Source organism: Roseobacter sp. (assembly GCF_024639605.1).
Lineage (GTDB): Bacteria > Pseudomonadota > Alphaproteobacteria > Rhodobacterales > Rhodobacteraceae > Roseobacter.
The window spans coordinates 1-41,517 of sequence record NZ_JAHEHZ010000014.1 but is presented as its reverse complement, the minus strand read 5'-3'; the positions used below and the strand labels follow the sequence as shown (position 1 = coordinate 41,517).

General features: G+C 60.0%; 37 protein-coding genes and 1 pseudogene. 15 read left to right on the top strand and 23 right to left on the bottom strand.

The window, feature by feature from the left end; all coding sequences use genetic code 11:
- Positions 1-214: pseudogene (locus Q0M35_RS03475) on the bottom strand (hypothetical protein); the annotation flags it as partial.
- A 245-nt stretch (positions 215-459) separates the two neighbouring features.
- On the opposite strand from Q0M35_RS03475, the gene Q0M35_RS03470 reads away from it, so the two are divergent.
- Entirely contained in the window at positions 460-1,038 is a 579-nt protein-coding gene (locus Q0M35_RS03470) for a L,D-transpeptidase (protein WP_295312222.1), read from the top strand.
- 16 nt (positions 1,039-1,054) lie between these two features.
- Here Q0M35_RS03470 and Q0M35_RS03465 read toward each other — a convergent pair whose 3' ends face one another.
- On the bottom strand, positions 1,055-2,542 hold the full coding sequence (locus Q0M35_RS03465) for an AMP-binding protein (protein ID WP_295312220.1): 1,488 nt from the start codon (positions 2,540-2,542) through the stop codon (positions 1,055-1,057).
- Positions 2,539-3,942 (bottom strand): aldehyde dehydrogenase family protein, encoded by a 1,404-nt coding sequence (locus Q0M35_RS03460; RefSeq protein ID WP_295312218.1) that lies wholly within the window; start codon positions 3,940-3,942, stop codon positions 2,539-2,541. The genes Q0M35_RS03465 and Q0M35_RS03460 overlap by 4 nt, the downstream gene beginning before the upstream one ends.
- 383 nt (positions 3,943-4,325) lie before the next feature.
- On the opposite strand from Q0M35_RS03460, the gene Q0M35_RS03455 reads away from it, so the two are divergent.
- Complete coding sequence (locus tag Q0M35_RS03455; protein ID WP_295312216.1) at positions 4,326-4,850, top strand: FecR domain-containing protein; 525 nt, start codon at positions 4,326-4,328, stop codon at positions 4,848-4,850.
- A gap of 7 nt (positions 4,851-4,857) precedes the next feature.
- The gene (locus Q0M35_RS03450) at positions 4,858-6,666 is read left to right on the top strand and encodes an adenylate/guanylate cyclase domain-containing protein (protein ID WP_295312214.1); all 1,809 of its coding nucleotides are present in this window, start codon (positions 4,858-4,860) and stop codon (positions 6,664-6,666) included.
- Positions 6,667-6,760: 94 nt separating this feature from the next.
- Here the strand turns inward: Q0M35_RS03450 and Q0M35_RS03445 are convergent, their stop codons facing one another.
- Positions 6,761-7,531, bottom strand: coding sequence for an MOSC domain-containing protein (locus Q0M35_RS03445; RefSeq protein WP_295312212.1), 771 nt, complete (start codon positions 7,529-7,531; stop codon positions 6,761-6,763).
- 419 nt (positions 7,532-7,950) lie between these two features.
- Positions 7,951-10,365, bottom strand: coding sequence for a DNA topoisomerase (ATP-hydrolyzing) subunit B (gene gyrB, locus Q0M35_RS03440; RefSeq protein WP_295312211.1), 2,415 nt, complete (start codon positions 10,363-10,365; stop codon positions 7,951-7,953).
- 153 nt (positions 10,366-10,518) lie between these two features.
- Here gyrB and Q0M35_RS03435 point away from each other — a divergent pair, with 153 nt between their 5' ends.
- On the top strand, positions 10,519-10,974 hold the full coding sequence (locus Q0M35_RS03435; RefSeq protein ID WP_295312210.1) for a pyridoxamine 5'-phosphate oxidase family protein: 456 nt from the start codon (positions 10,519-10,521) through the stop codon (positions 10,972-10,974).
- Here the strand turns inward: Q0M35_RS03435 and recF are convergent.
- The 9 genes from recF to Q0M35_RS03390 all read right to left on the bottom strand — a co-directional run bounded on the left by recF (position 10,958) and on the right by Q0M35_RS03390 (position 18,827).
- Positions 10,958-12,064, bottom strand: coding sequence for a DNA replication/repair protein RecF (recF, locus tag Q0M35_RS03430; protein ID WP_295312208.1), 1,107 nt, complete (start codon positions 12,062-12,064; stop codon positions 10,958-10,960). The two genes, Q0M35_RS03435 and recF, sit on opposite strands and share 17 nt — an antisense overlap.
- 47 nt (positions 12,065-12,111) lie before the next feature.
- The gene (gene dnaN, locus Q0M35_RS03425; RefSeq protein ID WP_295312206.1) at positions 12,112-13,230 is read right to left on the bottom strand and encodes a DNA polymerase III subunit beta; all 1,119 of its coding nucleotides are present in this window, start codon (positions 13,228-13,230) and stop codon (positions 12,112-12,114) included.
- 141 nt (positions 13,231-13,371) lie between these two features.
- A complete protein-coding gene (gene dnaA, locus Q0M35_RS03420) occupies positions 13,372-14,730 on the bottom strand; it encodes a chromosomal replication initiator protein DnaA (protein ID WP_295312204.1) in 1,359 nt (452 codons plus the stop codon).
- A 520-nt stretch (positions 14,731-15,250) separates the two neighbouring features.
- Positions 15,251-15,514 carry a 30S ribosomal protein S20 gene (rpsT, locus tag Q0M35_RS03415; protein WP_169642259.1) on the bottom strand — a complete coding sequence of 88 codons (264 nt, stop codon included), beginning with the start codon at positions 15,512-15,514 and terminating at the stop codon, positions 15,251-15,253.
- 202 nt (positions 15,515-15,716) lie between these two features.
- Positions 15,717-16,184, bottom strand: a complete 468-nt coding sequence (locus Q0M35_RS03410) for a GNAT family N-acetyltransferase (RefSeq protein ID WP_295312201.1) — start codon at positions 16,182-16,184, stop codon at positions 15,717-15,719.
- 12 nt (positions 16,185-16,196) lie between these two features.
- Positions 16,197-16,454, bottom strand: a complete 258-nt coding sequence (locus tag Q0M35_RS03405) for a YjhX family toxin (RefSeq protein WP_295312225.1) — start codon at positions 16,452-16,454, stop codon at positions 16,197-16,199.
- Positions 16,455-16,688: 234 nt separating this feature from the next.
- The gene (locus Q0M35_RS03400; protein WP_295312199.1) at positions 16,689-17,465 is read right to left on the bottom strand and encodes an enoyl-CoA hydratase; all 777 of its coding nucleotides are present in this window, start codon (positions 17,463-17,465) and stop codon (positions 16,689-16,691) included.
- A gap of 62 nt (positions 17,466-17,527) precedes the next feature.
- Positions 17,528-18,406 carry a bifunctional DNA-formamidopyrimidine glycosylase/DNA-(apurinic or apyrimidinic site) lyase gene (mutM, locus tag Q0M35_RS03395; RefSeq protein ID WP_295312197.1) on the bottom strand — a complete coding sequence of 293 codons (879 nt, stop codon included), beginning with the start codon at positions 18,404-18,406 and terminating at the stop codon, positions 17,528-17,530.
- Positions 18,399-18,827 carry a hypothetical protein gene (locus Q0M35_RS03390; RefSeq protein WP_295312195.1) on the bottom strand — a complete coding sequence of 143 codons (429 nt, stop codon included), beginning with the start codon at positions 18,825-18,827 and terminating at the stop codon, positions 18,399-18,401. Before Q0M35_RS03390 ends, mutM begins: the two co-directional genes overlap by 8 nt.
- Positions 18,828-18,917: 90 nt before the next feature.
- Here Q0M35_RS03390 and ubiE point away from each other — a divergent pair, with 90 nt between their 5' ends.
- Both ubiE and ubiB read left to right on the top strand, forming a co-directional pair.
- Entirely contained in the window at positions 18,918-19,670 is a 753-nt protein-coding gene (gene ubiE, locus Q0M35_RS03385) for a bifunctional demethylmenaquinone methyltransferase/2-methoxy-6-polyprenyl-1,4-benzoquinol methylase UbiE (protein WP_295312192.1), read from the top strand.
- Between the two features lie 3 nt (positions 19,671-19,673).
- A complete protein-coding gene (gene ubiB, locus Q0M35_RS03380) occupies positions 19,674-21,221 on the top strand; it encodes a 2-polyprenylphenol 6-hydroxylase (RefSeq protein ID WP_295312190.1) in 1,548 nt (515 codons plus the stop codon).
- Between the two features lie 82 nt (positions 21,222-21,303).
- Here ubiB and Q0M35_RS03375 read toward each other — a convergent pair whose 3' ends face one another.
- Positions 21,304-22,482, bottom strand: a complete 1,179-nt coding sequence (locus Q0M35_RS03375; protein ID WP_295312189.1) for an acetyl-CoA C-acyltransferase family protein — start codon at positions 22,480-22,482, stop codon at positions 21,304-21,306.
- 126 nt (positions 22,483-22,608) lie between these two features.
- On the opposite strand from Q0M35_RS03375, the gene Q0M35_RS03370 reads away from it, so the two are divergent.
- From Q0M35_RS03370 to tdh, 3 genes are all read left to right on the top strand, one after another.
- Entirely contained in the window at positions 22,609-23,175 is a 567-nt protein-coding gene (locus Q0M35_RS03370; RefSeq protein WP_295312187.1) for an XRE family transcriptional regulator, read from the top strand.
- Between the two features lie 93 nt (positions 23,176-23,268).
- Positions 23,269-24,456 (top strand): glycine C-acetyltransferase, encoded by a 1,188-nt coding sequence (locus tag Q0M35_RS03365; protein ID WP_295312185.1) that lies wholly within the window; start codon positions 23,269-23,271, stop codon positions 24,454-24,456.
- An 8-nt stretch (positions 24,457-24,464) separates the two neighbouring features.
- On the top strand, positions 24,465-25,490 hold the full coding sequence (gene tdh / locus Q0M35_RS03360) for an L-threonine 3-dehydrogenase (protein ID WP_295312224.1): 1,026 nt from the start codon (positions 24,465-24,467) through the stop codon (positions 25,488-25,490).
- Positions 25,491-25,694: 204 nt separating this feature from the next.
- Here tdh and Q0M35_RS03355 read toward each other — a convergent pair whose 3' ends face one another.
- The 6 genes from Q0M35_RS03355 to Q0M35_RS03330 form a co-directional block, all read right to left on the bottom strand.
- A complete protein-coding gene (locus tag Q0M35_RS03355) occupies positions 25,695-26,423 on the bottom strand; it encodes a metallophosphoesterase family protein (RefSeq protein WP_295312183.1) in 729 nt (242 codons plus the stop codon).
- Between the two features lie 321 nt (positions 26,424-26,744).
- Complete coding sequence (locus Q0M35_RS03350; protein ID WP_295312181.1) at positions 26,745-29,927, bottom strand: efflux RND transporter permease subunit; 3,183 nt, start codon at positions 29,925-29,927, stop codon at positions 26,745-26,747.
- Between the two features lie 4 nt (positions 29,928-29,931).
- Complete coding sequence (locus Q0M35_RS03345; RefSeq protein WP_295312179.1) at positions 29,932-31,065, bottom strand: efflux RND transporter periplasmic adaptor subunit; 1,134 nt, start codon at positions 31,063-31,065, stop codon at positions 29,932-29,934.
- Between the two features lie 75 nt (positions 31,066-31,140).
- Positions 31,141-31,548, bottom strand: a complete 408-nt coding sequence (locus Q0M35_RS03340) for a hypothetical protein (RefSeq protein WP_295312177.1) — start codon at positions 31,546-31,548, stop codon at positions 31,141-31,143.
- 355 nt (positions 31,549-31,903) lie between these two features.
- Positions 31,904-33,499, bottom strand: coding sequence for a phosphoglycerate dehydrogenase (gene serA / locus Q0M35_RS03335; RefSeq protein ID WP_295312175.1), 1,596 nt, complete (start codon positions 33,497-33,499; stop codon positions 31,904-31,906).
- 50 nt (positions 33,500-33,549) lie between these two features.
- Complete coding sequence (locus Q0M35_RS03330) at positions 33,550-34,731, bottom strand: phosphoserine transaminase (RefSeq protein ID WP_295312174.1); 1,182 nt, start codon at positions 34,729-34,731, stop codon at positions 33,550-33,552.
- Between the two features lie 157 nt (positions 34,732-34,888).
- On the opposite strand from Q0M35_RS03330, the gene serB reads away from it, so the two are divergent.
- Both serB and Q0M35_RS03320 read left to right on the top strand, forming a co-directional pair.
- A complete protein-coding gene (serB, locus tag Q0M35_RS03325) occupies positions 34,889-35,767 on the top strand; it encodes a phosphoserine phosphatase SerB (RefSeq protein ID WP_295312172.1) in 879 nt (292 codons plus the stop codon).
- Between the two features lie 58 nt (positions 35,768-35,825).
- A complete protein-coding gene (locus tag Q0M35_RS03320; protein WP_295312171.1) occupies positions 35,826-36,140 on the top strand; it encodes a hypothetical protein in 315 nt (104 codons plus the stop codon).
- Here the strand turns inward: Q0M35_RS03320 and Q0M35_RS03315 are convergent, their stop codons facing one another.
- The gene (locus Q0M35_RS03315; protein WP_295312170.1) at positions 36,141-37,121 is read right to left on the bottom strand and encodes an asparaginase; all 981 of its coding nucleotides are present in this window, start codon (positions 37,119-37,121) and stop codon (positions 36,141-36,143) included.
- Positions 37,122-37,298: 177 nt separating this feature from the next.
- Between Q0M35_RS03315 and Q0M35_RS03310 the strand changes: the two genes are divergently transcribed.
- The 3 genes from Q0M35_RS03310 to Q0M35_RS03300 all read left to right on the top strand — a co-directional run bounded on the left by Q0M35_RS03310 (position 37,299) and on the right by Q0M35_RS03300 (position 39,875).
- A complete protein-coding gene (locus Q0M35_RS03310) occupies positions 37,299-37,829 on the top strand; it encodes an invasion associated locus B family protein (protein ID WP_295312169.1) in 531 nt (176 codons plus the stop codon).
- A 124-nt stretch (positions 37,830-37,953) separates the two neighbouring features.
- Positions 37,954-39,138 carry a 23S rRNA (adenine(2503)-C(2))-methyltransferase RlmN gene (rlmN, locus tag Q0M35_RS03305; RefSeq protein ID WP_295312167.1) on the top strand — a complete coding sequence of 395 codons (1,185 nt, stop codon included), beginning with the start codon at positions 37,954-37,956 and terminating at the stop codon, positions 39,136-39,138.
- Positions 39,138-39,875, top strand: a complete 738-nt coding sequence (locus Q0M35_RS03300) for a DsbA family protein (protein WP_295312165.1) — start codon at positions 39,138-39,140, stop codon at positions 39,873-39,875. Before rlmN ends, Q0M35_RS03300 begins: the two co-directional genes overlap by 1 nt.
- 12 nt (positions 39,876-39,887) lie before the next feature.
- On the opposite strand, the gene Q0M35_RS03295 is transcribed toward Q0M35_RS03300, so the two are convergent.
- Positions 39,888-40,736, bottom strand: coding sequence for a TIGR00730 family Rossman fold protein (locus tag Q0M35_RS03295; RefSeq protein WP_295312163.1), 849 nt, complete (start codon positions 40,734-40,736; stop codon positions 39,888-39,890).
- A 168-nt stretch (positions 40,737-40,904) separates the two neighbouring features.
- On the opposite strand from Q0M35_RS03295, the gene Q0M35_RS03290 reads away from it, so the two are divergent.
- Positions 40,905-41,517: 2,3,4,5-tetrahydropyridine-2,6-dicarboxylate N-succinyltransferase (locus Q0M35_RS03290; protein ID WP_295312161.1), on the top strand; the 613-nt coding region annotated here is incomplete at its 3' end.

Sequence of the window (41,517 nt, the reverse complement as noted above, 5' to 3'; positions counted from 1 at the left end):
CGGCAATCGAATAACTGATGGCGGCAAAAAAACTCAGTGCACCGTTGTCATCCAGCAGCGAGGAAACGCCGAGATAGGTATAGATGCCGGAGGCGACGGCCAGCACGCCGAGAGCTGCGGCGGTAAAGCTGTCGAGCCAGGAAATATGACCTTCAAGTTCGCGGGCATATCGCAGTCCCTGTGCATCCTGTTCGCTCAGCCGTTCATCGGTCATAACATCCCGCCCCTTATTAACATTGCATTAATATGGGCAGTGACCGGCAGTTATCCAGTCATGACGTGCCGTTCTGTCATCGGGCGGCTGTTCGGGAACCGGAAACCATATGCCGTAGTTCTCCTTAAAATGAACACGTTTTTGCGGTATGGTATTATTCTTCGGTGTGGATTCTGCTTTCCCGCCGCGCGTTACCTGCCACGAATACCGATGCAAAGACGTGAGTAATGAGAGGAACTGACCTGATGAAACGACGCGATTTTCTCGCCGGAACAGCCTGTGGTGTTGTTCTGGCCGGATCTGCGGGTGCCGCTATTCCGCTGGCCCTGCCGGATTATAACATGCCCGAGGATATGCTGCCGCGCGAAGTGCGCATCAAGAACAACTTCGGCCCGTTTGAGATTCACGTCGACCCCGGTCAGTACGCTCTCTACTGGACCCTGCCCAAGAGAAAAGCGATTCGCTATCCGGTCGGGATTGGCCGCACAAATCTTTACGAGGCCGGTGAGTACTACGTCGGTGCGAAAAAAGAATGGCCAAGCTGGACACCCACGCCGGAAATGATCGAGCGGTCCCCGCAGCTTTACGAACAGCATGCGGACGGTATGCCGGGCGGGATCAATAACCCGCTGGGATCGCGCGGACTTTATCTTTTCCAGCCGGGCCGTGGCGATACTTTCCTGCGTATTCACGGCACCAACGAGCCGGAAACCATTGGTCGCCGTGTCTCGAATGGCTGCGCGCGTCTGATCAACGATCAGATGATCGATCTTTATAATCGCGTGCCGATGGATACCCGCGTGGTAATGTATCCGCTGGCCTGAGCCAGCGCCGCACAGGTCAGGTGATGTCGCGCAACCGCAGACGTTGTATCTTGCCGGAGGGGCCCTTGGGCAGTTCCGGCAGGAAAAAAACCCGGTCAGGGGCTTTAAACCGCCCAAGACGTTCCACGCAGATATCAATCAGCATCTGATCCGTCAGATCTGAGCTTTCGCGGACCCGCACTGCGGCTTCTACACGTTCACCGTAGACGGTGCAGGGGCGGGCAAAGGCGGCGGCCTCAATCACGTCGCTGTGGGTATAAAGCGCCTCGTCGATCTCACGTGGTGCGATATTCTCGCCCCCTTTGATGATCAGTTCCTTGATACGCCCCGTGACAAAGACATAGCCGTCCTCGTCCTGTCGGCCGAGATCGCCGCTGCGCAGCCATTCCCCTGTAAAAGCAGCGGCCGTGGCCTCAGGATCATTCAGATATCCGCGCATGACATTGGGACCTCGCACCGCGATCTCTCCCTGTGTCCCCGGCGGGCAGGGGCGCTGATCCGGCCCGAGAATAGAGACCTCGTTGCCCCAGGCGACGCCCGGTGATCCGATGCGCCTGACCCCCGGCGGCAAGGGATTGGACAGGATCTGCGCTGCCGTTTCGGTCAGCCCCATTGTCTCGATCAGTGGCAGAGAGAACCGTTTCTCAAAGGCGGCATGCACATCCGGCGCCAGCGCCGAGGAGGCCGAGCGGCCAAACCGCAACCGCGCCCGCGTATCCGCATCCGGGTCGGCCGTTCCGTGCAAAAGATGCGAGACGATCGTCGGAACAACAGAAAACCACGTGCTTTCGGTTTCGCCAATCTGCTGCCAGAACCGCGTGGCCGAAAACTTCGCGGACATGGCGATGGACCCGCCCGAGACCAGAGCCCCCATCATACTGACGCAAAGCCCGTTGATGTGACAGACCGGCAGCACACAGAACCCGCGGTCCGTGGCGGACAGCCCGTGTGCCATCTGCGTGGTCCAGCCGCCCGCCAGCAGGCTGGCATGACTGTGCACTACGCCTTTGGGGCGGCCCGTTGTTCCGGACGTGTACATCAGCAATGCGTCATCGCCCGCTGTGACCGGGTGCAGAGATGCGGTGTTGTCTGCCACTCCCGGGGTGAGGCGCTGCAAGCCGCGAGGCCGCGTCTGTTCAAAGAGGATATTTACATCATCATGCACCAGCGCCACGCGCGCGGCGCAGTGATCCAACGCATAAGCGATTGCATCAGGGCCAGCGGCCAGATTGATCATGGTCGCGCGAAACCCGCCGTAAACCGCAGCGAAAAACGCGATCACCCCCGCGCGACCGTTAGGATGCAGGATGGCGACACTCTCACCCTGTTCGACGTCTTCGGCGGTGATCCTCCGGGCAAGACACCGCGCTTCCCTGAGCAGCGCGGACCATGTCAGTGACGCACTGCCGTCGGTAAAAACATATGCGGTTGCGTCATCCTCTGCGCGCGCATCAAGCCATGTGCGTACCGTGCCCTGCGGCGGGCCGGAGGCTGTGGGCATCATTTGCCCGCAACCTCCCAGTAGCTTGCGAAAATCTCCTCCGGCGTTGGTTCGCGGGGGGCTGTTTCGCGTACAATTTTCGTGGTCTGCATGAAGTGTTTCCAGTGCAGATTGTCGTCGATCGAATTACCGCCCCAAGATCCACAGCCCATAGACAGCGAAAACGGCATTCCGTTATTGAACGCGCCGCCGGTTGCAAAGCAATGCGGCTGGTTGACGATGACCCGGCAGGTGGGAATGGTCTGCGCCAGGGTCACTGCGTGGTCGTGATCTGTGCTGTGCAACCCGACCGAATGTCCGGCCCCCTGATGGGCCAGAATACGCCCGGTGATCGCAACGGCATCAGCAAAGTCGTCAGCCCGGTAAAGCGCAGCCACCCGTGACAGTTTTTCACCCGAGAGCGGGTGCCCGGGCCCGATGCCTTGCGTCTCTACCGCAAGGAATTTCGTGTCTGCGGGCACTTCATCTGACATCCCGAGAGCGGCCAGCATCGGACCCGCATCCTGAGCGATCACAGCGCGGTTGAGATGTCCGTCCGGCCAGAGCGCCGCCACGATCCTCCGCTCGTCCGTCACCAGGGCGCCGCCTGCTTTTGCCAGCGCGTCCACAAACCGGTCATAGATCGCGTCAACCACCACAATGGCATTCTCGGAGGAGCAGGACGTGGCATTGTCAAAGGTCTTTGAAGCGGTGATCTTTTGTGCGGCGTCATCCGGATCACAGGTTTCATCGACGATCACCGGCACATTGCCCGCTCCGACCGCCAGCGCCGGCGTTCCTGACGTATAGGCGCGTCTGACGTTATTTTGTGAGCCGGTCACAACAATCAGGTCGCTGATTTCCAGCAAGCGCTGGGTTTTTTCTTTACTGCCAGGCCCCGGCACCATCTGCACCAGGTCCCGGTCCTCACCGGTCTTGTCAAACTCCGCGTGCACGAATTGCAGCAACCTTTCGCAGGCTGCGACCCCTTTGGGAGAGGGTGACAAAACGATCGCATTGCCGCACTTCAGCGCGTTGATGATATTATTCGCCGGTGTGGCCGCAGGGTTGGTCGACGGTACGACAGCGCCGATCACCCCCATGGGCCGGGCAATTTCCGTGATGCCGCTGTCCGGGTCATCACGAATGATACCAAATGTCTTCTGCCCCGCGATATCCCGCATCAGACCAAGGGTTTTACGATGATTTTTGGTGATTTTATCCGCGACGTTTCCCAGACCGGTGGTCGCAACCGAAAGCTCAGCGAGTTCGCGGTTTCGCGCAGGTTCCATTATGGCCCAGGCTGCGGCCTGCGCCGCTCTGTCGTAGCGGTCCTGAGATCCGTTTGCCTCATATTTCGCCTGCGCCGCCCTCGCGCGGGCCACTATAGTGTCCGGACTGTCGCGATCATCGTGCAGGGTCATAAAGTGGTTTCCTGATCATTTCGGGGCCTGTTTCAACCGGGGCATGCTTCGGGCACAGTTTTCACAGACACACGACCCGCTGCCCCGCAAAGACTATGCGCGGCCAGCAGTATTGCAAAGCGTTTCGGGTCTCCGGTTTATGTGAACACCAGATCCTGAAACGGTCTCGCGGCCGCTCGGTACCGGCAGGTCCTGCAGCATGGCATCAGTTTGCAGTGACGTGTGCCTTTCCCGTTAGGGGTATTCCGGCGCAGTCCGGATAAAAGCCGGTCGCCTCTCGCCGGGTCCGCGAAAACCGCTGGCTGGGGACAGGGTGTTGCAATAGACTGGCGCCAGATTTTCAGCTCACGTTGCGCGCCATACCGACCTGAAAGGCTCATGATATGCTGCTCCGACACCTCATTCCCGCGTTGCCCTGCGCGTCTCTCTGCCTCGCGCTGATCCTTGGTGCGACCGCCGCAGGAGCGCAGGAGGCCTGCAGCCGCACAGAAGGCGCCACGCCCCAAACCGATGTCATCAGCTGCAGTGGCACGCTGACCGTGGAGCGCGAGAAGCAGGCAGGTGTCAAAATCGTTTCGCGTCCCGGCAGCGCCCCGCCCCGAGCCATCGAACTGGAAGGCGGCGCCATTTTGCTTGATGTTCTGCCGGGCAGCCCGTCAATACAAATCCGCACGCCCCATGCCATCGCTGCAGTTCGGGGAACGACCTTTGTGGTTGACGCTGAACCAGAAAAAACCTCCGTCTTTGTAGTCGAAGGGGAAGTCGAAGTTCGCAAAACCGGCGATGACGGGACAATCGTGACGCTTGGACCGGGCGAGGGCGCTGATGTCAGCGCAGAAGAACCGCTGACGACGGCGCGCTGGTCTGTGGCACGGGTCGCAGCGCTCCTCGCGCGCTTTGGCCGATGATGTTGCGATGATTTCAGGCAGACTGCGCCGCTGGCTGGCACTGTGTGCGGCGCTGGCCGGTGCGGCACTCTGGTCGCTGGCGCTCGCGGTGCCGCATATGCAGGGCGATACCCGGGTCACTGAATCAGTTGATTACCGGCTGCTTGATCTGCGCCACCGGCTTGCCGGTGTGCAGGAAACTGACCCTGCTGTAGTTATCGTTGCCGTGGACGATGAAACCCTCGCAACAGACGTAACATCAGGTGATAACAGGCAAAGGCTTGCCCGGATCATACGCAACATCGCGGCCAGCGGGGCCCGGGGTCTGGCTCTCGACGTGGTTCTGGCCGACGCGGGCGACGCAGAAACAGACGCGGCCCTTTCAGAGGCGCTGGGCGCTTTGCCATCCGCAGTCGCAGCCGCTGCGCGTTTCAGCGGCGATGAAAGCGAGGTCCTGCTGCCGCAACCGGTGTTCCGCGAGGCAGCGAGGGTGGGCGTGGTCAATCTTTCAGCTGACGCCTTCGGCACGCCGCGTTTTGCACCGCTCATTCTGGTGTCCGATGGACAGATCCACGCCGCACTCGTGCTTCAGGCCGCGCAGATTTTCACCGGTGCCCGGGCCGAATTTGCCGACGGCGGGCTGCGCCTTGGCGAGCGGACCTTTCACCTCGAAGACGGGTTTTTCCTGCCGGTGCGTTTTGCAGGTCCTTCAGGGACAGTACCGGCGATCAGCGCCGGCAGACTGCTGGAAAGCCCGCAGCCCGACGCGCTTGAAGGCCGGCTGGTGGTGCTTGGCTTTACGGCATCAGCCGTCGGTGACCGGTTTCCCACGCCTTTTGACGCAGATATGCCGGGTGTGGAGGTGATCGCGACAATCATCTCGCAGCTGATCAGCGGACAGACCCTGCGTCATGATGCGCAGACCCGGACGTGGGATGCCGTCCATGCTCTGGTGCTTACCGTACTGGCAGTACTGGTTGTGCTGATGCTTCCCCTGCCGCGCGGTATTCCCGCGGCGCTCGGTCTGATCATGGTCTCACTCGCGGGGGTCACGGCGCTTTTTACGGCGGGCATCTGGATGAGCGCGGCCCTGCCGCTGGCCGCCGCATTGCCGCCCGTGCTGATTGCCGGCGCAATGCGCTACACCCGCGAACGCAGCGAAGCGGGCCGCTCTGCGCGTGCGGTGGCATCTTTAAGACGGTTTCAGTCACCCGCCCTGGCAAGCCGGATTGAGCAGGACCCGGAGTATCTGTCCGTGCCACAGGAGCACGATCTGGTCATCCTCTTTGTGGACCTGACCGGGTTTACCGGGTTGTCACAGCAGCTTGGCACCGAAGGCACCCGGTTGTTATTGCGCGACTTTCATGCATTGACCACTGCGGCTGTCGAAACCCGCGAGGGCAGTGTGCTGAACTATATGGGCGACGGCGCACTTGCGGTATTCGGGCTGACAGAAAGCCCGCCGGACCGGGCTGCGGACCATGCGCTGGAGGCATCCTTCGCCCTCGTCAAAGCGCTGTCGGATTACCATCCTGCGGGACTTCAGGATGTGACCGCCGGTTGTCGCATTGGCCTTCACGCCGGACCGGTCACCCTGTCCCGGCTGGGCGCGGACAGCCACCAGCAAATGACAGTGACAGGCGACAGCGTGAACCTCGCCAGCCGGTTGATGGAAGTCGCCAAGGCCGAGGCAGCGGTCATCGTTGTCAGCCGCGATTTTGCCGATGCCCTGTCAGACCCATCCGTGCTTAACCATGCTGTCGCACGCGACGTTTCAATACGGGGGCGTATCGGCGAAGTCAGTGTACTGGCATACACTGCAGGGGCTGTGCTGTGACGGGGAACAGCCCCGAAGCTTTGCACAACGTGGACGGCTGTGCGCGCTCCGGCTCAGATCTGCGCGGGAAGCCCCTTGCGCCGCCAATTTCACATCAGAGTTTCATTGTCACCTGATCTCCGGTGCTCAAGGTACCGCCCGATATGACTTCGGCATAAACGCCCATATCCATATGACCATAGGTGCGGCGCAGCAGGTAGGGCACCTTCAAGTCGCGCTCTGCTGTCTCCGGGTTCACCTCCGTTGCTGCGCATCTTTGTGTGCGCAGGATGGTCCGTACAACCACGGAGCCCAGTGTAATTTCCGTACCGGTATCCTGCATCTCCGCCCACGCGGGCAATCCGGAAAAGACGATATTGGCCCGGAACCGGTCAGGCGAAATATCCTCTCCCGTGGCCGCTTCAAAGGCCCTCAGCGTCTCGAGATTGAGCAGAGATACCGCATTCATCATCTGCGGTGACACAACAGATACATCGGTAAACCGATGTGGCGCGGCTGACACAAATTCCGGCGGCGCATCCTCACGGAGTTCAAGAACAGTTTGAAGATACTGCGCTGCTGTCTGCCGTCCGGCCGGGTCGTTCATGTCAAAAACGGTGGTGCCGGCGGCCCCGGCAATCTGTAAAGTACCGTCCAGAAACTCTGTTTGGAGACCGGCCAGTCCGGCTTCTTTCGCAAGAACCACAAACTTTTCCTTGGGAAGTGGTTCTGGTGCAGTGGGGTCAAACCCCGACCCGGGGCGTGCGAATCCGAACAGTCTGTCACCGGGAACACCTTCGCCCGGGCTCAGGATAACCTGATCCCGGCGTGTCGCGGACATTCCCTTGACCGGGAATACATTCAGCGTCTCTACCTTTGCCTGCATCTTCCTGCCCTCGCGGTTCTGTCGCCAGACTGACCGCCACCCGGACCGGCGTCAATGTATCTTCAGGCGGTGCACCTGTGCGCGGTTAGTTACCACCGTGCCGGGCGCATGGCTTTGCCCGCCTGACACGGTCGGATGCGCAGGCCGGTCCGGTGTTGTTCGAGATGAAGTCATCAGACCAGACGACCATTCAACATCCTTTGCCGTATGGTAAAGGTGGCAGCACAGCGGCGATGCGGCTGGCCCTTGTACCAGCCCCTCAAAGACGCCACCCGTTCAACAACACAAGTCCCGGCGGGTACATACAGACGCCACCTGGGTTGAGTTCTGCATCGGGAACAGGTCGATTCGTCAAAAGGGTTGCAAGCGGGCATGCTTTAGTCTGCACAGGCTTAGCAGTCAGGCCACCCCTGCACGGATCAGAAATCGAGGTTCTCCACGCTCAGCGCGTTCTGCTGGATGAACTCGCGACGTGGCTCCACCACATCGCCCATCAGTTTGGTGAAAAGATCATCAGCCTCGGCCATGTCATCCACTTTGACCTGCAAAAGCGTGCGTGCATCCGGGTCCAGCGTTGTCTCCCAGAGCTGATCCGGGTTCATCTCGCCCAGACCTTTATAGCGTTGCAGCGAAAGCCCCTTTTCGCCCTCCTGCAGAACCGCATCCAGCAGATCAAGCGGGCCATAGATCATCTGAGTACGGTCTTTGCGCATCAGCGTCGCTGGCAGGTTGTAAACGTCCTGCAGGCTCTGTGTGAAGCTGCCTGTTTTCTTTGCCTCGCCGCCACGCAGAATTCGGCCATCAAGAGTACGGACTTCTTCGACGCCGCGCAGGATACGCGCGAGGCGGATGCCGTGATCCTGGGTGATCCGACCCTGCCAGCCGCGTTCATATTCTGCCGCAATCAGGTTCAGACGGGCGGCCACCTTATCGGCTGTGCCCTGCAGATCACGGTCTACCACGCCCGGCGCAAAGGCGCCGGCAATCGCCGCCTGTTCGAGGATATGGCGCGGATAATGCGTCGGAAAGGCATCGAGCACCCGGCGCATCTGGCGCGCCAGTTCAACCACCCGGACCAGATCGGCCCCCATAATCTCCTCGCCGTTGCCCTGTTTCAGCACAGCGCCGTCGATACCCTGCTGAACCAGATATTCCTCCATCGCGGCTTCATCCTTGAGATAGACCTCGGATTTGCCGCGCGAGACCTTATAAAGCGGCGGCTGCGCGATATAGAGATGTCCTTTTTCAATAAGCTCCGGCATCTGCCGGTAGAAAAACGTAAGCAGCAGCGTTCTGATATGCGCGCCGTCTACATCAGCATCCGTCATGATGACGATCTTATGATAGCGCAACTTGTCGATGTTAAACTCGTCCCGACCGATACCTGTGCCAAGCGCCATCACCAGATTGCCGATCTCCTGGCTGCCGAGCATCCGGTCAAAGCGGGCGCGTTCAACGTTGAGGATCTTGCCCTTGAGCGGCAGGATCGCCTGGGTCTGCCGGTCACGGCCGGTCTGCGCGGAGCCCCCGGCGCTGTCGCCCTCCACAAGGAACACTTCGGTCTTGGAGGGGTCTTTCTCGGAGCAGTCTTTCAGCTTTCCGGCAAGGAAATTCACGTCCATCGCCGTCTTGCGCCGCGTCAGATCACGTGCCTTGCGCGCCGCCTCACGGGCATGCGCGGCCTCGATAATCTTGCCCACGACGATGCGCGCTTCATTCGGGTTTTCCTCGAACCACTCAGCCAGCTTTTCATTCACGAGGCCCTCGACCGCAGGGCGCACCTCAGAGCTGACCAGCTTGTCTTTGGTCTGCGAGCTGAATTTCGGATCAGGTACCTTGACCGACAGCACGCATGTGAGCCCCTCGCGGGCGTCGTCCCCGGTGAAGGTGACCTTTTCCTTGCGCGCAATGCCGGAGGACTGCGCATAGTTGTTGATCGTCCGCGTCAGTGCACCACGGAAACCCGCCATATGCGTGCCGCCGTCCCGCTGCGGGATGTTGTTGGTAAAGGGCAGCACGTTCTCATGATAGCTGTCATTCCACCACATCGCGACTTCAACGCCGATATCGTCCTTTTCACCGGCAATGAAAATCGGCTCCGGCATCACGGAGCTTTTGTGACGGTCGAGATATTTCACAAACTCTTTCACGCCACCTTCGTAAAAAAGCTCGGTGCTCAGCGGCTCTGCGGGGCGTTCATCGCGCAGGATGATCCGGACGCCGGAGTTCAGAAATGCCAGTTCGCGCAGGCGTTTTTCCAGGGTCTCAAAGGAATACTCCAGATTGGAGAAGGTCTCAGTAGAGGCCATAAAGCGGACTTCGGTGCCGGTTTTTTCAGTTTCCCCGACGACCTTCAGATGTTCCTTGGTAAAGCCGCCCTCAAATCGGGCCACATGCTCTTTGCCCTCGCGCCAGATGCGCAGTTCCAGCCAGTCGCTGAGCGCGTTCACCACCGAGACGCCGACCCCGTGCAGACCGCCTGAAACCTTGTAAGAATTGCTGTCAAACTTACCGCCCGCATGCAGCTGGGTCATGATCACCTCAGCCGCGGAGACGCCTTCTTCTTCGTGGATCCCGACCGGAATCCCGCGCCCGTTATCGCTCACAGAAACAGAGGAATCCTCATGAATAGTCACCGTAACAGCATCCGCATGACCCGCGAGAGCCTCGTCGATGCCGTTGTCCACGACCTCATAGACCATATGGTGCAGGCCGGAGCCGTCGTCGGTGTCTCCGATATACATCCCAGGCCGCTTGCGAACTGCTTCTAAGCCTTTGAGAACTTTAATTGAATTCGCACCGTACTCTTCGGGCGTCTGCTCGGTATCGGACATGTGGTCACGCTTTCGTATTTTTGTGATTTTATACGATTTTCCGGGGGGAATGTCACGCGAATCACCGTTCTTTCTGCGCCTGCGGGGACGGGCCGGGAACCAAAAGGCGCAGGCGCTGTTTTCTTCCGACACACATTGCAAAGGAATTGCACAATGGCCGGAAAAACACTCGCTGAAATAGCCGATACAATCCGCGATATCGATTTTTGCCAGTTCGCGACCAAAACCGATAACGGTCAGATCGCAGCCCGGCCCATGAGCAACAACACCCAGGTGGATTACAACGGAGATCACTGGTTTTTTTCAAAGGACACCTCGCGCACCTGCAGCGATATTCAGCGCGACCCGGCTGTTACTCTGACCTATCATGGCAGTGCCGGTGTGTTGGGCGTGGTGGGCAAGCCCGGGCCCATGGTTGTCATACAGGGCAGTGCGGAAGTCGTTCGCGACAAAGAGGTTTTTCGTGCGCACTGGGTGCCGGAACTGGAATTCTGGTTCGAGAATGGCATTGATGATCCGCAGATGGTGATGTTCAGGGTGAGGGCGAACCGCATCAACTTCTGGGACGGCATGGAAACGGAAGAAATCGAAGTTACTCAGCGACGCTGACGACCTGTGACACCCCGTCCGTCTCCGTAACCTCAAAATACTGCGCCCGCGCGCCCATCGCCTCGAAAAGGCTCGCTTCCGTGCCGGTCATCCAGGCCTGGGCGCCAAGTGCGACAATCTCATCATAAAGGGCAGCCCGCCTTTCAGCATCGAGATGTGCCGCGACCTCATCAAGTAACAACAGCGGCGGCGCGCCGAAATCCCGCGCGAGCGCCCGTGCGTTGGCAAGGATCAGTGAGACCAGAAGCGCCTTCTGTTCGCCGGTGGAACAATCCCGCGCAGGTACGCCCTTGGAGGCATAGGTGCCGATCAGATCCGCCCGGTGCGGCCCGATCAGCGTGCGCCCCGCGGCCATGTCACGCGCCCGGTTATCGGACAGCGCGCGGCGCATGGCCTCTTCACTGCCGGGCAGGTCTTCTTCACTGTGTACAAGCTCAAGGGTTGCTGCGGGAAAAGAAGTGCCTGCATCCGCCTGGGCAGCCTCCAGTTGCCGCAAAGCCGCGCGCCGGTTGGCGTTGATGGCCACACCTGCTGCGGCAAGCTGCGCTTCCAGTACGGCATACCATGCCGGATCGCGCACCATATCTTTGAGCAGGCGGTTACGTTCGCGCATGGCCTTTTCCCAGGCGAGCGATACCTCGGCGTGCGCGGGCTCGAAACTCAGCGTCATCCGGTCCAGAAACCGCCGCCGTCCTTCCGCGCCCTCGATCCACAGCCGGTCCATCGCGGGGATCAGCCAGAGCACCCGCGCGACACGCCCCAGCGCGGTTTGTGCGGCAGCCTTGCTGTCGATCCTGACCTGTCGGGCGGCACCTTCTTCGGACCATATTTCGATCTCATGCAGCTGATGCAATGACCGCAGCCCGCCGGTGATCTTCCATCCCAGCGCCTCGGGGCGGCGCGCCATATCCTGAGCGCTGGCCCGGCGCAGCCCTCGCCCGGGCGAAAAGAGCGACACCGCTTCGAGAATGTTGGTTTTGCCAGCCCCGTTTGGCCCGAAGAGCGCCACAGGTCGCGCATCAGGCTCCATCCGCGCGACTTTGTGCGAGCGGAAATGTGAAATCAAAAGCGAGTTCAGGCACAGCTGCATGACGGCCCGTTTCTACCGGCGTCGGACCGGTGTGCCGGCGGCAACAGTCAGACGCGCATCGGCATGACGACATAGACCGCCGACTGATCGTTGCCTTCGCGCATCAGCGTCGGATCACCTGATGAGTTAAAGAGAAAGACGGCATTTTCACGATCGACCTGGCTGGCAATCTCCAGCAGATACTTCGCGTTAAAGCCGATTTCCAGACGCTCGTCGCCGTAGGCCACGGCCAGTTCCTCTTCGGCGGCACCGGAGTCCGGCGCATTTACCGAAAGCACCAGCCGGTCTTCGTCTAGTTGCAGTTTCACCGCGCGCGACCGCTCTGAACTCACAGTGGCCACACGGTCCACCGCACGGGCAAAATCGGCGGCATCCACTTCCATCTTGCGGGTGTTGCCCTGCGGAATGACGCGCGTGTAATCGGGGAAGGTGCCGTCGATAACTTTGGAGGTCAGCGTGATGTCAGGCGTGGCAAAGCGCACTTTGGTCTCGGAGACCGACACCGCGATCTTCATCTCATCGTCGTCGAGCAGTTTGCGCAGCTCGCCAACCGTTTTCCGGGGCACGATAACGCCCGGCATATCGGCGGCACCCTCCGGCAGGTCTGCGTCAATCCGCGCCAGCCGATGCCCGTCTGTGGCCACACAGCGCAGCACCCGGCCGCCTTCGGCATCGGAAACATGCATGTACACACCGTTCAGATAATACCGGGTCTCTTCTGTTGAGATCGCAAATTTCGATTTGTCGAAAAGCCGTCGCAACACTGGCGCTGGTGCCGAAAAGTTTGAGGCATATTCGGAGGAAGCCATCACCGGAAAGTCTTCTTTTGGCAGCGTCGCCAGCGAGAAATTCGATCTTCCGGCTTCAACGGTCAGCCGCCCGGTGGCGCTGTCTGCGGTCAGTGTGACCAGCGCCCCGTCCGGCAGTTTGCGCACAATCTCATGCAATGTGGTTGCTGCTACCGTGGTTGCACCGGCACGTTCCACCTGGGCCGGTGCTTTGTCGACAACCTCGATATCAAGATCTGTTGCGCGGAAGGTCGCATCGCTGCCTTCTGCCTCGATCAGCACGTTTGCCAGGATCGGAATTGTGTTGCGCCGCTCCACAACCGACTGTGCCTGAGACACGGCTTTGAGCAGGGCTGCGCGTTCGATGCTGATCTTCATTATGCCACTTCCTATCGACGGTCGGGAAAGGCACGTTAACCAGTTCCTCCGACTTCACAAGACTTTTATGGATTAGTCGTCGGAACCGGGCAGGGCGTCAAGACCCGCAGCACCCTCAAAGCGCTGCAGGCCTTTCATAAATCACTCTTCGAGGGCGCGGCGCAACAGCTCCAGATCCTCGGCGATCTGTCCGTCCTGCACCTTGAGCTCTTCAATGCGTTTGACGCCGTGCATGACTGTGGTGTGATCACGACCGCCAAACCGGCGCCCGATCTCCGGCAGCGACCGCGATGTCATCTTTTTGCACAGATACATCGCAACCTGGCGGGGCCGGGCATACGACCGCAGCCGCTTGGGACCGATCATATCGCTCAGCCGGATGTTGTAGTGATCGCTGACCTTGCGCTGAATTTCCTCGACGGTGATCTTGCGCTCGGACGCACGCAGCACGTCGGAGAGGCAATCCTGCGTCAGTTCCATATTGATCTCGCGTCCGACCAGCGACGCAAAGGCAAAAAGCCGCGTCAGCGCGCCTTCCAGCACCCGGACATTCGTAGAGATACGGTGCGCGAGGAACTCCAAAACTCCGTTCTCAACTTCCAGATCGGGATAGTTGGCGCGCTGCTGCTCCACTTTGCTCTGCAGAATACCAAGACGCAGTTCATAATCTGTGGGATGCAGATCAACGACCAGACCACACTGAAGACGCGATTTCACGCGCTCTTCCATATCCTTGATCTCGCCGGGGGCGCGGTCACCGGAAATGATAATCTGTTTATTCTGATCCACCAGCGCGTTGAAGGTATGGAAAAATTCTTCCTGTGTGCTGCCTTTTCCGGCGATGAACTGCACGTCATCAACCATCAGAACATCAACTGAACGGAAAATCTCTTTGAAATCCATCATCTTACGGTCACGCAGGGCCTGGACAAAACGATACATGAACTGCTCGGCGGAGAGATAAAGCACATTCAGTTCCGGACGCCGCAAGCGCAGCTCATGCGCGATCGCATGCATCAGGTGCGTTTTGCCAAGGCCGACGCCGCCATAGAGAAAGAGCGGATTAAACGTGACAGGGCCACCCTCTGCCACACGCTTTGCCGCTGCATGAGCAAGCTCATTCGGCTTACCGACAACAAAGGAGTCGAAGGTGAAGCGGGTGTCCAGAGGGGCTGTGGTCAGGGCGGAGCCGTTCTGCACCTGGCGCACGGCACGGTGGATCACGGTATCGGTATTGGCGGCTTCGGAGCCGGCGACGCGGGCGGGCACCACAAACTTCAGACGGCGCACCTCGGGAGATCTGGCCCGCACTTCGTGCAGAATGATATCGGCGTAATTCTGATTAACGTAATTGCCCAGAAAATTGGTCGGCACGTGAAAGACGGCGATCCCGTCGTCAGCGGAGCGGAATTCTATCGGTTCGATCCACGCCTTAAAATTATTCTGCCCTACGGTCTTTTGCAGCCGCTGCCTCAACTGTCCCCACATTTCGTTTGTCATCTGACCTGTATTCCCTTTCGCGTTCCCATGCCGCCGGCGGTCCATTTCTGGATTCTCCCGGCCGATTTTGCGTCAGACACACCCCCGCTGTTCCCGTCCCAAAGAAACGAGCGGTGGTCCACCGGACATTTCACGGATTTGGACGCACAGACCGAACGCGCCACAGTGCGCGTCAGGGATCCGAACATCCGTCCCCAGTACTTTTGACAGGGCAAACAACTGGTAACAGCGCTTGCAGACAAGGGTATCGCGTCGCCATGATACCCAGCCCCCGGGGTTTTAAAAAAACGGTCGCAACACCGTCAGTCCCGGGGCCTGCCCCCCAATGCGAAGTGAATCGCTGTATCTTGGTACCAACTTCGTGAGCAGCACGGCAACTGATCTTCAATCTTGACTCTGAATTTTCTGAAAAGAATCTCCGGGAGTCTCAAAAACGCCTTATAAATATAAAAAAAGACGCCCCAAAACGGGCGTCTTTCGTTAATTTTTTGTTAATCTGAATTAACGCGTTGACTACTTGTCAGCCGAGCGCTTTCACGCGGGACGCAAGGCGCGAGACTTTGCGCGATGCTGTATTTTTGTGAAAGACACCTTTGGTCACGCCACGCATGAGTTCGGGCTGAGCTGCGCGCAGGGCGGCTGTTGCCGCTTCCTTGTCGCCGGAAGCGATAGCTTCTTCTACGCGGCGCAGAAATGTGCGGATGCGCGAACGACGCGCTTTGTTGACCTGAAAACGCGCTTCGTTCTGACGGGCGCGTTTCTTTGCCTGGGGCGAATTTGCCATGTGTGCTTAACCTTTTCGTCGGGTTCGTTACGTATGTTGATGCGTACAAAGCCCGACCCGGTCGCAGAGCGACCATCAGGTGATTCTAGCCAGAGCGGGCTGCACGCGCATGTATTGCGCCGGTCTATAGACACATTGCCCGGTTTTGCAAACCGCAAATCGTCATCCGGCGGGTTGACTGCCCGCCGGATGCGACCCGGCTTCAGCCCAGCAGCTTGCGGAATACGATCTTATCGTCGCCGGTGGCCCAGAAATCGCGGATGCATGCCTCGCGTTCATAGCCTGCACTGGCATAAAACGCCCGCGCTGCCGCGAAATCCTCCGTGCCGGAGGTTTCCACGATCAGCAGACGCTCACCGGTGGTGCGCAGATGCGCCTCGGCGCCCTTAACAAGGGCAAGGCCAAGGCCGTCGCGCCGGCAGGCAGGACGCACGCCAAGTGCGAGCATGTTCCACGCGCCTTCTGCGAGCTCTTCGCGCTTTGTGTAGCACAGCCCGACCGGGACACCGGCGATGCAGCCTGCGAGCCAGAACTCCCCCGTCTCTCCGGAAAGCGCCGGCGTCATCAGATCCGCCAGCATGTCCGGCGGAAAAAGCCCGGTCTCATCCAGCACCGTTTTCAGGTGAGGGATGTCATCGGCCACAACGGGCCGGATATCAAAGTCTGTCATGTCATACTGTCCTTATCTGTTGTCTGCCTGCGCCCTGACGGACGCGATGCCAGACCGCGTCGCGCGGTAAGGGGTGCCGTTCACCGACCTGATGAACCGCCGCTTTTTCAGCCGCTCGAAAACCGCCGTGGTGCAGTCTTCGAGCAGATGTCCGTCCCGGGTGACGCAGGTCACGGCCCGGATTTTACCATTTGGCGCGCGCTCGAAGTGAATAGCGCCGCCCCGTGCCAGCACATGCAGCACGCGTTGTTCATATTTTGAAATATTCAACGGATTGATCCTGAGAAATGCCATCGGAAGCAGGCTCCCGGCGTAACGCGCGGAAGGGCTTCGGATTAGACAGGTCCGATCAGACGGACCTCAGCGGCGTGCCGCATTCTCTGACATCAAATCTCCATCGTCCTGCGATCAGGTGCAGGCCGTAGACCTTACTATGCAGCAGAAACTGCCGTGGCAAGACGGGGAGAGGGCGCGGCCCGCAGAACGGGGCCGGCTGTTGCGCTTTTACCGGTCGCGGAACTGTGCTTCGCGTTTTTCCAGAAATGCCGACATTCCTTCCGACTGATCCTCGGTCGCAAAGAGGGCATGAAACATGCGTCTTTCAAAGAGCAGCCCCTCACTCAGCGGCACTTCATAGGACCGGTTTACGGCTTCTTTGATGACCATCACGGAGACGGAGGATTTCTCAGCAATCTTCTGAGCGGCGTTCTGCGCCTCTTCCATCAGCTTTTTGCCAGGCACCACGCGGGATACCAGGCCCGAGCGCTCGGCTTCCTCGGCATCCATAAAGCGGCCCGTCAGGTTCATATCCATGGCCTTGGATTTGCCCACCAGTCGCGTCAGGCGCTGGGTGCCACCGATGCCCGCAACCACACCGAGGTTGACCTCGGGCTGGCCGAACTTGGCACTTTCCGAGCAGATGATAAAATCGCACATCATCGCAAGCTCGCATCCGCCACCAAGCGCATAGCCTGAAACGGCGGCAATGATCGGCTTGCGCACGCGCATGATCTGATCGGTCTCGGGGGTGAAAAGATCACCTGAAAAGGCTTCGACGAAGGTTTTGTCTTTCATCATCGCCACGTCGGCGCCGGCAGCAAAAGCTTTCTCAGAGCCGGTAATGATGATGCAGCGCACCTTTTCGTTTTCCTGGGCGTCCTTCAGGGCTTCTGCAAGTTCGCGCATCAACTCGTCGTTCAGCGCATTCAGCGCGTCGGGCCGGTTGAGGGTAATAGTTGCCACATGGTTGTCGACATCAAAGATTATCGTCTCAAAGGCCATCCGGAGAGCTCTCGGTTGTTGCTGGAACCGCAGTGCATACCACGGGTAAGAGCCACTTCAAGCTATCTTTGGCATTGTGCGCAATAGAAAGATGAGCGTCCGGACTGCACGATTCGACGGATGACGCCACGACAACCTGTTGTTCTGCATGGTGCGCCTTCGCGTCCGTAAACGTCGAAAGTATGCTGAAAATATCCAAGTTCTCCATCAGCTTGGCGGAAATCACGCAGGCTCGAACCACCTGCGTCGATGGCTTCCGACAACACCTGCCGGATGATCGGGACAAGAGCGGCCACGCGCTGCGCAGAAATCCGCCCTGCCTTGCGTGACGGGCTGATTCCTGCCCGGAAAAGCGCCTCACAGACGTAAATGTTGCCCAGTCCGCTGACGATCTTCTGATCGAGCAGCGCAGATTTCACCGGCATCATCCGTTTATGAAAGGCGCTCGCGAGGTGTGCTTCGTGAAAATCATTGCCCAGCGGTTCGGGGCCCAGCACGGCGAGCAGCTTGTGGCTTTCTGCCGTCGCCGTGTCCATCAGATCCATCGCGCCAAAGCGGCGCGGATCGTTGAAGGTGACGCGCGCGCCGTTGTCCATGTGAAACACCACATGATCGTGTTTCTCAGGTGCGGGATGCGCATGCACAAACCGACCGGGCATCTTCCCGGCCATCTCCGTGTCTGCGGGATCACCTGAGATCAGCATCCGCCCAGACATGCCCAGATGGATGAGCAGCGTCTCGCCGGTGTCGAGATCGGCGAGAATGTACTTCGAGCGCCGCCGCAGTTGCTGTACCCGCGCGCCGGTCAGCCGATCTGCCATGCGGGCCGGAAACGGCCAGCGCAGATCGGGGCGGTTCACATCCGCCCGCGCGATCACCGCGCCCTCCATCACCGGGCTCAGGCCGCGGCGCACAGTCTCTACTTCGGGCAGTTCAGGCATCTTCCATCTTTCGTTCAGCAAGATCGGCGATCTCGCGGTAGCTGTCATAGCTCCAGAAGAGCCTCAGCCTGCGCCACCTGCCAAAATTCAGCACTGTCGCGCGGCCTTTCATTTCAGTCTTTACCCCGGTCAGATCCGCCCAGTCAAAGCGACGCACGGGGCCCAGAACGGGCGCAAACCGAAGGCCCGTATCATTCCACAGAATACGGTCGAAAAAGGCCGCCGCGATCTTGTGGAAGAAAACGGCGATGATCACCATCAGTATCCCGCGTGCAACCCACGATCCTGAAACCGGTGTCTGCGGATGCACAATCAGCACCAGCGCCACGACCACGAAAAGCCCGCAGACCAGCACCCGCAGCGTTCTGCCCCAGCCTGCAAGCCGGGTCTCTTTCCATTCGGTGCCCGCATCCGGCTGCATCCGCACTTTTCCCTGTGACCAAAGGGCCGCATTGTACATGCCCCCCTGAGGCCTATAACAAAGACCGAACATAAAGGATCACAAGACCCGATGACTGACCGAGACGACAAAACCACCCATTTCGGCTTTGAAGATGTGCCCGAGGGCGAAAAGGCCGGACGCGTGCGCGTCGTATTCAGCTCGGTCGCCGGCAAATACGATGTGATGAATGATGTGATGTCCGCTGGTATTCACCGGGTCTGGAAAGACGCGATGATGGACTGGCTCGCCCCGCGCGCCGGGCAGAAGCTGCTGGATGTGGCGGGCGGCACCGGCGATATCGCATTCCGGTTCCTTAAACGCGCGGGCGAGGGTCATGCCACGGTGCTGGACCTCACGGAGGCCATGCTGGTCGAAGGCCGCCAGCGTGCCGAAGCGCTGCAGATGCACGATCAGCTCGACTGGGTCACCGGCGATGCGATGGCGCTGCCTTTTGCCGATAACAGCTTTGACGTTTATACGATATCTTTCGGGATCCGGAACGTAACCCGCCCTCAGGAAGCGCTGAACGAAGCGTTTCGCGTGCTGAAACCCGGAGGCCGCCTGATGGTGCTCGAGTTCAGCCAGCTGCCAAACCCGGCGATGCAGAAGGCGTATGATCTCTACAGTTTCAACGTGATCCCGCGCATGGGCCAGATGATCGCCGGAGATCGGGACAGCTATCAGTATCTGGTCGAATCAATCCGCCGGTTCCCCGATCAGGAAACCTTCCTGCAGATGGTGCGCAGTGCAGGCTTTGAGCAGACGAAATACCGCAATCTGTCGATGGGCGTCGCCTGTTTGCACTCGGGTTGGAAACTCTGATCCATGCGGGGCCCGCACAATATCTGGCGGTTGATCCGCACCGGCGCCACGTTCCAGAGGACGGGCGCAATGAATGCCGTGCTCGACGCCTTCGATACGCCGGCTTCTGTCCGGTTGGTGGCGCGCACTCTGGCCATGCCGTTCACGTTTCTGGGCTACGCCGGTGACACAACCATGCCGCCGGTCACCCGCGCGCTTACAGCGCTTGGTCCGGCCTACATCAAATTCGGCCAGATCCTCTCGACACGCCCGGATGTGGTGGGCGACGAGATGGCGCTGCAACTGCGCGTGCTGCAGGACAAACTCCCACCGTTCCCTGTGAGCACGGCCAAGGCCGAAGTCGAACGCGAACTTGGTATGCCCGTTGACCGCATGTTCTCTGAGTTCAGCGAACCTGTGGCGGCCGCGTCGATCGCTCAGGTGCACCGCGCGCGGCTTTCGGCCTCAGGCGAAGAAGTCGCCGTCAAAGTCTTGCGCCCCGGTATCGAAAAAGCCTTCCGCAAAGATATCGATGCCTTTTATCTTGCCGCATCTGTGATCGATTTCTGCTCGCCGGGCTCGCGGCGGCTGCGGCCCATCGATGTGATCGAACACTTCGACGGCGTGGTGCAGGGAGAGCTGGATCTGCGGCTTGAATCTTCCTCAGCTGCTGAATTTGCGGCCAATACTGAGAAAGACAATGGCTTCCAGCTGCCCCGTGTCAAATGGGAATATTCCGCCCGCCGCGTGATGACGCTGGGCTGGGCTGACGGCGTTCCGATGGGTGACAACGCAGCGATTGATGCTGCCGGTCACGACCGCATTCTGCTGGGTGACCGGGTGCTGCAGCTTTTTCTGAACCACGCGCTGCGCGACGGCTATTTTCACGCCGACATGCACCAGGGCAATCTCAAGGTCGCGCCAAACGGCAATATCGTGGCCTATGATTTTGGCATAATGGGGCACATCGATGAATACACCCGCAGGGTCTATGCCGAGATCCTCTATGGCTTCATCCGGCGCGACTATAAACGCGTGGCAGAGGTGCATTTTGAGGCGGGCTATGTCCCGGCGGACAAAGACGTGGATGAATTCGCCCGCGCGCTGCGCGCTGTGGGTGAGCCGATTTTCGGGATGGATGCGTCGAAAATCTCGATGGGTCGTCTTCTGAGCTATCTGTTTGAGGTGACGGAGCGTTTCGGCATGGAAACCCGCACCGAGCTTATACTGCTGCAACGGACCATGGTCGTTGTCGAAGGTGTTGCGCGTTCTCTGAACCCGCAGATCAACATCTGGCAGGTCGCAAGCCCGATCGTGTCCGACTACATCGCGCAGACAATCGGCCCTCGCGCCGCTCTCGGTGATTTTGCGAAAACCGCCCGCGTCATGGCCCGTTTCGGTCCGCGTCTGCCGGTGCTTGTGGAAAACGCGCTGATCCGGCAGGGCAATCCGGAGCCGCCGCAAAAAGAACGCGGCCTTTTCCGCTGGGTGCTCGGCGCGGTCATTCTCGGCGTCACCATTGGTATTTCAGGGTCTCTTACGCTGATTCTCGTGGATCTGGCGCTCTTCTGACCGCTTTGTGTATGAAATACCACGGGAAGGCAGGCGCAGGTGCGCGCCCTCCCGTTTCGTTATGATCAGCGTTCCGCGCCGCCTATAGCAGCTCGATCGCGAGTGCTATGCCCTGACCGCCGCCGATGCACATCGTGATCAGCCCGCGCTTGCCACCCGTCCGTTCGAGCTCATAGAGCGTTTTGACGGTAATAATTGCACCTGTTGCGCCGACAGGATGGCCGAGAGCAATCGCCCCGCCGTTGGGGTTCACCTTTGCCGGGTCAAACCCGAGCGCGCCGGAAACGGCAAGCGCCTGGGCAGCAAAAGCCTCATTGCTTTCAATAACATCAAAATCACCCGCGCTCAGTCCGGTTTTCTCAAACAGTTTTTCCACGGCGGGAACCGGCCCGATTCCCATCACCTCCGGACGCACCCCGGCATGGGTATAACCGAGAATCCGCGCTTTCGGCTTCAGGCCGGCGGCCTCTGCCGCCTCCGCGCTCGCCATCACGACCGCTGCGGCACCGTCATTGATTCCGCTGGCATTGCCGGCTGTCACCGTCCCGTCTTTCTGAAAGACTGTGCGCAGCCCGGCCAGCGCTTCGGCGGTTGTACCTTTGGGATGTTCATCCGTGTCAAACGCCACCGTGTCGCGCTTTACACGCACTTCTACCGGCGCGATCTGGCTGGCGAAGTGGCCTTCCGAGATGGCCCTGGCCGCGCGCTCCTGACTTTGCAGGGCAAATGCATCCTGATCTTCACGACTGATCCCGTGCTCCGCGGCGACGTTTTCAGCCGTCACACCCATGTGCCCGGTTCCGAAGGGACAATTCAGCGCGCCCAGCATCATATCAAGGCTTGTAACGTCGCCCATTTTCGCACCCCAGCGTTGCTGTGGCATGATGAAAGGCGAGCGCGACATATTCTCCGCACCCCCCGCGAGCCCGAAGTCCGCATCCCCCAGCATCAGAGACTGAATAACCGAGACAATTGCCTGCGCCCCCGAGCCGCAAAGCCGGTTCACGTTCATCGCGGGCACGGTCTCAGGCACACCGGCCTGCATCGCGGCCACCCGGCTGAGATACATGTCACGCGGCTCGGTATTGATCACGTGGCCAAAAACGACGTGACCGATCTGCGCGCCCTCAACGCCTGATCGTTCGAGCGCTGCCTTTGCCGCCACCGTACCAAGCTCAATGGGCGGCGTATCGGCGAGCGCGCCGCCGAAAGTGCCGATCGCAGTGCGTGCGCCGTCCAGAAGTACGATTTCGCGTGCCATGTCAGTCTCCCGTTCTTTTTCCCACCTGAGTATGCCCGGACGGGACGGGGAAGTCAGCCACGACGTATCGTCAGCAACGGATGTCACAGCGTTGACAGCCTCCGGGATATCGGCGAAACCGCTTATATGACGGAAAATTCAGATACTATCCTCACGCAGCTTCCCGCGCGGCTGAAAGATGCCCGGCGCTCCCAGGGTCTGTCGCTCGATGCAGTGGCACGTCTTTCCGGTGTTTCCCGGTCCATGGTGAGCCAGATTGAGCGCGGCGAAAGCAGCCCGACAATTGCGACCCTGTGGAACCTGACCCGGGCGTTGCAGGTCGATTTCGCGGGCCTTCTTGATGGTGCTGCCGCCGCCGCCCGCATCGAACTTTTGCGCGCAGCAGATGTTCCGACGATCGATAACCTTGGCTCAGGATGCCGCATCAGGATTCTCTCTCCGCCCGAAGAAGCCGGCAAACACGAAGTCTATGAGGTAAGCTTTGAAGAGGGTGGCGCCCTCGACAGTCAGCCCCACAGCCGCGGTGCGCGTGAACATCTGACAGTCATCGCGGGCACAATCAGCGTGACCAGTGGCGAAGACACACAGCGTCTGCTTGCAGGAGATACTGCACGGTATGCTGTTGATGTTCCGCACAGGATTGCCGCAACCAATGGACCCGCACGCATTTTTCTGGTCGTTCATGGCGGTTGAATTCCTTTAAAACGGAAAATATCCGCTATTTCGTAATTCAGCAGTTCCGGATTCCTCGAAGGCGTGCTAGACCACGGGCGAAGGGAGTCTCTCATGACGCACGCATTTCTCGACCATATTTCTGACACGCTGAACCGGATCGAGGCGGACGGAATAATGAAACGCGAGCGCCTCATCACCTCGGCGCAGGGCGGCAGGATCTCAGTCGGCGACCAGGAGGTTATCAATCTGTGCGCAAATAATTATCTCGGACTTGCGGATCACCCCGACCTGATCACGGCTGCACAGGATGCCATGGTGCCCCGGGGGTTCGGCATGGCTTCTGTGCGGTTTATCTGCGGCACGCAGGACCTGCACCGTCAGCTTGAGCAGCGACTTGCGCAGTTCCTCGGGCATGACGATTCGATTCTTTTCGCGGCTTGCTTTGACGCCAACGGCGGTCTCTTTGAGCCGCTGCTTGGCCCGGAAGATGCCGTCGTTTCGGACGCACTCAATCATGCATCCATCATCGACGGTATCAGGCTCTGCAAAGCGAAACGCTATCGCTACGCCAATTCCGATATGACCGATCTGGAAGGGCAGCTGCAGCTCGCCCGCAGTGAGGGCGCGCGGTTTATCCTGATTGCGACCGATGGGGTTTTCAGCATGGACGGTTATCTTGCCAACCTGTCCGGCATCAAAGCACTGGCGGAAAAATATGACGCCATGCTGATGGTCGATGATTGCCACGCCACCGGGTTCATGGGGCCGAAGGGTGCCGGCACTCCGGCACACGCCGGCGTAAAGGCCGACATTCTGACCGGCACGCTGGGCAAGGCGCTTGGCGGCGCCATCGGTGGCTATATTGCAGGCGCGCAACCGGTGATCGATCTGTTGCGCCAGCGCGCGCGGCCTTATCTTTTTTCAAACTCGCTGCCGCCGGCAATTGTTTCCGCCGGGCTTAAGGCGCTGGATCTCGTTGAGGCCGGCGATGATCTGCGTGCGCAACTATTTGAGAATACGCGCATCTGGCGCAGCGGGCTCGAAGCGCTCGGATTTGATCTGCTGCCTGGCGAGCATCCGATTGTGCCTGTCATGCTGGGCGAAGCGCAGCTGGCACAGGATATGGCCGCACGTCTTTTCGAAGAGGGGGTGTTTGTGTCAGGTTTCTTTTTCCCGGTCGTACCCCGGGGTGAGGCGCGGATCAGAACACAAATGAACGCCGCTTTGACACAGCAGGATCTTTCGTTTGCGCTCGACGCTTTTGAAACGGCCGGCAAAGCCTGCGGAGTATTAAAATGACCAATGAAATGAAGGCACTGTCCAAACTTCATCCGCGCGAAGGCCTCTGGATGATCCACGCGCCGGTGCCTGAACCCGGACCCGATGACGTACTGATCAGGATAAAGAAAACGGGGATCTGCGGGACCGATATTCACATCTGGAACTGGGACGACTGGGCCGCCTCAACTGTGCCTGTGCCGATGATCACCGGCCACGAATTCGCCGGCGAAATCGTCGGGCTCGGCCGCAATGTCACCGATCTGGAGATCGGACAGCGTTGTTCAGGCGAGGGCCATCTCATCGGCAAAACGTCGCGCCAGAGCCGGGCCGGCAAGTTCCATCTTGATCCGGCAACCCGCGGCATCGGCGTCAACGAACAGGGCGCGTTTGCGCAGTATCTCAGGCTGCCGGCCTTTAACGTCGTGCCGTTGCCGGATGACATTCCCGATGATATTGGCGCCATTCTCGACCCGCTCGGTAATGCTGTCCACACAGCACTCAGCTTCGATCTGATCGGCGAGGATGTACTGATCACCGGCGCCGGGCCCATCGGGATTATGGCCGCCGCCGTGGCGCGGCACGCGGGCGCGCGCCATGTGGTCATTACGGACGTGAACCCTGACCGGCTGCGTCTGGCCGCTGAAGTCGCCGATGTTGTACCGGTCAATGTGGCAGAGCAGGATCTGGCCGAAACAGTCTCTGATCTGAAGATGAAACAGGGCTTTGACGTCGGCCTCGAGATGTCGGGCAATCAACGTGCGCTCGATCAGATGGTGGATGCAATGACCATGGGCGGGCGCATTGCGATGCTGGGCATTCCGCCTGGCAAGAGCCCCGTCGACTGGAGCCGTATCGTCTTCAAAGCAATCACCATAAAGGGCGTTTACGGGCGAGAGATTTTCGAGACCTGGTACAAAATGATCGCCATGCTTCAGAACGGCCTGGATGTCAGCCGGGTCATTACGCATCGCTTTGCCGTCGATGATTTCGAGGCGGCGTTTGCGGCGATGAAATCCGGCCAGTCGGGCAAAGTGGTGCTCGACTGGACCTGAGCAACCGATGGACCGGCGACAGTTTTTTCACGCTGACACCGGGCGGGCAGGCGAGGCTTGCGCTGCCGTGCATTCTCATGCTTCGGGTGACGCGCCGCATGACATCTCGTCAACCCCGGATCGCGTGTATGCTTTTTTGGTGGTCGCCCGACCCTGAGCATTTATGGCCCGGGTCTGCCCGGGTGGACCATGATTGGGGTTGATTTATTTCCGAAGTGGCAGCCGGCCCGCATCTGACAACAGCCAGCAGTCACTTCCTTCAAAAACTGCCGCGTGCAGTGGTCGGAAATATCCCGCGCCGCCATCGAGATTAACCCGGTTTCCGGCGTGTTCCGGATGCTCCAGTGCCGTATGCCCATGCACGACGAGCGGGCCGAACGAGCCTTTGTATTCAAGAAACTCTTTCCGGATCCATACCAGATCATCTTCCGCCTGGTCGCTGAGCGGTACGCCAGGCCGCAAACCCGCATGCACGAAAAGCAACCCGTCTTTGCGGAATGTCAGCGGCAGGCCGGCCAGAAAATCCCGGTGTGCCTGAGGGACAGCCGCCACAGCTTCGGCATGAACAGGTGCCACAGGCTCTCCGTCGACAGCAGTCACGCCGTAAGAGGCCAGCGTCTTGTCGCCCCCGAGCCGGGGGTTAAACCAGAACAGGCCGGCACTCGTGGCCGGGTCGTACACCGTCGCATCATCCAGAAACCGGGTCAGATACCGGTCGTGGTTGCCGCGGATCATCCGCCAGGGGCGACCCTCTGACTGCGCCTTCATCAGATGTTCAACAACACCGCGGCTCTCCGGCCCGCGATCGACATAATCGCCGACAAACACAATCTCAGCCTCCGGCCCGCCGTCCTTTTCAATGAGTGACAGCACCCGCTCAAGCTCTTCGAGCTGGCCGTGGATATCACCTATGGCATAGATCGGATCATGCATGTCCGGCTCCCGGCGGGCAGCGCGTTGCCTGCACCGCTTGGCTGAAAAAGAAAAGTTTCCCTGGCGGGCGGGTGATGCCCTCCGTGTGAGGGAAGGGGCGGAAAAATTCAACAGCTATCCTTGCGAAGGCCACCCGGAGGCGGCCGGCAATTCACGACAGCCACCGGATCCGGCGTAGCATCCGGTGCTGCCTGCTGGTCCCGCGATCAGACCGCCCGGCGGAACACAGTTCCAGGACCGGCTGCCGGGTGCGCCCACAAAAGCCGGTCAGATCGCGTTAGTTCCGCCGCCCGTTGAATCCCGGGCGCACGCGGCAGAGCATCAGGATGGCGCAAGGGGTGCATGGTCTGCAGCCTTTCCGGACCCGCTGAATTTCGGATCAACTGCCGGCGGAGCGGCGTGGTCCCCTGGCCTGCCCGGAAGCTTCTCGCCGAGCATCAGCATCGCCGGGGTCAGGATCAGGGTCAGCAGCGTCGCGACGACCAGGCCTCCCACGATGGCACTCGAAAGCTCCGTCCAGTACTGTGTGGAAGGCGCACCAAAGACGATCTCCCGGGTGAAAAAGTTCAGGTTAGCGCCCAGTACCATAGGCATCAGCCCCAGTGCCGTGGTGACCGAAGTCAGCATCACGGGCCGCAGACGCTGCGCGCCGGTCCGCAACGCCGCTTCGCGCGGGGAAAGGCCTGTGCGTTTCAGATCGTTATAGGTATCAATCAATACGATATTGTTGTTGACGACGATCCCCGCAAGCGCGATCACCCCGATCCCGCCCATGACAACGCCAAAGGGGCGCCCGGTGATAAGCAGGCCCAGAAGCACACCCGCCACCGAAAAGATGATCGCGCTCATCACCACAAACGCCTGATAGAAACTGTTGAACTGGATCACCAGAATGACCAGCATCAGAAAGATCGCCGCCACAAAGGCGCCGCCGAGAAACACCATGGTCTCGGCCTGGTCTTCGGCCTCGCCGGCAAAGCTGTAGGTCACCCCAGCGGGAAGCTCTGCGCTGTCGAGCGCTGCCTGAAGGGCGGTGATCTGATCATTCACAAGAACCCCGGCTGCGACATTGGCCTCGACAGACACCACGCGGCTTTCGTTGATCCGGGCGATCGTGCCGGTGCGTTCGGACGGCGCGAAGGTCACGAAGTTCGAAACGGGTACCAGCCCCGCTGAGGTCGGAACCCGCAGGTTGCCCAGTTCCGAGAGCGAACGTTCCTCTGCCGGGAACCGGACCCGGATATCAAGCTCGCCATCCGCATCATCGGGGCGGTATTCCGCCACCGCAATGCCCTGGGTCAGCAATTGCACGGCCTGCCCGAGAAGGCTGACGTCAGCCCCGTAGCGCGCGGCCTCTGCCCGGTTGACCAGTATCGACACCTCGACCCCTGGCAACGGGCGGGTGTCGGTCACATCGGTAAAACCTCCGATCCGCTCCATGATCGACAGGACGTTTTCAACCGCTGCGCCCTGTACGGCAGGATTGCGCGCGGCGATCTGAAGGTTCACCGGCTTGCCGCTGGTCGGCCCGCCGCTTTCAGTCTGTACCTGTAGGTCGATGCCCGCGATGTCAGCCACGTCGCGCCGGATGTCATTGCCGATCTCAGCGGCCGTCCGGCGCGCGTTCCAGTCGGTCAGCTCCAGTTGCAGCGTGCCGATCGTTTCCTCATCACCCTGTCCGGCGCTCATCGTCGAACGCGCATAAACCGATGCGATCTCGTTATACCCCAGCAACCGCGCCTCGACCCGGCGCACCAGCGCGTCCCGCTCGTAAATCGAGAAGTTATCGCGGGCGCGGACCTGTACCTGCATGAATTCCGGCTCGACGGACGGAAAGAATGTCAGCCCTTTGCCGAATTCACCGTATAGCCCGAAACCGCCAAGCAGAAGCGCTATCGCAAGCAAGGCGGTGGCTCCGGGGCGCAGGATTGCCCGTTCGAGCAGCCGTACATAAAGACCGGTCAACCCGCCGATACGGCGCGGATCGCCCCGTTCGGCATCGTGCAAGGCGCGTTTGGATGCCGCCGTCTGAGCAGGCCGCTTGCCGATCAGACCACCAAGCACCGGGATAAAGATCAGCGCCATAAAGAGCGATGCAGCCAGCGTCAGGATGACAGTGATCGGCAGAAATTTCATAAACTCGCCCACCATGCCGGTCCAGAAAAGCAACGGAAAGAACACGCTCAGCGTCGTCGCCGTCGAGGCAATGATCGGCCAGGCCATACGTTTGGCGGCGTGAGCGTAAGCCTCGCGCGGGGGCGCACCTTCCTGCAACTTCCGGTCCGCCAGCTCGGTGGTGACGATCGCCCCGTCCACCAGCATACCCACGACCAGAATCAGCGAAAACAGCACGACGATGTTCATGGTGAACCCCATGCCCCAGAGCGCAATAACGCCGGCCAGAAACGCACCGGGGATGGCAAGCCCCACAAGGATCGCCGAGCGCACTCCAAGGGCTGCGACTATGACGATCATCACGAGTATAACGGCGGCAATGACATTGGCCTCCAGATCCGACAAAAGCGTTTCGACCTGCTCGGACTGGTCCTGAAGGTAAGTCACCTGAACGCTCTCCGGCCAGTCGGCCCGCAGTGTTTCGAGCCTCTCTTTGGTGGCGGCAACGGTGTCGATGATATTGGCCCCGGAGCGCTTTTTGACCTCCAGCGCCAATGCTGGTTGTCCGTCAATCCGCGCAAAACCCGTCGGGTCCTGAAAAGTCCGCCGCACGGTGGCCACGTCCTCGAAGGTGACAACCGCATCGCCGCGCACCTTGACGGGGATCTGCATCACATCGTCCAGATCCTCGATCAGCCCCGGTACTTTGAGCACGATGCGCCCGCCACCCGTTTCAATGGCACCCGCCGCGATCAGCCGGTTGTTGCGCTGGAGCTGGCTGATGAGTTCGTCGAAGCTCAGGTTGTAGGTCTGGAATACCGTCGGGTCGATCAGCACCTCGAGAAATTCATCCCGTGCGCCGCCGATATCGACCTCCAGCACACCTGCCAGCCCTTCGATTGCGGCCTGGGCGTCATCGGCCAGATCATTCAGGGTCCGCTCCGGAACCGGGCCGGAGATGATCGCGGTGATGATCGGAAAAAGGGCTGTGTTGATCTCGGTGATGGTCAGGTCATAGGCATCTTCGGGCAAATCTCCCTCCGCCCGGTCAGCCGCTTCGCGCACTTTGTCGAGCGCCTCCTCGATGTCGCCGCCAGGCGTGAATTCCAGCTGGACGCTGGCAAAGCCCTCTGACGCATGGCTCTCCATGTTCTCCAGACCGGTGATGGCCGCGAACTGTGCCTCCATCGGTTCGATCAGCAGACGCTCGGCATCGGCCGGGCTGATCCCTTCAAGCCCGGTCGAGACATAGACCAGCGGCAGCGGCACTTCCGGGTTGGCCTCTTTTGGGATCGAGACATAGGCCCAGGCACCCACGCCCAGGATCATCATCAGCGCCATGATGATAACGCGGCCGCGTGAGAATGCGGCGTCAATGATGCTATTCATAAGCTCAGTTCTCCTGCGCCACAGCGTCTGCCGCCTCAGGCGCCGTCGAAGGCCGGACCGTCTCGCCCGCATTCACAAAGCCCTGGCCCACCGTGATAATACGCGCGGTTTCCGGCAGTCCGGTCACCCAGATTCCGTCGATTTCCGCGCGCACGACCTCGATGTCGCTGAACGCAACCTGATCGTTTTCAGTCACCGTCTTCACGCCCAGACGGCCGTCGGGATTCAGCGATACGGTGGATGGCCGGATGAAATGGGCCAGAGCCTGGCCGGTGGGAATGCGGATTTCTGCGGAGATGCCGGCGGGGATCGCCCCGCCTTCGTTCGGCACGTCGATCTCTGCGAGGAACGTCCGCGTCTCGGCATTTGCAGATGTTCCGACAAAGCCGACCGTGCCCTCGCGTTCTTCGCCGGTAATGAAGCTGATGCTTGCCGTCTGGCCACCTGCGATCCGGCGCAACGCCTGTTGCGGCACCTGAATAGCGACGGTCAGCGGCGTGTTGTCCACGATCCGTCCGACCTCGGCCCCGACCTGCACGAACTCTCCCGGGTCCAGCGTCAGTCTCTCGATCCGCCCGGCAAAGGGGGCCACGACCATCAGTGCTTTTATCGTTTCCTCTGCGGCTGCCACGGAGGCTTCTGCCGCCGCCAGATCCGCCCGCGCGTCACTGACGCGATCTGCGGTGGAGACACCGCGGTTCAGCAGTTCCATCGCATTGTCAAACTCCCGCCGGGCGCTTGCCAGTTCCTGCCTCGCGCGCGCAAAATCGGCATCGGCGCGCGTTGACGTGAGACGCGCGATGACCGCGCCTTCCTCGACATCCTCACCCTTGGCGACCATGATCTCGGCCACATCGCCGGAGCTTTCCGCACGGATCGCCGTATCCCGGTCTGGCTGCGCCTGACCTTCGGCGCGGAAATACAGCGTTACTGGTTTGGCTGTGGAGTTTTCAACGGTTACCGCAACAGGTGCCATGCCCTCGTCGACAGATTGCTGTGGCTGCGTATTTTCGGCGGGCAGAAAATAACCGCTGCCCATCCATCCGGCTATGACCAGCACCAGTGCGGCTGCGATCCAGGTAGACCGGGACGCCCCCTCGTCGTCCTCAAAGGTAAGCTTTTCGGTTTCGTGGTTCATGGCTCGGTTCTCCACAGCGGGCGCACGCCGTATATTTAGATCACTAATTACACCGGAAAACGGCAATGCCCTCGTTTATCCGGTTCCTGCCTGTTTCTGCGCGATGTCGGCTGCTTCGACAATGCCGCACGGTGTCATGTCACAGATCCGTGGCTTCAGTTCTTTTACGGTCTGCAAGTCAACGCTCCGGCCCGGCCCGACGGTGATCTCTGACGTCAGACCGGCATCTGCCACATCCAACGTGCTTTCAGGCGCGCCGTCGGTGATCTCCCGTTGCAGCGCCGTGTTGACCACAGCCGCCGTGGCGTTGAAAATCTGACGATGGAGTATGTCATTTCCGGGCCTGGCAAGGACCTCGGAGAAAATCCGCATTTCATGAATGTCATCCGCTTTCCAGCGGACAGAGCCGGCGAAAAACGCATCCAGGATCGTTTCGCAGCGGCCTTCCGGCGCCATCCGTCGTTTGCGCTTTCCCGATTTCACTTGTTACTCTCTCTTACAGACCAACCTCTTGCAGACCAACCGCCGGCAAGTATGGCGATGCATCGAAGAAATCAACAAATGATCCGGTCTGTAAAAGCCTCATATTGTCCCGTGCCGGCGATACGCCGTTCCTGAAACACACCGGACTGACAGAGTTGCGCGCGGTCTCTGATCCCGCCGAAAGCACGTAAATACTCTGTTGCCGGACTGTTGTCAGGCGGGTTCGGAGACCGGTCCCGCCGCCTGCTGAAGGCAGAAACCTGCCGCGTGACACGCGACAGGTTACCTTGTTGAAAACCGCAGAAAGGATCATGTCAGTTGCGCGGAGGTCCGTGAACTCCGGCAGTCACGCCGGTCAGGCGACGTCGAACTGCAATGGCTTGATCTGTTTAAAAAGACCGGTCTCGGCAAGCTTTGCGCGCGCGTCTGCGGGCACAGGCTCATCCACATACAAAAGCGCAATCGCCTCACCTCCGGCAGCGGACCGCCCGAGGGTAAAGTTTGCGATGTTCACTCCGTTGCTGCCCATGGTTTGCCCGAGCGCGCCGATGATGCCCGGGACATCCTCGTTGGTGGTGTAGAGCATATGCGCACCAATCTCGGCGTCGATATTGATGCCCTTGATCTGGATGAACCGCGGCTTGCCGTCGGAAAAGACAGTACCCGCGACCGACCGCTCGCGCTCTGCGGTCACAACGGTCACCTTGATATAACCGTCAAAAGCGCCGGATTTCGCCTGGTTGGTGGTGGAGACACGGATGCCGCGCTCCTGAGCGATCACCGGGGCAGACACCATGTTCACATCCGGATTGGCCTTTTTCATGATGCCCGCGATGACGCCGCAATTGAGCGCCTCGAGATTCATCGTGGCCACCACGCCGTCATAAAGGATGTTGATGGCGCGAATTGGCTCATCCGTCATCTGTCCGATGAAAGCCCCCAGATGTCCGGCAAGTTTGACCCACGGACCCATGATCTTGGCCTCTTCGGCGGTGACGGAAGGCATATTCAGCGCATTAGAGACTGCACCGGTCAGCAGATAATCTGACATCTGTTCCGCAACCTGCAGAGCGACGTTCTCCTGCGCCTCGGATGTGGCGGCCCCCAGATGAGGTGTGCAGACCACGTTGGGCAGTCCGAAAAGCGGGTTCTCTGTCGCTGGTTCCTTTGCGAAAACGTCAAAGGCAGCACCGGCCACATGGCCCGATTTCAGCGCATCTGCCAGCGCTTCCTCATCGACCAGACCGCCGCGGGCGCAGTTGATGATCCGCACGCCTTTTTTCGTCTTCGCCAGCGCTTCGCGGCTCAGGATATTCGCCGTCTGATCGGTGAAGGGCACGTGCAGCGTGATGAAATCAGCCCGTGCCAGCAGCGCATCAAGATCAACCTTTTCTACCTGCATCTTATCGGCTTTTTCCTGCCCGAGAAACGGGTCATAGGCGATCACCTTCATGTCCAGCCCGCGCGCCCTGTCACAGACGATTCCACCGATATTACCGGCTCCGATCACGCCGAGCGTTTTACCGGTAAGCTCCACGCCCATGAATTTCGACTTCTCCCATTTACCGGCATTGGTCGAGGCGGATGCTTCAGGGATCTGCCGCGCTACGGCGAACATCATTGCAATGGCGTGCTCGGCCGTGGTGATCATATTGCCGAAGGGCGTGTTCATCACGATGATGCCCTTCTGCGAAGCGGCATCCTTGTCGATGTTGTCAGTGCCGATCCCGGCCCGGCCGATCACCTTGAGATTGTCCGCCGCATCGATGATCTTTTGCGTGACTTTGGTGGCCGAGCGGATCGCAAGACCATCGTAGTTACCGATGATTTCGGCCAGTTTTTCTTTGTCCTTGCCCACGTCGGGCTGAAAATCGACATCGATGCCGCGATCGCGGAAAATCTGAACGGCGGCTTCTGAGAGTTGGTCGGAGATGAGTACTTTGGGGGCCATGACGGACTCCGTTATCTGTGTTTTCTGTGATAGGGGAAAGAGGCGGGCGGTTACGCCTGCGCCATCTGTGCCGCGATTTCGGTCTCAAACGCCCATGAGAGCCAGGGCAGCATAGCCTCAATATCCGCGGTTTCGACCGTGCCACCGCACCATATCCGCAGACCTGCAGGTGCGTCGCGATAGGCGCCGATATCTAGGGCCACGTCCTCCTCCGCAAGCCGTGCAGCCACCGCTTTCGCAAAGCCCGCGCCGTCCGCGATCCGGTCGTCGGTGAATTTCAAACACACGGAAGTATTGGAGCGTGTTGCAGGATCACGGGCGAGGAAACCGATCCAGTCATGCGTCTCTGCAAAGGCGGAAATGGCCGCCGTATTGGCATCTGCCCGCGCAATCAGCCCCTTAAGACCACCCACTGATTTAGCCCAGTCGAGCGCCAGAAGATAGTCTTCGACACAGAGCATTGACGGCGTGTTGATCGTGGCACCGGTAAAGATCCCGTCGATAAGCCTGCCACCTTTCGTCAGACGGAAAATCTTGGGCAGGGGCCATGGCGGCGTGTAACTTTCCAGCCGTTCCACCGCGCGCGGGCTCAGGATCAGCATCCCGTGCGCCGCTTCACCACCGAGCACTTTCTGCCAGGAGAATGTCGTCACATCGAGTTTGTCCCAGGGCAGATCCATTGCAAAGGCCGCCGAGGTTGCATCACACAGGGTGAGCCCTTTGCGGTCTTCCGGAATCACATCGCCCGAAGGCAGGCGCACGCCCGAGGTCGTGCCGTTCCAGGTAAAGCAGACGTCGTGGTCATAATTCAGCGCAGCCATATCGACGATCTCGCCATAGTCCGCAGTATGCGCCGTGTGCTCGATTTTCAGCTGTTTGGCGACATCTGTGACCCAGCCCGCGCCAAAGCTTTCCCAGGCGACCATTTCAACGTGACGTTCGCCCAGCAGTGACCACATCGCCATTTCAAAGGCGCCGGTGTCAGAGGCCGGCACAATCCCGATTTTGTAATCCGCCGGCACGCCCAGAACGTCGCGCGTGGTCTCGATTGCGGCCTGCAGCTTCGCCTTACCCGGGGCCGCACGATGCGACCGCCCTAGCGGCGCGCCGGAGAGTTTATTCAGATCGAATACGGGGGGTTTGGCACAGGGGCCGGAGGAAAACCGTGGATTAGCCGGTCGCACGGATGGTTTTTGAGCGGCGCCCGCAGGCACCGTGTGTTGAGTAGCCATAAATGCTATCCTTCCAGATAAGCGCCCTTCGTTGGGGAAGGGTGTCCCACGCCAGGGTGTATGCGGCTGCGGGCACTGGCGCAATCGCAAAAAGCGGTCTAGAACGCCGCTCGGTCGCTTTTTTGCGACATTCATCAGGCGGAACGGAAACCAACGGATGTACACTGTCACGCTGATCGGCGCCGCGGGAGCGCAAACGCTCGGGCCCGCTTTGGTCGAGGCACTGCGCAATGCCTGGGGTGGTGGCGATGCGATCTGGCTCGCACCGGATGAGGCCGCTGAATTCGCTGTGCCGCAGATGCCTGCGAATCGCTGGGATGTCTGGGAAGACCTTCAGAAAATGCGCGTCGACCTGGCCATTCAGACGACAGTGAAACGTCGTAAAAAGATGCTGCTCGCGGATATGGACAGCACGATGATCCGGCAGGAATGTATCGATGAGCTTGCCGATGAAGCCGGCGTCGGCGAGCGCGTGAAAGACATCACCGCGCGCGCCATGAACGGCGAGCTTGATTTTGAAGAGGCACTGCGCGAGCGCGTCGGCCTGCTCAAAGGGTTACCTGAAACGGTGATTGCGCGCGTTCTTGAGGACCGGATAACATTCATGCCGGGCGGCGCGGCGCTTGTTGCGACGATGAAACACCATGGCGGGCATGCAGCTTTGGTCTCAGGCGGGTTCACCGCGTTCACCAGCGCGGTGGCGGCGGCACTCGGATTCAATGAAAACCGGGCAAACACACTCCTTGCTGCCGATGGTCACCTGACCGGCGAGGTCGGCGCGCCGATCCTGGGAAAACAGGCCAAGGTCGATGCGCTGCACGAGATAACCGGACGGCTTGGTCTGACCCCGGATGATGTGATCGCCGTGGGCGACGGGGCCAATGATCTGGGTATGCTGGAGCTTGCAGGGTCGGGTGTGGCGCTGCACGCCAAGCCTGTCGTGGCCGCCGAATGCGATCTGCGGATCAACCACGGTGATCTCACCGCACTTCTCTATCTTCAGGGATATGGCCGTGATGATTTCGTAACCGGGTGAAATCCGGCTTCGCGGACTGTGCTATACTCCTTGCAGGCAACATCAGGAGGAAGCGCGCATGCCGGAATTCATCTTTGCCTATCACGGAGGAAAACCCCCGGAAAATGATGCGGATATGGAAAAGACCATGTCGGACTGGCGGACCTGGTTTGAAGGAATGGGTAGTGCAGTCGTCAATCCGGGCAATCCGGTTGGCATGTCAAAAACCGTCAGCAACACGGGCGTGTCAGACGATGGCGGTGCCAATCCGATTTCAGGATATTCGGTCGTAATGGCAGACAGCATTCAGGCTGCTGTCAGGATGGCGGGCGATTGCCCGATGGTGAAAGACGGCTCCGGATCGGTCGAGGTCGCCGAAATTCACGAAATGTGATCAGGCCATCGCAGCGGCCGGCCGGATCCAGCCCGTCCGGTCCCCCGCGCGGTTCAGAACGGGGGCGTTCATATAGCGTCGCGTGGCCGGATGATCAGGCTCTAACACGCCCAGCTTTACCAGAATCGCCGCGATCGCGCATTCAGACGCCCGGGTCGTTCCGTCCACAATCTTAAGCGCGACACCGAATTTTTTTCCGGGGATAATAGCAATGTAATATCCCTCCGCCCCGGTCTTGATCGCGACCCGGCCGTCCATGGCGCGCATCAGATGCGTGCAGGCGTTGCCCTCGCCGGCGACAAGATCCGGATGCAGCCGCATTGCCTCATGCAACCGCGTCTCCGCACTGCCTTCGGGGCTGGCCGCGTAATGAGCCATTGCACGGGCCATGCCGTGCAGTGTCGAAGCGAAGTTGGGCGCCGAGCACCCGTCGATGGCAAAGCCGGGCGAGGTCTCACCGGTCACGCGCTCAAACGCTTCCAGAGCTGCCTTTTGAACCGGGTGATCCGTCTCGACATACTCGGGGCCCGCGCCCAGATGCTGCGCCAGGGTCAGAAAGCCCGCATGTTTGCCCGAGCAGTTGTTGTGATACCGGCAGGGTGTCTGATCCGCGCGGATCAGACTGTCGCGTGCGGGCAGATCAGAAGGCTCCTGCGGCCCGCATCGCAGGGCAGTATCGGAAAGACCAAGCGTATCCAGCCATCTCTGCACCCTGTCGGTGTGGATCGCGGCGCCCGTGTGAGAGGCACAGGCCAGCGCCAGTTGTTCCGTGCTCAGGCCTGCTTTATCCGCGGCACCCGAGGTGATGAGCGGCAGGGCCTGGATCATTTTGGACGAACTGCGCGGCAGTACGACCAGCGAAGGATCTCCCCAGGACTGTACAATATCGCCGCCCGCATCACAGATCACCGCATGGCCGGTATGCCAGCTTTCAAGGAAATCTCCGCGCCATATTTCGGTCATGGGAACAGGATGCGTCATTATTTCACTCACTTTCTGGCGAAAAGCTGCTGATCGGGCTTTAAGCGGGTGCTCAGTTTGCGTTATTGTGATCCTTGTCGGGAAGAATAGCGCGCCTTTCAAGGCAGCGGCACAATAAAAGGTCGCACCAGAGGGCCGCAGGATACATGAGGCTCAATACGGCTGGAGGCTGTAAACATGCAAATTTCTAATGGTTTTATGGGTATAGCTGCGACGGCGGTGCTGATCGCGGGTGTTGCGTCCGCTCAGGAGCAAAGCAGCAACCGCGTCGCAACAAAAACCGACTGGAACGTGTTCGTCGAGGAAAACCCCAAAGAGTGCTGGAGCGTTTCGGTGCCGACCGATACCGTCAATACACGCGACGGGCGGGTTGTCGCTGCGAACCGTGGTCAGATCCTGCTGATGGTGTCCTACCAGCCCGGCGCAAATGTCGCAGGTCAGGTGTCGTTTACGGGAGGATACCCGTTCCGCGCAGGCAGCCAGGTGACGGTCGATGTCTCAGGTACCGAATACTCGATGTTCACCGAAGGCGAATGGGCATGGCCCCCCAGTGCCTCGGATGATGAAAAGATTGTCAGCGCCCTTAAGCGCGGTGCTGATGCTGTTGTAACCGGTATCTCAAGCCGTGGGACCACAACCAAAGACACCTTCTCTTTGCTGGGGTTCACCGCCGCCGTCGAGGATGCTGAGAAACGCTGCAGCGGCTGACCAGATCCGTATATATTTAAAGAGCCCGTGCCGGATATGATTCCATGCGCGGGCTTTTTCTTTTGATCCGCGCACAAACACCTATATAGAGGCGCATCCATCAAACCACCGGGGAGCCGGCTCCATGTCTGCCAATGCGCCGATCACACAGGACGTACATACCATTCCGCGCAAACTGCCGGACGGGCCCGTCAATCTTGTCGGTCTGACGCGCGACGCAATGCGCGATGCGCTGATTGCGGCGGGCACGGCTGAAAAACAGGCAAAGATGCGGGTGGGCCAGATCTGGCAGTGGATTTATCAGTGGGGGGTGCGCGATTTCGATGCGATGACCAATCTGTCAAAGGCGTATCGCGCTGAGATGAAAGAGAAATTCGTCATCGAAGTGCCGGAAGTCGTGACCCGCAATGTCAGCACCGATGGCACCCGGAAATACCTTGTGCGCATCGCCGGCGGGCATGAGGTCGAAGTTGTCTATATCCCTGAGGAAGGTCGCGGTACGCTGTGCATATCAAGCCAGGTCGGCTGCACGCTGACCTGTTCCTTTTGCCATACGGGCACGCAAAAACTGGTGCGCAACCTCACGGCGGGCGAGATCATCGGCCAGGTGCTGGTGGCGCGCGACGATCTGGACGAATGGCCCGAGATCGGCGCGCCCAAAGATGAAACGCGCCTCCTGAGCAACATCGTTCTGATGGGCATGGGCGAGCCGCTCTATAATTTCGAGAACGTGCGCGACGCGATGAAGATCGCGATGGACCCCGAGGGTATTCAGCTCAGCCGCCGGCGGATCACGCTCTCGACCTCAGGTGTGGTGCCTGAGATTGCACGGACGGCCGCCGAGATCGGCTGCCAGCTCGCGATCAGTTTTCATGCGACCACCGACGAAGTCCGCGACCGCCTGGTGCCGATCAATAAGCGCTGGAATATCGCGGAACTGCTGGACGCGCTTCGTACCTATCCCAAGGTGTCGAACTCTGAGCGCATCACCTTTGAATACGTGATGCTGCAGGGCGTGAATGACAGCGACGAGGATGCGCGGCGGCTGATTAAACTCATCGACGGGATCCCGGCCAAAATCAACCTGATCCCGTTCAATGAATGGCCCGGCGCGCCCTATAAGCGCTCGTCGAACAACCGCATCCGCGCCTTTGCCGATATCATCTACAAAGCGGGCTACGCATCGCCCATTCGCACACCGCGCGGCGAGGACATCATGGCCGCCTGCGGACAGCTGAAGTCGGCGACCGAACGTGCCCGCAAATCCCGCCGTCAGATCGAAGCCGAAGCGGGACTGGCAGGCGAATAATGCAGCGCCGGGGCCTTCTGGTCTTTGGTACTCTGGTTGCTGCGGCGCTGGCTCTGCCGCCGGTGCTCAGGCGATGGCCGGATGATTTCGATTTCCAGCCACTCCACGGATTTCCCGGCTTCCGCCGGCTTGTGTCGGGCGCTGTTACCGGCGGTATTGATATTTTTGCAGGTCTCGGTGAAGACAACCGGTCTGCCGCAGCGATTCCGCCGGGCGACCCCTGCGCGGCGCTGTTCGGTGACCCCCCGGGCCCTGATGCGGCGCTGCCGGTCGCGGTTTTCAGCGATGTAAACTGCCCCAATTGCCGGACCCTGGAAAGTCGCCTTCTCACTCTGCGCGACAGCGGCGCGGGGATCCGGCTGGTCTGGCATCCGCTGCCACTGCTGGGACCATCATCAGTGCGGGCGGCACGTGCCGTTGTCGCGGCCGGGCAACAGGGTGTGCAGGAAGAGGCGCACCGTTATACAATGCAGCGGGCGCTGCCACCCGGGTCGTCGGCCCTGCGGCTGATGGCAAAGACGCTGGGCCTGAAAGAGGCACAGTTTCTGCGCGATGTGCAGAGCGATCAGGTAACGCTGCTGCTGGAAGAGAGCCTCAGGCTCGGGCGTGCGCTCGGTATCCCCGGCACGCCAGGCATGGTGGTCGGACGCACCCTCGTGATCGGCGCGATGCGGCAACCGGATCTCAGCAGGCTGATCCGCCTTGAGCAGGACGCGGCCCCGCGTGTCTGCACCTGACCCGCGCCCGGTTCAGGTGCGACCGGGGATTTTGTCGCGGGCAGGGGCCGTGTCCCAGTTCTCAATAAGGTGCATGGCGTCTGCGGCACTCTCGACGAAACGGAAAAGATCCAGGTCTTCTTCGGAGATCGTCCCCGCGTCTGCAAGCGCGTCCCAGTTCAGAATACTTTCCCAGAAGGACTGACCAAAAAGCAGCACAGGCACGCGCTGCATTCGTCCGGTCTGGATCAGGGTCAGCGCCTCGAAAAGCTCGTCCATGGTCCCGAATCCGCCGGGAAATACGCAGATCGCACGCGCCCTCATCAGAAAATGCATTTTGCGGATCGCAAAGTAGTGGAAGTTGAAACACAGCTCCGGCGTCACGTATTCATTTGGTGCCTGTTCATGCGGCAGCACGATATTCAGGCCGATGGAGTGGCCGCCCGCATCCATCGCTCCATGGTTGCCGGCCTCCATCACACCGGGCCCGCCACCGGTGACGATGACATTTTCGCGGCCCATGCTTTCCTGGCTTTTGATCGTCATGAGCCGGGAAAATTCCCGCGCCTCACCATAAAAATGCGACAGATCGGCGAGTGTTTTCGTGCGCGCTTTGTCTTTTTCCGCCGGTCGCGGGATGCGCGCCCCGCCAAAGAGCACGATGGTGCTGGTGATACCGTGCTGATCAAGCAGCATCTCGGGCTTCAGCAGTTCCAGCTGCAGTCGTACCGGGCGCAATTCGTCCCGGCACATGAAATCATCGTCGGTAAAGGCGAGCCGGTAGGCAGAGGCACGGGTCTGCGGTGTGTCGGGCACGACCTTTGCGGCAGCGCGGTCAGTGTGAGCATCCCGCAGCGGGTGCGTTTGTCGGCGTGTGTTCATCTGTCTCTCCGTTAGACGGGTTCAGCGTAAGGGGCCACGTTGTGCTGCGGGATGCAATGGCCCGTGTGCGATCATCCGGGCCTGCCGCTGCGACACCTCGCGATTGCGCCGCCCGGACTGGCCTTGTATAGGCCCGAAAACTGAATTTTGATTTTACGGAGAACGCCGATGTCCAATGCACAGCTTGAAGCCGCAATCGAAGCCGCATGGGAGGCACGTGACAGCATCACACCGGCAACCACCGGTGAGACCCGTGACGCCATTGAGGACACACTTGCCGCTCTGGACGGTGGCGCTTTGCGCGTCGCTGAACCCCGGGACGGTGGCGAATGGCACGTCAATCAGTGGGCGAAAAAGGCGGTACTTCTGGGGTTTCGTATCAAGGACATGGCACAGCAGGATGGCGGCCCGCAGGGCGGCGGCTGGTGGGACAAGGTCGACAGCAAGTTCAAAGGCTGGGGTGATGAGCAGTGGAAAGAGGCCGGTTTTCGCGCCGTGCCCAACTGCGTCGTTCGCAAATCTGCTTATATTGCGCCTGGCGTGGTGCTGATGCCGTCCTTTGTGAACCTCGGCGCCTACGTGGATGAGGGCACGATGGTTGACACCTGGGCCACCGTCGGATCCTGCGCGCAGATCGGCAAAAACGTGCACCTGTCAGGCGGCGTGGGCATCGGGGGCGTGCTTGAGCCGATGCAGGCGGGCCCGACGATCATCGAAGACAACTGTTTCATCGGCGCACGCTCCGAGGTTGTCGAGGGCTGCATCGTGCGCGAGGGCTCCG

Coding starts and splice junctions, on each gene's coding strand:
- Q0M35_RS03320 (WP_295312171.1), top strand. CDS start 35,826: ATGCCGGAATTCATCTTTGCCTATCACGGAGGAAAACCCCCGGAAAAT.
- dnaA (WP_295312204.1), bottom strand. CDS start 14,730: ATGACAAACGAAATGTGGGGACAGTTGAGGCAGCGGCTGCAAAAGACC.
- Q0M35_RS03345 (WP_295312179.1), bottom strand. CDS start 31,065: ATGAACCACGAAACCGAAAAGCTTACCTTTGAGGACGACGAGGGGGCG.
- Q0M35_RS03445 (WP_295312212.1), bottom strand. CDS start 7,531: ATGCAGGCAAAGGTAGAGACGCTGAATGTATTCCCGGTCAAGGGAATG.
- Q0M35_RS03470 (WP_295312222.1), top strand. CDS start 460: ATGAAACGACGCGATTTTCTCGCCGGAACAGCCTGTGGTGTTGTTCTG.
- Q0M35_RS03455 (WP_295312216.1), top strand. CDS start 4,326: ATGCTGCTCCGACACCTCATTCCCGCGTTGCCCTGCGCGTCTCTCTGC.
- Q0M35_RS03350 (WP_295312181.1), bottom strand. CDS start 29,927: ATGAATAGCATCATTGACGCCGCATTCTCACGCGGCCGCGTTATCATC.
- serB (WP_295312172.1), top strand. CDS start 34,889: ATGTACACTGTCACGCTGATCGGCGCCGCGGGAGCGCAAACGCTCGGG.
- mutM (WP_295312197.1), bottom strand. CDS start 18,406: ATGCCTGAACTGCCCGAAGTAGAGACTGTGCGCCGCGGCCTGAGCCCG.
- Q0M35_RS03300 (WP_295312165.1), top strand. CDS start 39,138: ATGCAGCGCCGGGGCCTTCTGGTCTTTGGTACTCTGGTTGCTGCGGCG.
- gyrB (WP_295312211.1), bottom strand. CDS start 10,365: ATGTCCGATACCGAGCAGACGCCCGAAGAGTACGGTGCGAATTCAATT.
- rpsT (WP_169642259.1), bottom strand. CDS start 15,514: ATGGCAAATTCGCCCCAGGCAAAGAAACGCGCCCGTCAGAACGAAGCG.
- recF (WP_295312208.1), bottom strand. CDS start 12,064: ATGCAGCTGTGCCTGAACTCGCTTTTGATTTCACATTTCCGCTCGCAC.
- serA (WP_295312175.1), bottom strand. CDS start 33,499: ATGGCCCCCAAAGTACTCATCTCCGACCAACTCTCAGAAGCCGCCGTT.
- Q0M35_RS03375 (WP_295312189.1), bottom strand. CDS start 22,482: ATGGCACGCGAAATCGTACTTCTGGACGGCGCACGCACTGCGATCGGC.
- Q0M35_RS03295 (WP_295312163.1), bottom strand. CDS start 40,736: ATGAACACACGCCGACAAACGCACCCGCTGCGGGATGCTCACACTGAC.
- Q0M35_RS03355 (WP_295312183.1), bottom strand. CDS start 26,423: ATGCATGATCCGATCTATGCCATAGGTGATATCCACGGCCAGCTCGAA.
- Q0M35_RS03370 (WP_295312187.1), top strand. CDS start 22,609: ATGACGGAAAATTCAGATACTATCCTCACGCAGCTTCCCGCGCGGCTG.
- tdh (WP_295312224.1), top strand. CDS start 24,465: ATGAAGGCACTGTCCAAACTTCATCCGCGCGAAGGCCTCTGGATGATC.
- Q0M35_RS03310 (WP_295312169.1), top strand. CDS start 37,299: ATGCAAATTTCTAATGGTTTTATGGGTATAGCTGCGACGGCGGTGCTG.
- Q0M35_RS03315 (WP_295312170.1), bottom strand. CDS start 37,121: ATGACGCATCCTGTTCCCATGACCGAAATATGGCGCGGAGATTTCCTT.
- Q0M35_RS03410 (WP_295312201.1), bottom strand. CDS start 16,184: ATGACAGACTTTGATATCCGGCCCGTTGTGGCCGATGACATCCCTCAC.
- Q0M35_RS03465 (WP_295312220.1), bottom strand. CDS start 2,542: ATGATGCCCACAGCCTCCGGCCCGCCGCAGGGCACGGTACGCACATGG.
- dnaN (WP_295312206.1), bottom strand. CDS start 13,230: ATGAAGATCAGCATCGAACGCGCAGCCCTGCTCAAAGCCGTGTCTCAG.
- Q0M35_RS03365 (WP_295312185.1), top strand. CDS start 23,269: ATGACGCACGCATTTCTCGACCATATTTCTGACACGCTGAACCGGATC.
- Q0M35_RS03390 (WP_295312195.1), bottom strand. CDS start 18,827: ATGCAGCCGGATGCGGGCACCGAATGGAAAGAGACCCGGCTTGCAGGC.
- Q0M35_RS03450 (WP_295312214.1), top strand. CDS start 4,858: ATGATTTCAGGCAGACTGCGCCGCTGGCTGGCACTGTGTGCGGCGCTG.
- rlmN (WP_295312167.1), top strand. CDS start 37,954: ATGTCTGCCAATGCGCCGATCACACAGGACGTACATACCATTCCGCGC.
- Q0M35_RS03435 (WP_295312210.1), top strand. CDS start 10,519: ATGGCCGGAAAAACACTCGCTGAAATAGCCGATACAATCCGCGATATC.
- ubiE (WP_295312192.1), top strand. CDS start 18,918: ATGACTGACCGAGACGACAAAACCACCCATTTCGGCTTTGAAGATGTG.
- ubiB (WP_295312190.1), top strand. CDS start 19,674: ATGCGGGGCCCGCACAATATCTGGCGGTTGATCCGCACCGGCGCCACG.
- Q0M35_RS03330 (WP_295312174.1), bottom strand. CDS start 34,731: ATGGCTACTCAACACACGGTGCCTGCGGGCGCCGCTCAAAAACCATCC.
- Q0M35_RS03400 (WP_295312199.1), bottom strand. CDS start 17,465: ATGGCCTTTGAGACGATAATCTTTGATGTCGACAACCATGTGGCAACT.
- Q0M35_RS03460 (WP_295312218.1), bottom strand. CDS start 3,942: ATGACCCTGCACGATGATCGCGACAGTCCGGACACTATAGTGGCCCGC.